This is a genomic window from Actinomadura sp. NAK00032 (genome assembly GCF_013364275.1).
In the GTDB taxonomy this organism is placed as follows: domain Bacteria; phylum Actinomycetota; class Actinomycetes; order Streptosporangiales; family Streptosporangiaceae; genus Spirillospora.
The window spans coordinates 5,475,482-5,529,353 of the sequence record NZ_CP054932.1 but is presented as its reverse complement, the minus strand read 5'-3'; the positions used below and the strand labels follow the sequence as shown (position 1 = coordinate 5,529,353).

59 protein-coding genes and 2 pseudogenes (2 of these 61 cut by a window edge) are annotated in these 53,872 nt (G+C 71.7%); 28 read left to right on the top strand and 33 right to left on the bottom strand.

What is annotated here, in order from left to right:
* A protein-coding gene (locus HUT06_RS44780) for an OsmC family protein (protein WP_254715386.1) crosses the window boundary here: on the top strand, window positions 1-764 show its 3' portion. The gene continues 160 nt to the left of window position 1, outside the view; the window shows 764 of its 924 coding nt (coding positions 161-924); the start codon falls outside the window, past its left edge; the stop codon is at window positions 762-764.
* Window positions 765-1,361: 597 nt separating this feature from the next.
* Here the strand turns inward: HUT06_RS44780 and HUT06_RS25830 are convergent.
* Both HUT06_RS25830 and HUT06_RS25825 read right to left on the bottom strand, forming a co-directional pair.
* The gene (locus HUT06_RS25830) at window positions 1,362-1,967 is read right to left on the bottom strand and encodes a CBS domain-containing protein (protein ID WP_176198085.1); all 606 of its coding nucleotides are present in this window, start codon (window positions 1,965-1,967) and stop codon (window positions 1,362-1,364) included.
* Between the two features lie 770 nt (window positions 1,968-2,737).
* Window positions 2,738-3,193: a hypothetical protein gene (locus HUT06_RS25825; protein ID WP_176198084.1), complete on the bottom strand. Its 456-nt coding sequence runs from the start codon at window positions 3,191-3,193 to the stop codon at window positions 2,738-2,740.
* Between the two features lie 279 nt (window positions 3,194-3,472).
* Between HUT06_RS25825 and HUT06_RS25820 the strand changes: the two genes are divergently transcribed.
* Window positions 3,473-4,687: an NAD(P)/FAD-dependent oxidoreductase gene (locus HUT06_RS25820; protein WP_176198083.1), complete on the top strand. Its 1,215-nt coding sequence runs from the start codon at window positions 3,473-3,475 to the stop codon at window positions 4,685-4,687.
* 583 nt (window positions 4,688-5,270) lie between these two features.
* Here HUT06_RS25820 and HUT06_RS25815 read toward each other — a convergent pair.
* The 6 genes from HUT06_RS25815 to HUT06_RS25790 are packed head-to-tail and all read right to left on the bottom strand — an operon-like array spanning window position 5,271 to window position 10,313.
* Entirely contained in the window at window positions 5,271-6,398 is a 1,128-nt protein-coding gene (locus HUT06_RS25815; protein WP_176198082.1) for a 4Fe-4S dicluster domain-containing protein, read from the bottom strand.
* On the bottom strand, window positions 6,395-6,895 hold the full coding sequence (locus tag HUT06_RS25810) for a hydrogenase maturation protease (protein WP_176198081.1): 501 nt from the start codon (window positions 6,893-6,895) through the stop codon (window positions 6,395-6,397). The genes HUT06_RS25815 and HUT06_RS25810 overlap by 4 nt, the downstream gene beginning before the upstream one ends.
* A complete protein-coding gene (locus HUT06_RS25805; protein ID WP_176198080.1) occupies window positions 6,892-8,187 on the bottom strand; it encodes a Ni/Fe hydrogenase subunit alpha in 1,296 nt (431 codons plus the stop codon). Before HUT06_RS25805 ends, HUT06_RS25810 begins: the two co-directional genes overlap by 4 nt.
* A complete protein-coding gene (locus HUT06_RS25800) occupies window positions 8,171-8,959 on the bottom strand; it encodes an oxidoreductase (protein WP_176198079.1) in 789 nt (262 codons plus the stop codon). The genes HUT06_RS25805 and HUT06_RS25800 overlap by 17 nt, the downstream gene beginning before the upstream one ends.
* Before the next feature lie 2 nt (window positions 8,960-8,961).
* Entirely contained in the window at window positions 8,962-9,834 is an 873-nt protein-coding gene (locus HUT06_RS25795) for an FAD/NAD(P)-binding protein (protein ID WP_176198078.1), read from the bottom strand.
* A complete protein-coding gene (locus HUT06_RS25790) occupies window positions 9,831-10,313 on the bottom strand; it encodes a cyclic nucleotide-binding domain-containing protein (RefSeq protein ID WP_217711458.1) in 483 nt (160 codons plus the stop codon). The genes HUT06_RS25795 and HUT06_RS25790 overlap by 4 nt, the downstream gene beginning before the upstream one ends.
* Window positions 10,314-10,522: 209 nt before the next feature.
* Between HUT06_RS25790 and HUT06_RS25785 the strand changes: the two genes are divergently transcribed.
* Window positions 10,523-11,377, top strand: a complete 855-nt coding sequence (locus HUT06_RS25785) for a universal stress protein (RefSeq protein WP_176198077.1) — start codon at window positions 10,523-10,525, stop codon at window positions 11,375-11,377.
* Between the two features lie 21 nt (window positions 11,378-11,398).
* On the opposite strand, the gene HUT06_RS25780 is transcribed toward HUT06_RS25785, so the two are convergent.
* The 3 genes from HUT06_RS25780 to HUT06_RS25770 are packed head-to-tail and all read right to left on the bottom strand — an operon-like array spanning window position 11,399 to window position 13,965.
* On the bottom strand, window positions 11,399-12,181 hold the full coding sequence (locus tag HUT06_RS25780) for an FAD:protein FMN transferase (protein WP_217711457.1): 783 nt from the start codon (window positions 12,179-12,181) through the stop codon (window positions 11,399-11,401).
* Window positions 12,174-12,596 carry an FMN-binding protein gene (locus HUT06_RS25775; protein ID WP_176198076.1) on the bottom strand — a complete coding sequence of 141 codons (423 nt, stop codon included), beginning with the start codon at window positions 12,594-12,596 and terminating at the stop codon, window positions 12,174-12,176. Before HUT06_RS25775 ends, HUT06_RS25780 begins: the two co-directional genes overlap by 8 nt.
* Before the next feature lie 10 nt (window positions 12,597-12,606).
* Window positions 12,607-13,965, bottom strand: a complete 1,359-nt coding sequence (locus HUT06_RS25770) for a ferric reductase-like transmembrane domain-containing protein (protein WP_176198075.1) — start codon at window positions 13,963-13,965, stop codon at window positions 12,607-12,609.
* A gap of 114 nt (window positions 13,966-14,079) precedes the next feature.
* On the opposite strand from HUT06_RS25770, the gene HUT06_RS25765 reads away from it, so the two are divergent.
* The 4 genes from HUT06_RS25765 (at window position 14,080) to HUT06_RS25750 (ending at window position 19,657) form a co-directional block, all read left to right on the top strand.
* Window positions 14,080-14,817 (top strand): response regulator transcription factor, encoded by a 738-nt coding sequence (locus HUT06_RS25765; protein ID WP_176198074.1) that lies wholly within the window; start codon window positions 14,080-14,082, stop codon window positions 14,815-14,817.
* Window positions 14,814-16,253, top strand: a complete 1,440-nt coding sequence (locus HUT06_RS25760) for a cell wall metabolism sensor histidine kinase WalK (protein ID WP_176198073.1) — start codon at window positions 14,814-14,816, stop codon at window positions 16,251-16,253. Before HUT06_RS25765 ends, HUT06_RS25760 begins: the two co-directional genes overlap by 4 nt.
* Before the next feature lie 386 nt (window positions 16,254-16,639).
* On the top strand, window positions 16,640-16,963 hold the full coding sequence (locus HUT06_RS25755; protein WP_368407040.1) for an acetate--CoA ligase family protein: 324 nt from the start codon (window positions 16,640-16,642) through the stop codon (window positions 16,961-16,963).
* Window positions 16,964-16,966: 3 nt separating this feature from the next.
* On the top strand, window positions 16,967-19,657 hold the full coding sequence (locus tag HUT06_RS25750; protein ID WP_176198071.1) for a cation-transporting P-type ATPase: 2,691 nt from the start codon (window positions 16,967-16,969) through the stop codon (window positions 19,655-19,657).
* Window positions 19,658-19,660: 3 nt separating this feature from the next.
* On the opposite strand, the gene HUT06_RS25745 is transcribed toward HUT06_RS25750, so the two are convergent.
* From HUT06_RS25745 to HUT06_RS25735, 3 genes are all read right to left on the bottom strand, one after another.
* Window positions 19,661-20,149 carry a hypothetical protein gene (locus tag HUT06_RS25745; protein ID WP_176198070.1) on the bottom strand — a complete coding sequence of 163 codons (489 nt, stop codon included), beginning with the start codon at window positions 20,147-20,149 and terminating at the stop codon, window positions 19,661-19,663.
* Between the two features lie 41 nt (window positions 20,150-20,190).
* On the bottom strand, window positions 20,191-21,366 hold the full coding sequence (locus tag HUT06_RS25740; protein ID WP_176198069.1) for an NAD(P)/FAD-dependent oxidoreductase: 1,176 nt from the start codon (window positions 21,364-21,366) through the stop codon (window positions 20,191-20,193).
* 120 nt (window positions 21,367-21,486) lie between these two features.
* Window positions 21,487-22,851 carry a wax ester/triacylglycerol synthase family O-acyltransferase gene (locus HUT06_RS25735; RefSeq protein WP_217711456.1) on the bottom strand — a complete coding sequence of 455 codons (1,365 nt, stop codon included), beginning with the start codon at window positions 22,849-22,851 and terminating at the stop codon, window positions 21,487-21,489.
* 143 nt (window positions 22,852-22,994) lie between these two features.
* Here HUT06_RS25735 and HUT06_RS25730 point away from each other — a divergent pair, with 143 nt between their 5' ends.
* On the top strand, window positions 22,995-23,135 hold the full coding sequence (locus HUT06_RS25730) for a hypothetical protein (RefSeq protein ID WP_176198067.1): 141 nt from the start codon (window positions 22,995-22,997) through the stop codon (window positions 23,133-23,135).
* A gap of 77 nt (window positions 23,136-23,212) precedes the next feature.
* Here HUT06_RS25730 and HUT06_RS25725 read toward each other — a convergent pair whose 3' ends face one another.
* The gene (locus HUT06_RS25725; RefSeq protein ID WP_176198066.1) at window positions 23,213-23,560 is read right to left on the bottom strand and encodes an STAS domain-containing protein; all 348 of its coding nucleotides are present in this window, start codon (window positions 23,558-23,560) and stop codon (window positions 23,213-23,215) included.
* 289 nt (window positions 23,561-23,849) lie between these two features.
* Between HUT06_RS25725 and HUT06_RS25720 the strand changes: the two genes are divergently transcribed.
* Both HUT06_RS25720 and HUT06_RS25715 read left to right on the top strand, forming a co-directional pair.
* Entirely contained in the window at window positions 23,850-24,707 is an 858-nt protein-coding gene (locus tag HUT06_RS25720; protein WP_254715385.1) for an ABC transporter ATP-binding protein, read from the top strand.
* Complete coding sequence (locus HUT06_RS25715; protein ID WP_176198064.1) at window positions 24,704-26,410, top strand: ABC transporter permease; 1,707 nt, start codon at window positions 24,704-24,706, stop codon at window positions 26,408-26,410. Before HUT06_RS25720 ends, HUT06_RS25715 begins: the two co-directional genes overlap by 4 nt.
* Here HUT06_RS25715 and HUT06_RS25710 read toward each other — a convergent pair.
* The 5 genes from HUT06_RS25710 to HUT06_RS25695 form a co-directional block, all read right to left on the bottom strand.
* The gene (locus HUT06_RS25710; protein ID WP_176198063.1) at window positions 26,338-27,738 is read right to left on the bottom strand and encodes a lysylphosphatidylglycerol synthase domain-containing protein; all 1,401 of its coding nucleotides are present in this window, start codon (window positions 27,736-27,738) and stop codon (window positions 26,338-26,340) included. The two genes, HUT06_RS25715 and HUT06_RS25710, sit on opposite strands and share 73 nt — an antisense overlap.
* 41 nt (window positions 27,739-27,779) lie before the next feature.
* Window positions 27,780-27,983 carry a phosphatase PAP2 family protein gene (locus HUT06_RS44775; RefSeq protein ID WP_254715798.1) on the bottom strand — a complete coding sequence of 68 codons (204 nt, stop codon included), beginning with the start codon at window positions 27,981-27,983 and terminating at the stop codon, window positions 27,780-27,782.
* Window positions 27,886-28,731, bottom strand: coding sequence for a hypothetical protein (locus tag HUT06_RS44770; protein WP_254715384.1), 846 nt, complete (start codon window positions 28,729-28,731; stop codon window positions 27,886-27,888). The genes HUT06_RS44775 and HUT06_RS44770 overlap by 98 nt, the downstream gene beginning before the upstream one ends.
* 185 nt (window positions 28,732-28,916) lie before the next feature.
* Entirely contained in the window at window positions 28,917-30,515 is a 1,599-nt protein-coding gene (locus HUT06_RS25700) for a polysaccharide deacetylase family protein (protein ID WP_176198061.1), read from the bottom strand.
* Window positions 30,516-30,631: 116 nt separating this feature from the next.
* Window positions 30,632-32,905 carry a heavy metal translocating P-type ATPase gene (locus tag HUT06_RS25695; protein ID WP_254715383.1) on the bottom strand — a complete coding sequence of 758 codons (2,274 nt, stop codon included), beginning with the start codon at window positions 32,903-32,905 and terminating at the stop codon, window positions 30,632-30,634.
* Between the two features lie 223 nt (window positions 32,906-33,128).
* On the opposite strand from HUT06_RS25695, the gene HUT06_RS25690 reads away from it, so the two are divergent.
* Both HUT06_RS25690 and HUT06_RS25685 read left to right on the top strand, forming a co-directional pair.
* The gene (locus HUT06_RS25690; RefSeq protein ID WP_176198059.1) at window positions 33,129-33,977 is read left to right on the top strand and encodes a universal stress protein; all 849 of its coding nucleotides are present in this window, start codon (window positions 33,129-33,131) and stop codon (window positions 33,975-33,977) included.
* Between the two features lie 225 nt (window positions 33,978-34,202).
* Window positions 34,203-34,715, top strand: a complete 513-nt coding sequence (locus HUT06_RS25685) for a cyclic nucleotide-binding/CBS domain-containing protein (protein WP_254715382.1) — start codon at window positions 34,203-34,205, stop codon at window positions 34,713-34,715.
* A gap of 66 nt (window positions 34,716-34,781) precedes the next feature.
* Here HUT06_RS25685 and HUT06_RS25680 read toward each other — a convergent pair whose 3' ends face one another.
* Window positions 34,782-35,159: a DUF302 domain-containing protein gene (locus HUT06_RS25680; RefSeq protein ID WP_254715381.1), complete on the bottom strand. Its 378-nt coding sequence runs from the start codon at window positions 35,157-35,159 to the stop codon at window positions 34,782-34,784.
* 90 nt (window positions 35,160-35,249) lie between these two features.
* Between HUT06_RS25680 and HUT06_RS45305 the strand changes: the two genes are divergently transcribed.
* Complete coding sequence (locus HUT06_RS45305) at window positions 35,250-35,549, top strand: aldehyde dehydrogenase family protein (protein ID WP_217711815.1); 300 nt, start codon at window positions 35,250-35,252, stop codon at window positions 35,547-35,549.
* A 147-nt stretch (window positions 35,550-35,696) separates the two neighbouring features.
* Here the strand turns inward: HUT06_RS45305 and HUT06_RS45300 are convergent, their stop codons facing one another.
* Complete coding sequence (locus HUT06_RS45300) at window positions 35,697-36,578, bottom strand: LysR family transcriptional regulator (RefSeq protein ID WP_217711455.1); 882 nt, start codon at window positions 36,576-36,578, stop codon at window positions 35,697-35,699.
* Between the two features lie 102 nt (window positions 36,579-36,680).
* Here HUT06_RS45300 and HUT06_RS25665 point away from each other — a divergent pair, with 102 nt between their 5' ends.
* A complete protein-coding gene (locus tag HUT06_RS25665; RefSeq protein WP_176198056.1) occupies window positions 36,681-36,971 on the top strand; it encodes a YciI family protein in 291 nt (96 codons plus the stop codon).
* Between the two features lie 100 nt (window positions 36,972-37,071).
* Here HUT06_RS25665 and HUT06_RS25660 read toward each other — a convergent pair whose 3' ends face one another.
* On the bottom strand, window positions 37,072-37,584 hold the full coding sequence (locus tag HUT06_RS25660; RefSeq protein WP_176198055.1) for a GNAT family N-acetyltransferase: 513 nt from the start codon (window positions 37,582-37,584) through the stop codon (window positions 37,072-37,074).
* A gap of 285 nt (window positions 37,585-37,869) precedes the next feature.
* On the bottom strand, window positions 37,870-38,193 hold the full coding sequence (locus HUT06_RS45295) for a nuclear transport factor 2 family protein (protein WP_176198054.1): 324 nt from the start codon (window positions 38,191-38,193) through the stop codon (window positions 37,870-37,872).
* 188 nt (window positions 38,194-38,381) lie between these two features.
* Between HUT06_RS45295 and HUT06_RS25650 the strand changes: the two genes are divergently transcribed.
* From HUT06_RS25650 to HUT06_RS25640, 3 genes are read left to right on the top strand one after another with little or no spacing between them, the layout of a single operon-like run.
* Window positions 38,382-39,077, top strand: coding sequence for a carotenoid biosynthesis protein (locus tag HUT06_RS25650; protein ID WP_254715796.1), 696 nt, complete (start codon window positions 38,382-38,384; stop codon window positions 39,075-39,077).
* Window positions 39,065-40,510, top strand: coding sequence for an NAD(P)/FAD-dependent oxidoreductase (locus tag HUT06_RS25645; protein WP_176198052.1), 1,446 nt, complete (start codon window positions 39,065-39,067; stop codon window positions 40,508-40,510). The genes HUT06_RS25650 and HUT06_RS25645 overlap by 13 nt, the downstream gene beginning before the upstream one ends.
* Window positions 40,507-41,631: a glycosyltransferase family 2 protein gene (locus HUT06_RS25640; RefSeq protein ID WP_176198051.1), complete on the top strand. Its 1,125-nt coding sequence runs from the start codon at window positions 40,507-40,509 to the stop codon at window positions 41,629-41,631. Before HUT06_RS25645 ends, HUT06_RS25640 begins: the two co-directional genes overlap by 4 nt.
* Here the strand turns inward: HUT06_RS25640 and HUT06_RS25635 are convergent.
* Window positions 41,582-42,178 (bottom strand): glycerol-3-phosphate acyltransferase, encoded by a 597-nt coding sequence (locus HUT06_RS25635; protein ID WP_176198050.1) that lies wholly within the window; start codon window positions 42,176-42,178, stop codon window positions 41,582-41,584. The genes HUT06_RS25640 and HUT06_RS25635 overlap by 50 nt on opposite strands.
* Between HUT06_RS25635 and HUT06_RS25630 the strand changes: the two genes are divergently transcribed.
* Window positions 42,153-42,899, top strand: a complete 747-nt coding sequence (locus HUT06_RS25630) for a spheroidene monooxygenase (protein WP_254715379.1) — start codon at window positions 42,153-42,155, stop codon at window positions 42,897-42,899. The genes HUT06_RS25635 and HUT06_RS25630 overlap by 26 nt on opposite strands.
* A gap of 5 nt (window positions 42,900-42,904) precedes the next feature.
* Here the strand turns inward: HUT06_RS25630 and HUT06_RS25625 are convergent, their stop codons facing one another.
* The 4 genes from HUT06_RS25625 to HUT06_RS25610 form a co-directional block, all read right to left on the bottom strand.
* Window positions 42,905-43,879 carry a phosphate acyltransferase gene (locus tag HUT06_RS25625; RefSeq protein WP_176198049.1) on the bottom strand — a complete coding sequence of 325 codons (975 nt, stop codon included), beginning with the start codon at window positions 43,877-43,879 and terminating at the stop codon, window positions 42,905-42,907.
* Window positions 43,876-44,793 carry a phytoene/squalene synthase family protein gene (locus HUT06_RS25620; RefSeq protein WP_176198048.1) on the bottom strand — a complete coding sequence of 306 codons (918 nt, stop codon included), beginning with the start codon at window positions 44,791-44,793 and terminating at the stop codon, window positions 43,876-43,878. Before HUT06_RS25620 ends, HUT06_RS25625 begins: the two co-directional genes overlap by 4 nt.
* A complete protein-coding gene (crtI, locus tag HUT06_RS25615; protein ID WP_176198047.1) occupies window positions 44,790-46,259 on the bottom strand; it encodes a phytoene desaturase family protein in 1,470 nt (489 codons plus the stop codon). The genes HUT06_RS25620 and crtI overlap by 4 nt, the downstream gene beginning before the upstream one ends.
* A gap of 151 nt (window positions 46,260-46,410) precedes the next feature.
* Complete coding sequence (locus HUT06_RS25610) at window positions 46,411-46,707, bottom strand: hypothetical protein (RefSeq protein WP_254715378.1); 297 nt, start codon at window positions 46,705-46,707, stop codon at window positions 46,411-46,413.
* Window positions 46,708-46,794: 87 nt separating this feature from the next.
* Between HUT06_RS25610 and HUT06_RS44745 the strand changes: the two are divergent.
* Window positions 46,795-47,013 (top strand): annotated as a pseudogene (locus HUT06_RS44745) (NAD(P)-binding protein); the annotation flags it as partial.
* A gap of 85 nt (window positions 47,014-47,098) precedes the next feature.
* Window positions 47,099-47,269, top strand: a complete 171-nt coding sequence (locus HUT06_RS44740; protein ID WP_254715858.1) for an FAD-dependent oxidoreductase — start codon at window positions 47,099-47,101, stop codon at window positions 47,267-47,269.
* A 17-nt stretch (window positions 47,270-47,286) separates the two neighbouring features.
* Here HUT06_RS44740 and HUT06_RS25600 read toward each other — a convergent pair whose 3' ends face one another.
* A complete protein-coding gene (locus HUT06_RS25600; RefSeq protein WP_217711453.1) occupies window positions 47,287-47,700 on the bottom strand; it encodes a hypothetical protein in 414 nt (137 codons plus the stop codon).
* A gap of 68 nt (window positions 47,701-47,768) precedes the next feature.
* Here HUT06_RS25600 and HUT06_RS25595 point away from each other — a divergent pair, with 68 nt between their 5' ends.
* Both HUT06_RS25595 and HUT06_RS25590 read left to right on the top strand, forming a co-directional pair.
* On the top strand, window positions 47,769-47,999 hold the full coding sequence (locus HUT06_RS25595) for a DUF2945 domain-containing protein (RefSeq protein ID WP_176198046.1): 231 nt from the start codon (window positions 47,769-47,771) through the stop codon (window positions 47,997-47,999).
* Window positions 47,996-48,322, top strand: coding sequence for a DUF3140 domain-containing protein (locus HUT06_RS25590; RefSeq protein WP_176198045.1), 327 nt, complete (start codon window positions 47,996-47,998; stop codon window positions 48,320-48,322). Before HUT06_RS25595 ends, HUT06_RS25590 begins: the two co-directional genes overlap by 4 nt.
* Here HUT06_RS25590 and HUT06_RS25585 read toward each other — a convergent pair.
* Window positions 48,315-48,890: an FAD-binding domain-containing protein gene (locus HUT06_RS25585; protein ID WP_368406989.1), complete on the bottom strand. Its 576-nt coding sequence runs from the start codon at window positions 48,888-48,890 to the stop codon at window positions 48,315-48,317. The two genes, HUT06_RS25590 and HUT06_RS25585, sit on opposite strands and share 8 nt — an antisense overlap.
* A 237-nt stretch (window positions 48,891-49,127) precedes the next feature.
* Between HUT06_RS25585 and HUT06_RS44020 the strand changes: the two genes are divergently transcribed.
* Together HUT06_RS44020 and HUT06_RS25575 are read left to right on the top strand one after the other, a co-directional pair.
* Window positions 49,128-49,547 carry a transposase gene (locus HUT06_RS44020; RefSeq protein WP_217711149.1) on the top strand — a complete coding sequence of 140 codons (420 nt, stop codon included), beginning with the start codon at window positions 49,128-49,130 and terminating at the stop codon, window positions 49,545-49,547.
* On the top strand, window positions 49,544-50,584 hold the full coding sequence (locus HUT06_RS25575) for an IS3 family transposase (protein ID WP_176195100.1): 1,041 nt from the start codon (window positions 49,544-49,546) through the stop codon (window positions 50,582-50,584). The genes HUT06_RS44020 and HUT06_RS25575 overlap by 4 nt, the downstream gene beginning before the upstream one ends.
* 34 nt (window positions 50,585-50,618) lie before the next feature.
* Here HUT06_RS25575 and HUT06_RS25570 read toward each other — a convergent pair whose 3' ends face one another.
* On the bottom strand, window positions 50,619-51,323 hold the full coding sequence (locus HUT06_RS25570; RefSeq protein ID WP_176198044.1) for a deoxyribodipyrimidine photo-lyase: 705 nt from the start codon (window positions 51,321-51,323) through the stop codon (window positions 50,619-50,621).
* 96 nt (window positions 51,324-51,419) lie between these two features.
* On the opposite strand from HUT06_RS25570, the gene HUT06_RS25565 reads away from it, so the two are divergent.
* Entirely contained in the window at window positions 51,420-51,806 is a 387-nt protein-coding gene (locus HUT06_RS25565) for a DUF2267 domain-containing protein (RefSeq protein WP_176198043.1), read from the top strand.
* Window positions 51,807-51,842: 36 nt separating this feature from the next.
* Here the strand turns inward: HUT06_RS25565 and HUT06_RS25560 are convergent, their stop codons facing one another.
* Window positions 51,843-52,346, bottom strand: a complete 504-nt coding sequence (locus HUT06_RS25560) for a TspO/MBR family protein (protein ID WP_176198042.1) — start codon at window positions 52,344-52,346, stop codon at window positions 51,843-51,845.
* A gap of 155 nt (window positions 52,347-52,501) precedes the next feature.
* Between HUT06_RS25560 and HUT06_RS45680 the strand changes: the two are divergent.
* The 3 genes and pseudogenes from HUT06_RS45680 to HUT06_RS25550 all read left to right on the top strand — a co-directional run.
* Window positions 52,502-52,597: pseudogene (locus HUT06_RS45680) on the top strand (MerR family DNA-binding transcriptional regulator); the annotation flags it as partial.
* A gap of 460 nt (window positions 52,598-53,057) precedes the next feature.
* The gene (locus HUT06_RS44010; RefSeq protein ID WP_217711452.1) at window positions 53,058-53,399 is read left to right on the top strand and encodes a cobalamin-dependent protein; all 342 of its coding nucleotides are present in this window, start codon (window positions 53,058-53,060) and stop codon (window positions 53,397-53,399) included.
* 117 nt (window positions 53,400-53,516) lie between these two features.
* Window positions 53,517-53,872, top strand: partial view of an RNA polymerase sigma factor gene (locus HUT06_RS25550; protein WP_254715377.1) — the 5' portion only. It continues 142 nt past the right edge of the window; only the first 356 of its 498 coding nucleotides appear in the window; its start codon is at window positions 53,517-53,519; its stop codon lies off the right edge, out of view.

Sequence of the window (53,872 nt, the reverse complement as noted above, 5' to 3'; positions counted from 1 at the left end):
CGGCTGCCTGTAAACCCGGCACCCTATCGGGAAGCCATTGCGTCCACGTTTCCGAGATCGTCCACGGACGCGAAACCCCCGCGTGCGAACGCCTTCAGCAGACGCTGGCCCCTCGTCGTGGGGGCGAGGGGCCCGGTGGTTTCGCCGGGCTGCTCCTCGGCTCCGCCGGACATGCGTTGCTGCACCGCCTCCGCTGCGCTGCCACGGTGGTCACGCCCCTGCCTGATGCTCGGGGCGTGGGCCTTCCAGCCCGTCCGGGCGGGACCTTCGGCACTCACCATGCGATGTGGGCGCCGGGGAGACTGCAGGTGAAGGACGAACCACGAATCAACGAGGGAGGCGACTTTTCGATGGAGGAGATCAGGGTCGTCCACCGTGAGAATGACGCCTTCACCCTGCTCATCCGGGACCACGTGATCGACGTGGATCAGCCGTACATCTCGGGCGGCATGGACGAGGGCCCGACACCGGTCGAACTGTTCGTCGCGGCGCTGGCGGCATGCGCGGCGCACCACGCCCGCCGCTATCTCGCAGGGCGTGCGCTACCGGCCACCGGGTTGGAAGTCACCGCCGGCTTCGTCATGGACCCCGGCGTCCCGACTCGCGTTGCGCGGATTCGCCTCCACCTGCGTCCCCCGGTCGACATTCCGGCGGGGGCGCTGAGGGGCTTGGAGTCCGCCGTGGGCCGTTGCACCGTGCACAACTCGATCCTCGATGCGCCAGCGGTCGAGCTGGACGTGCTGGGCGTCGTGTCCTCAGTTTGAGCGGCGTGGCATGACTAGGCCGTCGCCGACCACGGCGGGAAGACGGGCGGGCCGTGCTCGTCGGCGACGAGTGATCTTGCGAAACGCCGCTCGCATGGTAGAGGATTCTGGCCAGCCGGTGCGCAAGGGCCTGATGGCGGCAGCATGTGTCCGACGCTGGTGCGAGGGCACCGACCTGATCGCGGTCGGCTCGCACGGGTGGGCGAGACGCTCATCGGCTTGACAGCACTGCAACGTGCCGCGCAGGCGCAGGCCGCGCCGACCGGTCGTGGTCTCGGACGGCCGCTGTGAGAGGCGGGTTCGGGGCGCCGGTGTCGGCCGAAAGACTGGTGGGCGCCCGGCCAGATTCGAGATGAGGGTCGCAGCCCCATGGCGTCGCCGGGGACGGGGCTGGTCGACGACTCGCGCGCTGAAGGCCGCGATCTTGGGGCGGATTAGCTCCAGGACTGCAAAGTACGGAGCGTCCTGGGCACCAGACCGCCTGACACCGGGAAACCGATAGCTGATCTGGCGGATCGCCATCGCCCGAGAACCAGCCAGTATCGGCCCCTGACGCCACAGGGCGCCCGACGAGCGCCGCCGTCGGCCGCGCCGCCGTCAGGGGGAGGGGTTGATCAGGACGCGGGTGGCGCCGGGCACGGTCCGGGCGAGTATCTCGACGATCCGCTCGGCCTGCTCGTCGATGCGCCCGCTCAGCCGGACCACGCCGTCCTCGACTGTGACCTCCCAGGGCCCGCCGTCCGGTGCGTAGGCGGCGATCGAGGCCAGGACGTCGTCGCGGATGCGGGCGTCGCCCCGGGCAAGCGTCGCGATGAGGTCGCGGCGGCTGATGACACCGACGATGGCCTCCCCGTCGAGGACCGGGACGCTCTTGACCCTCGTTCGCACCATGGTCGCCGCCAGTTCGGCGACGTCCGTGGTGGGGCGCGCCGTACGTACGTCTTGTGTCATGACCTCATCGACGTGCCGGGGCTCGGGTGCTTCCGGGTTGCCGCTCAGCGGCCTTGCGAAGGCTCGGGGATCCGCCTCGAACGCGCCGCGCAGCAGATCCATCTCGCTGACGACTCCGACGAGCCGGCCCGTCGTGTCGATGACCGGCAGCGCGGTCACGTCGTGCTCGAGCAGTACTCGCATGGCCTGGCGGACGGTGGCCGACGGCGTCACCGTCACCGCAGGCGTGGTCATGGCTTCGCGGACCAGCATGGTCATTTCCTCTCGATCGGTCCTCAGCAATCGGTGAGATCGGCGGTACGAGGGCGGGGCTGATCATCGACGGCAGCGGTGAGGTCGGTTTGCGCCGCGACGACGCCTGCCACGGCGGAGGGCCGCCTGCGCCGCCGCTGAAGAACTGCTCGATGATTCCCGGCGGATGTCCACGTCGGCACGCATGAACAGCTACAGCGGGTCGCACGGTGGGGCGGTGTCCACCAGCACGCCGGCGGCCCGACTTTTCCTAAACCACAAGGTTCAGGAGGGCAGGATCCGCCCCGACGGTGTTCGCAGACCGAGAGGGGACGGTAGCCGCCTGGTGCGTGGTCTCATAAGGATCTTCTGCCTATATCGTCTCCCTGGGCTTGTTCGCCGATACGGCGGGTTGACCCGTTGGACTGGGCCTCCTTGCAGTCTCTCCGCCGGTCGGGCCAGTTACCACAGACCGGACGTCCGTCTTGCGGTGGTCGGCCTGTGGACGCGCTTGGTCAGGAAGCGGCTCTGCGAACCCCTTGACCGCGCAGGTGTCGACGCGCTCATGACCGCGGCAGGGCCGCACCGGCCCTTGCGTCAACGCGCTGGCGGACGCGAGGATCGAGCGGCAGCCACGCCGTCCCGCGAACGTCGGGAGCGCCACAGCCACTGCCGAGCGCGCCACGCCTTCTCACCGCCCGAAAGCACGGACCGCGCAAGTCACGACGGCTCCGGTGGACCCCGCCGAGATCAGCGAAGTGCTCCGTTGCGGGCGAGTGCGCACTCGACCATCAGCATCGCACGCCGGCGGGCTGCCGCCGTTCGGCGCGGCCGGCGGCGAAGGCGGCCAGCATGTGCCGCGCGAAGATCGCGGCCCGGCGGTGGCATGGCACCCGCGCCCGCGCGGTCAGCACATCGTGGCCGGCCGCGGCGATCTCGTCCAGGATGCCGCTGTACGGTTCGTACGCGGCGGTAGCGGTCTCGGGCGCGGTCGGTTTCATGTGCCTGAACCGGCGGCCGGTGAACGATCCCGAAGTGCATGACCAGGCGGGACGAGTACTGCGGGCCTGCGTAGTGCCAATCGCCAGTCGCCGGCCGGGCCGGACCGGGCAGTAGGCCGCCACGAACCGGTTCAGGCACCGGAATCCACTCGCCGCGCTAAACGTGTCCGCCAGCATCTGCGGCGTGGTCAGCGCCGAAGCGCCCATGTCGACCGCGACGGACCGGCGCACGCCGATCCGTGGCATCCACCCGGTCTGTCACGAACATCGACCACCACGACCTCACGGCCCCGCGTCGGGAGATGGATCGCCGCCGACAGCTCGGACACGGTTGCACGGTGCATGGAGGCGTGGGCCGGGCCGGCCGCGATTTACCCCATTGTGGCGGTTTGCGATGCAGAGACCCTTTCGTCCCCCCATGCACACATGCACATCCCGATGACACCGCCTCCGGTGACCGGGGTAGACACGTTCATCGCGGGCATGGTGACGGGCGGATTGCGGCCACGAGGAAAGTGGGGGCAGATGTCCGATGGCGTGATCGTCGTGGGGGCGGGTCTGTCCGGGCTTGCCTGTGCGGTGCGGCTGCACCGGGCCGGTGTACCGGTGCGGGTGCTGGAGGCGTCGGACGGAGTCGGCGGCCGGATGCGCACGGATATCGTGGAGGGCTTCCGCCTGGACCGGGGCTTCCAGGTCTTCAACACCGCCTACCCGGAGGCCCGGCGCGTCCTCGACCTCAAGGCCCTGGACCTGCGGTCGTTCGCTTCCGGGCTGCTGGTCTTCCATCAGGGAGTGCGCGAACGCGTGATGCTGCCGTGGAGGCATCCCCAGCATGCGCTGAGCGGCGCCCTCGCCGACGTGGGGTCCGTCCGGGACAAGGCCGCGCTGGCGGCGATGACCGCTCGCGACCTGGCCGTCCCGGGGTCCTGGGTCCGTGACGGTGCCGAACGCGACACGAGTGAGGAGCTGCGCCACTGGGGCGTCTCGGAGGAGATGATCGAGAAGCTGCTGCGCCCGTTCTTGGCCGGGGTGCTGCTGGAGCGCGAGCTGGAGACCTCCAGCCGCTTCTTCCATCTGATCTGGCGGTCCTTCGCGCGCGGCACCATCTGCGTCCCCGCGCGGGGAATGGGCCGGGTACCGGAGCAGCTTGCCGCCCGGCTCCCGGACGGGGCGGTGTCGCTCGGCACGCCCGTCCGGCGGATCACCGACGAGGGAGTGGAGACCGGCAGCGGCGAGGCGATCGACGCCGGCACCGTGGTCGTCGCAACCGACCCGGCCGGCGCGGCCGAACTCGAACCCGAGATCGAGGCACCGGTGATGCGTCCGGTCACGACCTTTTACCACGTGGCCCCGGAATCTCCGCTAAAGGAGCCCGTCCAAATCCTGGACGCCGAAGGGATCATCACCGACACGCTCGTCCTGACCGACGCAGCACCTGAGTACTCCCCGGACGACCGCGCGCTCATCTCGACGTCCGTGCTCGGCATCGACACCGGCGAGGCGCTGGTGCGTGACCGGCTGACCGAGATCTACGGCGACACCGCAGACTGGCGGCACATCGCCTCGTACCGGGTCGAGGCCGCCCTTCCGGCGATGCCGCCGCCTCTGCCGCTGCGACGTCCGGTCCGGTTGCGCACCGGCCGGTACATCTGCGGCGACCACCGCGACACCGGGTCCATCCAGGGCGCCCTGGTATCGGGACGTCGAGCCGCTGAAACCATCCTGGCCGACCTGACCTGAGCCGTTCGCCGGCTATCGCGCAGTCGCCGGAACCTGCGGCAAGCGGCGTGTGGCCGTGGACGCATCGGTGACGGTGAATGTCAACCCCGCCCGGTCCAGTACGGGGGACCGTGCGCGTCCAAGGCCGGCGGTGTCAGATCGCCTGCTGGGCGCGCCTGTCCCGTACAACGGCGTCCGCGACCGCGGCCGGTTCCCGACCAGGCCCCGCGCCGGTCTCGTCACTCAAGCGGGGCACCCGGTCGCGCCATGCCCTGGAGACCAACTACCGCCGTGCCTCCAGCGAAGCCTTCACCGTCCGCCCCAAGGCGCCGCCACGCCAACGCTGCTGGACGCCCTCGGCCCGTAAGGCGCGCACCTCCGTCCCGAACAGCGCAGGGTCGCTCGCAGATGCTGGGCAGGTTGTAGCCGGGCAGCCAGTGGTAGGACGCAAGGGGTGCGCGTCGCCGGATGGTTCAATCGACGGAGAGGAGGCGGCAGCGCTGCTGGTCGAAGCCCGTTCACGATGTTGCCGGGCCGAGGACTCGGCCGCGTGGCCGGGTCCGCAGTTGGGAACTGTGCACGCTTGACGGCTGCGCGGACCACCTCACTCGGTGATGTCTGCCGTGGGGTCGGTGGTTTCGGCGCGCAGCGCGGCCACCTCGACGGTGAGGTCGATCCCGACCGGGCACCAGACGATGCAGCGACCGCAGCCTACGCAGCCAGAGGACCCGAACTGGTCGTGCCAGGTGCCGAGCTTGTGGGTGAGCCACTGCCGGTAGCGGCTCTTCGCGGACGCGCGGACCTCGCCGCCGTGCAGGTGGGAGAAGTCCGGGTCGAAGCAGGAGTCCCAGAGTTGCCAGCGCTCGGCGTGATCGCCTGTGAGGTCGGTGGTGTCGGTCACTCTGGTGCAGAAGCAGGTCGGGCACACCATGGTGCAGTTGCCGCAGCTCAGGCAGCGTTCGGCGACATCGTCCCAGCGAGCCGCGTCCAGGCTGCCCGCCATCAGGTCGCGAAGGCCCAGGGCGGGCATCTCCCGGCCCATCCGGTCGGCGGCGGCCGTCACCTCCGCACGGGCTCGGTCCACGTCGGCGGGCTTCGCGGGTCCTGCGCGCAGGTCGTCCATGATGAGGGCGCCCGCCTCGGTGCCAACGTCCACGATGTACCGCGGGCCGTCCTCGCCGATCAGTTCGGTGAACGCGAGATCGTATCCGGGGCCCGCTTGCGGGCCGGTGCCCATGGAGACGCAAAAGCAGGTCTCACCGGGCTCGGTGCAGTTGACGGCGATGATGAGGGCATCCCGGCGCCGTCCCGCATAGGACGGGTCGACGTGGCGGCCGCCCATCAGGACGCGGTCTTGGACGGCGATGGCGCGCAGATCGCACGGCCGGACGCCGAGCAGTGCCAAGCGGGCCGGGTCGGGTGCGTGCTCCTCGGTCTCGAAGCCGTCCTCGGTCCGGCGCGCCTCCCACAGCTTGACTCTTGACCGGTGCAGAAAGGGTTTCCAGGACTGGGGCCCGGCCGCGTGAGCGAAGGCGGCGCCGTCCTCCCTGCGGCGCAGCCGGTAGCCGCCGGGGCTCAGCCGGACGCCCCATCCGTACGGCAGGTGTTCGACCGAGTCCAGTTCCGCCAGGACGATGGCGTCGTCGCGGACGGTCGGGCCGATGACGGTGTACCCGGCTCGGCGGAGCGCGGCGTGGAGAAGACTGAGGTCGGTGAGTTCCAGTGTGTTCACGACGAGTGGTCCTTTTGCCGGCGCGGGTGTCCGGCGATCGACTCGGCCGGCTCCTCCCCGCCGGGTGCCAGTGCGACGGCCAGCCGGTCGGCGACGGCGGTGACAGCGGCCGCCACTCCGGGGCTCAACCCGTGGCCGAAGCCGAAATCGAGCCCCTCGATCGCCAGGACGCGCAGGCGGGCGGGCATGTGGCCGACGGCGAGTCCGAGCGCGACGGCATCGGCGAGCCCAAGGGCGTGACCGGTGACGGAGCACGCGGCCAGAGCCGCCGTCTCCGCGCCGAGGTCGTGGATCCGCCCGGGAACGGGCGGCTCGGCGCATACCGCGTCCACGACGATCGCCAGGTCGGCGCCCGCCCACAGCCCGATGAGCCGGGCCGGCTCGCCGTCGGTCACCGCGAGAGTCGCCCGCACCCTGCCCTGGAGCGCCTCGAGCACCGCCGGCCCCGCACCGTCGTCGCGGCGGAAGTCGTTGCCTACGCCGATGACGACGGTCACGACCGCTCCACGGTGAGATCGAGGAAGTGGGTGGAGCAGGAGATGCAGGGGTCGTAGTTGCGGATCGCCTGCTCGCACTGATGGGTCAGGGCGTGGTCGTCGAGATGGAGATGCGCCGCGATGAACCGGCGCAGGTCGTCCTCGATGGCGGCCTGGTTCTGGGACGTCGGCGGGACGATCCGCGCGGCCCGGATCAGGCCGTCCGGGCCGAAGCCGTAGCGGTGGTAAAGGACGCCGCGCGGCGCCTCGGTGACGCCGTGTCCGGTCCCCTCCCGGGGCGGCACCGGCACGGCCGGGCGGGGCGGCGGCTCATAGGCGGTGATGATCCGTAGCGCCTCGTCCACCGCGTAGACGATCTCGACCGCACGGACCAGGATGCTGCGGAACGGGTTGCGGCATTCGATGCCGAGTCCGGCCCGGTCCGCGGCCTCGAGCGCGAGGGGCGACAGCCGGTCGCGGTTGAGGGAGTAGCGGGCGAGCGGGCCGGTGAGGTACGGGCCGCCGTCGGTGAAGCGGGCGTGCAGGGCGGTCGAGTGGGGGACCTGCTCCTCGACGATGTTCCGCTCGAACTCCGCGGCGGAGAAGGCGCGTCCTGCGCTGCTGCGCAGGACGCCGCTCTCCAGCGGGTACCGTCCGGTGGACAGGGCGAGGTATTCATGGTCATGAGCGAAGTCGGGGAACTCGAATTCCGCCGCCCATTCCACGGTGGCGAGCGCGTCGTCGCGGGCTTGGCGGAGCAACTCGGCGAGCGGGGCCAGCTCGGTGCGTGCCGGCGTCCGGTGGAAGCCGCCGACCCGGACGTTCACCGGATGGATCGCTCGGCCCCCCAGCACCTCCAGCAGCGTGTTGCCCGCCTTCTTCAGCCGCAGGCCCCGCTCGACGACGGCGCGGTGGTCGCGGGCCAGCTCCACCGCGCCCGGGTAGCCGAGGAAGTCGGGCGCGTGCAGCAGGTAGACGTGCAGGGCGTGGCTCTCGATCCACTCACCGCAGTACAGCAGGCGGCGCAGCTCGCTGAGGGTGCCGCCGACCTTGACGCCGCAGGCCGCCTCGATGGCCTGGCACGCGCTCATCTGATAGGCGATAGGGCAGATGCCGCAGATTCTGGCGGTGATGTCCGGCGGTTCGGTGTAGGCGCGGCCGCGCAGGAACGCCTCGAAGAACCGCGGCGGCTCGTAGATGTCGAGCCGAACCTCCTCGACGGCCCGGCCGCGGGCCCGGACGTACATGGCGCCCTCGCCTTCGACCCGGGCAAGAGCCCCGACCTTCAATGTCCGGTCATTGCGGTGCGTCATCCCCCGCCCCTTCGGGTCGCTGCTCCTCGCGGAACGCCGAGACGTTGAAGGTGGACAGCACTCGGTGCGTCTCGTCCTCGGTCATGTCGAGCCACGGCAGCAGCCCGCGGGTGTTGGGCCGAGTGCCGCTCCAGGCGGGGGAGGGGCCGAAGCAGCCGTAGCAGCCTCGGCCGTACGCCGGGCAGATCGCGCCGCACCCCGCGTGGGTGATGGGCCCCAGGCACGGGGTGCCGCGCGCGACCATGACGCAGACGCTCCCGCGGCTCTTGCATTCGAAGCAGACGCTGTGCCCGGGTACGTCGGGTGTACGGCCGGTCAGGTGAGCCGCCAGCACCTCCACGAGTTGGCGCCGGTCGATCGGGCACCCCCGCAGTTCGAAGTCCACCGGTACATGCGCTGAGATGGGCGTGGACCGCGCGAGCGTGGCGATGTACTCCGGGCGAGCGTAGACCACGGAGGTGAACTCCTCGACGTCCGCGAAGTCACGCAGTGCCTGGATGCCTCCGGCGGTTGCACACGCCCCGATCGTGATCAGCTTGCCCGATACCGCCCGGACGTGCTGGATGCGGTCGAGGTCGGTCGGCGTCGTGATCGATCCTTCGACCAGGGAGACATCGTACGGGCCGTCCCCGGCGGCGGCGGTCGCCTCCAGAAAGTACGCGATCTTGATCCGTCCGGTGAGGGTGAGGAGTTCGTCCTCGCAGTCCAGAAGGGTCAGCTGGCAGCCGTCGCAGGAGGCGAACTTCCAAACGGCCAGGGTCGGTCGTCCCATGCCTACAGCTCCCTGACGGTCATGAGCGGCACCGCGCGCTCGTACGGCAGGACGGGCCCGTCGCGGCAGAGCAGCAGCGGCCCGAGCTGGCAGTGCCCGCACCATCCGAGCCCGCAGTGCATATTGCGCTCCAAGGACAGCCGGATGTCGGCAGGGCACATCCCGAGCCCGATGAGCGCCTCGGCGGTGAGGCGCATCATCACTTCCGGTCCGCAGATGAACGCCGCGGCGCGGGCCGGGTCGACCTCAACTGACCCCGCCAGCGCCGTGATCAGTCCGACGTGACCGGCCCACCCGGGAGTCGGCCGGTCAACCGTGACCTCGACCTGGGCGCCTTTCGCCCGCCACGTGTCGAGCTCACTGGTGAACAACAGGTCATCCGGGGTGCGCGCACCGATCAGGACTGAAATCCGGCCGAAGGCACTCCGGTCGGACAGGGCGCGCAGCACCACTGGCCGCAGCGGGGCCAGCCCGATCCCGCCGGCGGCGAGCACCAGATCGCATCCCCGTGCCTCGTCCAGGCCCCAGCCGGTGCCGAACGGCCCCCGCAGCCCGACGACCCTCCCCGGCCGCGTCCCGCATACGGCCCGGGTCACGGCGCCGACGGCGCGGACGGTCTGCTCCAGTACCGGCCCTCTTCCGCGTGCGGGTCGGGAACCCCGTACTGCCCGGAACGGCCCGACGCGGCTGACCGAGATCGGCGCCTCACCGATACCGAAGACGTACATCATGGTGAACTGGCCGGGAACTGGCTCTGGGACGGCCGCCTCAACGGGCTCCAGCGCCAACGTGACCGTGTCGGCCGTCTCCGCGTGCCGGTCCGTCACCCGGTACGGGACGGGCGCCATGGGGCCGTGCGCCGTGGCCGGAGTCATCGAAGCTCCTCCGGGTGCGCGTACAGGTCCAGCATCCTGACCCTGGTCGCTTCGAGCCGGTCCAGCATCACGGCCCCGAAGCGCAGGAGGAGGTCGTGGCCGAGACGGAGGTCGGCGGCGCAGAGTTCCCGTACCCCCCGCCCGTCGAACCGGAAAGCCGTCACCGGCGCCGCGGCGACCGCGCCGAATCTCCAGCGGTGCGGCGGAAACAGCCACGACCAACCCAGCATCGACGAGGCCGGCAGGGTCTCCACCACCACCGCACCGCGGCCGGGCACCTGCAGATCCAGCGCGACCTTGCCGGAGCGGAGCAGCCAGAACCGCTGGGCCTGATCACCCTCCTCGAAGAAGCGGTGCCCGGCCGGGGCCGCGACGACGACGGCGATGGCCGCCAATGCGGCGCGGTGCGGCTCGGGCATCCCGGCGAAGAAGCGTTCCTCGGCCAGAGCACCGGCCGTGACGGAGTTCGTCTCCTCCAACTGGCCCGACCTCCTTCAGGAACGGGCCCGCTACGGTCATGACACGTCCCCACCTGCAATGACACCGGTGCACTACCCGCAGCGGATCCACGCTGAACCCTGTTCCGAGCAATCCCATTCGATGCCGGACCTTGGTCCCTTGCGCCCGACGGTCGGCGCTCATAAGTGTGGAAGTAGCTGTGCAACATGCTTGATCATTGGGGGAGGCCATGTCGGCACCGATCGTCGTGGGGACGGATGGGTCCGGCGTCGCGGAGCGCGCCGTCGCTTGGGCGGCCGCCGATGCGGTGCGGCGCCACCGGCCGCTGCACATCGTGCACGCGGCGAGAATCTGGCCGTATCAGGTTCGGCGGTTCGCCCTGCCCGATGAGTCGGAGCGCGTGTCACATGCGGGTCGCGCCGTCCTGCGTGAGGCTGAGGAACACGTGCGGACGCGCTGGCCCGGGCTGCGAGTGACGACAGCGCTTGTGGTCAACACGCCGCCGGACGCGCTGCGGGACGAGTCGGAGAAGGCTTTGGAACTGGTCGTCGGCCGGCGCGGCCATGGCGGCTTCGCTGGTCTCCTGCTTGGTTCCGTAAGCCGTCGTGTGGCCGGGCACTCGGCCGTTCCGGTCGTGGTGGTACGGGGGGAGGCAGGCCCCGACCACGGGGAGGTCGCGGTGGGATGCGACATCGAGGAGGAGGCGAACGATGTGCTGGAGTACGCCTTCGATGCCGCGGCCGTCCGCGGGGCGCGGCTGCGCGTGGTGCACGCCTGGCAGATCGCAGCGAGCCTTGCCGAGTCAGGTTATGCCGTTGACGAAGAGCAGATGAACGACGAGCGGCGTGCCGGGATAATCGCAGCCTACGCCCCGCTGCGCGAGCGCCATCCGCTGGTCGAGGTGGTGAACGATGTGCTGATCGGGCATCCGGTGTCCATTCTGTGCAAGGTGTCCCGGGCGGCCGATCTCCTCGTCGTCGGTGCGAGCCGTCACCGATCGGGCGTGCCCGGGCTCGGCTCCGTCGGCCACGGCGTGATCCATCACGCGGAGTGTCCGGTCGCGGTGATCGGCCGGTCCCGTTAGGCAGGGCGAGAACGCGCCGTCCTACATCGGCCGGTCTGGCGGGACGACGGCCAGGGCGACGTCTTCGAAGCCGGATGTGCACCAGGTGGAGCCGTCGGAGGCCACGACCAGTGCTTCGATGTCGGGATGCGCGTCCGTCCAGGTGCGTGCGGCGCCTCCCATGGCGAAGGCGGCGGTGGCGAGGGCGTCGACGTCGCTCAGGTGGCGTCCGACCAGGGTGATCGAGGCTAGGTCCGCGGCGGGATGTCCGGTGCGGGGGTCGATGATGTGGGGGCCGCGTTCGGCGGTGCCGGAGGTGGCGACCGCGAGGTCGTGTCCGGCCACGGCGGCGACGAGCCGGTCGCGGTGGTGGGGGTCGGTGATGCCGACCCGCCACGGGCGTCCTGGGCGGGCCTCCCCGCGTGTCTGGATGTCGCCGCCCCCGTTCACACAGTGGTCGAGCGCGCCGGCCTCGTACAGGATCGTGGACGCCCGCTCGACCGCCCAACCTTTGACCAGGCCGCTGGGGTCGAGCCGTCCACCGGGTCGGCAGGTGAACGCTCCTCCAGTGAGCTGCTCCAGCACGTGGCAGTGGTGCAGGACATCGGCGACGTCGGGATCACATTCGCCGACCGTGAGGCGGCCTTCCGCCAGGCGAGACATCTGGCTCTCGGGTTTGTACGGGGAGAACACGTGGTCGACATGATGCAGCCACGCGATGGCCTCTTCAAGCGCCTTGGCGACGATGGGGGTGAAGTCCGTGCGGATGTCGAAGGTGACCGCCGTCCCCATCACGTGCTCGACGTGGCGGATCGCTTCAGGCATGGGCACGGTCCAAGGCGCTCTGCAGGGACGTGATGTACCCCTCACTGGTGTAGGTCGCTCCTGAGACCGCGTCGATGTGGGCGCCGCCGGCCGCGACCGCCTCCCGGGTGAGCCGGGGGAGGGCCATGGCGGCGATCTCCCGGTCGCGGCCGTTCGCCGAGGGGGCGCGCAGCACCCGGACGGCGGTGAGGCGGCCCTTCGACATCGTGATCTCTACCTGGACGGGTCCGTACCGGGTGTCGACGCTCTGCCCCCGGTAGGTCGCGTTGGTTGCCGTTGCAGCGTGTCCGCCGGGCGCGGGCGGTTCCGGGGCGGGCGGGCGCGCCACTGAGACCGCCTGGTGGTGCGGTTTCAGCGACAGCAGCAGGACGACGCCCGCGATGGTCGTCCCGGTGGCGATCGTGGCTCGGCGCATGCTCGGCCTCTCAGAATTCGAACGACTCGGTGCGGATGTGGCGGCGCCGCACGCCGGCCTGGCGGAGGGCCCGCAGCGCGGCGTTGGTCATGCCGGGCGGCCCGCACAGGTAGACGTCCCGGTGCCGCACGTCGGGGACGACCGACCGCAGTGCCCGCCCGGTCAGCGGGAGCGAGTACTCGGACGGCTCGTCCACGAAGTAGTGCACGCGCGCGCCCCGCGCGGCGGCGACCGCGTCGAGCTCGCGCCGCAGGACCAGATCCTCCGGGCGGCGGGCGAGGTAGACGAGGGTGACATCACCGGGGAGCGTCTCGAAAAGGGTCCGCAACGGGGTGACGCCGACGCCGCCGGCGAGCAGCAGCGCCCGGTCGTGGCGGGGTCGCGTGCCGGTGAAGCCGCCGTAGGGGCCCTCCGCCCAGACCCGCGTCCCGGGGCGGAGCCGGGCGAGGGCGCGGCTGTGGTCCCCGGTCTGCTTGACCGTGATGCGGAGCCGGTGCCCGCGCGGCGGTTCCGACAGTGAGTAGGGATTGGCCGCCCACCACAGGCCGGGTGCGAGGAACCGCCAGCGGAAGAACTGCCCCGGCTCGGCGTGCAGTCTGGTCAGGTCGCGTCCGGTCATGTAGACGGAGACGACCCCGGGAGCCTCGGCGCGGACGGCGGCGACCCGCAGCCCGTGCCGGACACCGCCGATGACCGGTGTGAGGAAGCGGAACCACACGAGGAGCACGGCGACCCCGATGTACAGCGTGTACCAGGCGGCCCGCGCCCAGGCGCTGCCGACGAACTGGGCGCCGTTGGCGAGCTGGTGCGAGAAGGCCAGGAAGATCGCCAGGTAGGTCGCGAAATGCAGGTAGTGCCAGATCTCGTACCGCAGCCTGCGCCGCGCCGCCCGCGCGGAGGTGACCCCCACCCCCAGCAGCAGGACGAACCCTGCCGTTCCCTTGAGCATCTCGGGATAGTCGAGCACCACGGTCACCGTCTGGTGGACGACGTCCGTGCGGGACGTCACCGCGTACCCCCAGATGATCAGCAGGACGTGCGCCATGACGAGCCAGACGGTGTACCGGCCGCCCATCGCGTGCCAGCGCGCCAGCCGGTCGGTACCGACGCCCCGTTCCAACGCCGGCACCCGCGCCATCAGGGCGAGCAGGACGGCGCATCCGTAGCCCGCGAGGAGTCCGGTGACACGCCCAGCCTCGGTCAGCCAGCCGTCCAGTCCGGCGACCGAGCCGGTGCTACGCCACCACAGCGCCAGCACGAGCACGGCGCCCGCGTAGATCAGGACCTGCGGCCACGAGGACGGCACGCGCCACGCCGGACGCGGCGGCCGGGTGACGGGCCGCGGGATGTCGGGTCTGGTCACGGTCATGCCGGCCACCCTGCCAACGCAATTTCTGAGTTCCCTCTGACACCGTGGGGAAGACGCCCCTTCAGAGCCGTTTCAGAGGAAACTCAGAGGTGGGAAGGAGACGCTGGCCGCACTATGACGAGTGAACCCGGATCCGCGAGCCTGCGGCGGGCCGACGGCACGCCCGTCCGGGTCCTGGTCGTCGACGACGAGCCGGATCTGGTCGATGTGCTGTCGCGCGTGCTGGCCTCCGAGGGCTGGGCGGTCCGCACCGCCGGGGACGGCGCCGAGGCGATCGCCGCCGCCCGCGACTTCCGCCCCGACGCGGTCGTGCTGGACGTGATGCTCCCCGACATCGACGGTCTGCAGGTGCTGCGCCGCCTCCGCGCCGAGACGCCGGAGGTGTGCGTGCTGTTCCTGACGGCGCGCGACGCCGTCGAGGACCGCATCGCCGGGATCACCGCGGGCGGTGACGACTACGTGACCAAGCCGTTCAGCCTGGAGGAGGTCCTGGCGCGGCTGCGCGGGCTGCTGCGCCGGGCCGGCATGACGCGGCAGAAGGATGCCGCGCGGCTGCTCACCGTCGGTGGCCTCGCCATGGACGAGGATGCCCGCGAGGTGACCCGCGACGGGCGGCTCGTCGAACTGACCCCGACCGAGTTCGAGCTGCTGCGGTTCCTGATGCGCAACCCGCGCCGGGTGCTGTCCAAGTCTCAGATCCTCGACCGCGTCTGGGACTACGACTTCGGCGGCCAGGCCCACGTCGTCGAGCTGTACATCAGCTACCTGCGCAAGAAGATCGACGCGGGCCGGACGCCGATGATCCACACCGTCCGCGGTGTCGGATATGTCCTGAAGCCGGAGGCTTCGTGAGGGCCTCGCGCACGCTGCGGGCCCGGCTCACCGCCGGACTGGTCGTCCTGCTCGCACTGAGCTGCCTCGCCGTCGGGATCGCCACCGCGGTGGCGCTCGACCGGTTCCTCGTCGGGCGGCTGGACGAGCAGCTGACCGCGTCCGGCGGCAGGTTCCCGGCGAGCTTGGAGCATGAACGCCACCGGGACGCCGACAACGGCCCGGACACCCGCGGGCAGGCGCCGGGAACCTTCGGCGCCCGGCTGTTCGGGGGCTCGGTGACGCAGGCCGTGATCGTCCGCGGCGACGACGTCGAACCCGTTCCGCTGACCGCCGCCGACCGGCGCGAACTGGCCGCCGTCCCGCCCGACGGCCGCGGTCGGCCGCTGTCGCTGTCGGCGCTGGAGGAGTACCGGATGGCGGCAGTGCGCGGCGACGACGGCGACGTGCTGATCACCGGGCTGCCCCTGCATCCGGTCGAGGAGACCGTGCATCGCCTGATCCTGGTGGAGGCCGTCCTCTTCGCCGCCGTGCTCGCCGCCGCCGGGGTCGCGGCGGCGGCCTGGGTGCGGCTGGCGCTGCGCCCGCTTCGCCGGGTCGCGGCCACCGCGTCCCGCGTCACCGAACTGCCGCTGGCCAGCGGGGAGGTGGCGATGCCGGAGCGGGTTCCCGACGCCGACCCCCGCACCGAGGTCGGCCAGGTCGGTGCGGCGCTGAACCGGATGCTCGGCCACGTCGAGAACGCGCTGGCCCGCCGCCATGCCAGCGAGGAGCGGCTGCGCAGGTTCGCCGCCGACGCCAGCCATGAACTGCGCACGCCCGTCGCCGCCATCCGGGGCCATGCCGAACTCGCGCTGCGCACGTCCGAGCCCGTCCCGGTGGAGGTGCGGCACGCGCTCGGACGCATCGAGGCCGAGTCGGTGCGCATGTCCGAACTGGTCGACGACCTGCTGCTCCTCGCCCGTCTGGACGCCGGCCGCCCTCTCGACACCCGTCCGGTCGACCTGACTCGGCTCGTCCTGGACGCCACCGCCGACGCCCGTGCCGCCGGTCCCGGTCACCGCTGGGAGTTGGTGCTCCCCGAGGAGCCGGTGACCGTCACGGGTGACGATCGGCGCCTTCACCAGCTGATCGCGAACCTGCTCGCCAACGCCCGGACCCACACGCCGCCCGGCACCCACGTCACCGTCCGGCTCGCCGCCCGCACTAATGGCGTCGTCCTGGAGGTCGAGGACGACGGTCCCGGCATCCCGCCCGATCGACAGGACGAGATCTTCGACCGGTTCGTCCGCGCCGACCACGGCCGCTCCCGCACCGCGGGCGGCACCGGCCTCGGCCTGGCGATCGTCCAGGCCGTGGCCGCCGCGCACGACGGACGCGCCGAACTCATCGCCGCCGACCACACCATCTTCCGCGTCACAATCCCCGCCACAATCCCACGAGGCGCACCTTCCTGAACCGAGGACCTTGGTCCCTGCCGGTACCGGGGCCAGCGAGGTGGAATGGAGGTGGGCGGGAGAGGCCCAAGGAAGGGACGGAGAAGCGGGAAACCGCGCACCGTCCAACTCGAAACGCTGCCTAAGCGGCGGAGGACTTCTCCCGCCTCCAGCACTCTCCGGAAGTGCGTGCGCGGGAGCCGGCAGTCATTGTGGTCGAGGCTCCCGTAGGACCATGGTCCCGGCGGCCGATGACCTTGGGGCGCTGATCGGCGAGGCCAGCCGTTGGACGGTGGGAACATGACGGAGCGGCTTTCCGGCGCGCGGTCGTTCGCGCTACTGACGGACGGCGTGCAGGTCGAGACCAGGCGGCTCGGCGAGGCGGGCCTGGGCGCGGTGCATGAAGGCTGCACGAGAAGACCCCGTGTCTGCGGTTCCTCGGTCTCGAACCGGCGGCGGGCACGCCGGAGTTCGGGCTGGACGGGAAGGTCGCCGTCCGCGCCGCGGCGTTCGGGCGCCTGTCCGTACGGTTCGGCGACGGTTCGGAGGGCATGCTCGTCCAGGCCATGGCGGACCAGGGCGTCGAGGTGTCGTGCGGCGCCGTCCAGGACGAGGTGTTCGGCGCAGTGATGATCTTCGAGGCGGGGGGCATCGACACCCGTGAGGTGGTGCTGAGGCCTTCCCGGCTGGTCGCCGACCAGCCTTCCCCCGACGTGCGACGTCTTCGCTGAGCCATGCCCGCCAGACGACATCACGCGGGCACCGCGACGGGCGCGGCCGAGCCGAGCGCCGATCCGCGGGAACCCCTGCCGCTGCTGCGCAGGGAACTGGGCACCGGCGACCGGGGGCTGTCCGCGCGTGAGGCGGCCCGGCGGCTGGCCGTCTACGGGCCCAACCAGGTGCGGCGGCGAGAGAAGCGGTCGCTGGTGCGGCTGCTGTCGGGCCAGCTGGCCCATCCGCTGGCGTTGCTGCTGTGGGGTGCCGGCGCGCTGGCGTTCATCGCCGGAATGGGAGTGCTGGGCTGGGCGATCCTCGCGGTCATCCTGATCAACGCCGTTTTCGCGCTGCTGCAGGAGCACCAGGCCGAACGCGCGGTGGAGGCGCTGGCGGCCTATCTGCCCGAGCAGGCCCACGCCGTCCGGGACGGGCGGGCGCAGGCGGTCGAGGCGGCCGGGCTGGTGCCGGGTGATTTGATCATGATTGCCGAGGGCGACAAGATCCCCGCCGACGCGCGGCTGACCGACGGGGCGGTGGAGGTCGACCTGTCGATGCTGACCGGCGAGTCGGCGCCGGTGGAGCGGGTCGCCGCCCCCGCGGAGGAGGGCGCCCCGCTGCTGCGCGAACCGAATCTGGTGTTCTCCGGGACGACCTGCACCGGCGGTGAGGCGCAGGCGATCGTCTTCGCGACCGGCGGGCACACCGAACTCGGCCGCATCGCCGCCCTCAGCCAGCGCGCGCCCCGCCGCGACAGCCCGCTGGAGGTGCAGGTCAAGAAGGTCGCCTGGCTGATCGCGGCGGTCGCGGTCGGCATGGGCGCGGTGTTCCTGCTGATCGGCGCGCTGGTCGGGCTGCCGCTGAGGGACGCGCTGATGTTCGCCATCGGGCTGCTGGTCGCCAACGTCCCCGAAGGACTCCTGCCCACCATCACGCTCGCGCTGGCGGTCGGCGTACGCGTCCTGGCGAAGCAGGGCGCGGTCGTCAAGCGGCTCAGCGCTGTGGAGACGCTCGGCTCCACCAACGTCATCTGCACCGACAAGACAGGCACCCTGACCCAGAACCGGATGCGCCTCCAAGCCCACTGGACCCTGGAGACAGGGATTGTCACCGCTGAGCCTCCGCCCCAAGCGCTCGCCGAGGCGATGACCGAATGCACCACCGTCTCCGTCACCGAGAGCGGCGACCTGCAGGGCGACCCGACCGAGATCGCCTTGGTCGAGGGAGCCGGCCCGGACGCCGCGGCGCTGCTGGCTGCGCGGGACGAGCGGCGCCGCGCGATCTTCCGGTTCGACGCGCGGCTGCGGCTGATGTCCACGATCGGACAGCGCGCCGAGCGCCTCACCGTCTATGCCAAGGGCGCGCCCGAAGCCGTCCTGGCCCGCACCACCGGTGCCGATGGCCCTGCGGTCATGGCCATGGTGGACGACCTCGCGCGCCGAGGGCTGCGGGTGCTGGCGGTGGCCGTCCGGGATCTCCCGGACGGCGGCGAGGTGCCCGAGCGCCGGGAGGAGGCCGAGACCGGGCTGCGCCTCCTCGGCCTGGTCGGGCTTTACGACCCGCCGCGCCCGCAGGTCGCCGGCGCGGTGCGCCGCTGCCACGACGCGGGGCTGCGCGTCCACATCGTCACCGGCGACAACGGGGTCACAGCGGCCGCTGTCGCGGCGGAGGTGGGCATCGGCGTCCCCCGGCTCCATGTGGTCGCCGAGTCTGAGCAGGTCCACGACGTCGAACTGGACGAACTGCTGACCGGGGACGCCGAGATCGTCTTCGCCCGCTCGTCCCCGGAGACCAAGTTGAAGGTCGCCGACGCGCTACGCGCCCACGGCCAGGTGGTGGCGATGACCGGGGACGGCGCCAACGACGCCCCGGCCCTGCACCAAGCCCACATCGGTGTGGCGATGGGACGTTCGGGCACCGACGTGGCCCGCGAGGCGTCCACCATGGTCCTGACAGACGACAATTTCGCGACCATCGTCACCGCGATCGAATCCGGGCGCCGTGTCTACGACAACGTCCGCAAATTCATGCTGTACATCTTCGCGCACGCCGTCCCGGAGATCGTCCCCTTCCTGGTGTTCGCGCTCAGCGGCGGCCTGATCCCGCTTCCGCTCACCGTCCTGCAGATCCTCGCGATCGACCTCGGCACCGAGACACTGCCCGCGCTCGCACTCGGCCGCGAACCCGCCGAGCCCGGCATCATGAACCGTCCGCCGCGCCCGTCCTCCCAAGGCGTCATCTCCCGCGACATGCTGATCCGCGCCTGGGGCTACCTGGGCCTGGTCTCCGCCGCACTGGTCATGCTGGTGTTCTTCTACGTCCTGTGGCGTGCCGGCTGGCACCCCGGCGATCCCACCGGCAAGGGCGCCGCCTTGCACCACGCCTACCTGACCGCCACGACGGCGACGTTCGCGGGCCTGGTCACGTGCCAGATCGGTACAGCCATGGCCGCCCGCACCGACCACGCGTCCCTCCGCGAGGTCGGCCTCGCAGGCAACCCGCTCCTGCTCGCGGGCATCGCCTTCGAACTGCTGTTCGCCGCCGCTCTGATCTACCTGCCGCCGCTGCAGGACCTGTTCGGCACCGCCGCCCTGCCCTGGGACGTCCTGGCGATCATCGCCGTGTTCCCGCTCATCGTCTGGGGCACCGACGAACTCCGCCGCTGGAAGCGCCGCCGCACCAGTCGGCGGGTCGACCCGGGCACAGTGTGACGATCACGGTGTCCGGGGCGTCCTCCCCGCCGCGGGCGGACGCCCGTCGACGGACGGCATCCCGTTCGTCCGGCCGGCGGGTCCGCCCTGTTCGGCGAGCTGCATGAGCATCGAGGTCATCAGGCTGTCGAGCCAGCTGAGCGCGCCCGAGCACGCGGCGCGTGTCCCGGCGACGCCGGAGTTCTCGTCGAGCGGCGGCAGCAGCTCGCGCACCTCCGCGGCCAGCCGCGGCGAGATCGATCGGACCACTTCGCTCCGGAGGGCGTTGAACACCATGGCGGCCCGGCGGGCGGCCGCGTCGTCGGCGCCGTCGGAGTGCAGTTCCTCGTTCACGGCGGTGAGCAGCCGCCAGGTGCGCATCAGCCGGGTGGGGGAGATCACTTCATAGCCTCTGCGCACCTCGCGGGCATTACCGATCAGGACGGTCATCCTTGTCGGGCGGGACGCCGGGGCGGCGTTCCCGGCGCGGTGCCGATCGTGTCGGACGGTCATGTCGCCTCCTCACATTCGGGCGGCCGGCCGGGCCGGCCGGGTCAGGGCAGGCGGACGTAGCCGTTGCGGGCCTTCCACAGGAAGTACTTCTCGAAGGCCAGCTTGGCCGCGTGGGCCTGAGGACCGGGGACCAGCACGCCCGCCTTGCGCGGCGGGAGCATGCGGTCGGCCAGGATCATGACGCAGACGGCGGGGATCTCACCGAAGTCCTTGTGGCGTGCCTGCTCCTCGCCGCGGATGCGCGCGGCGATGTTGTCGGCGGCGACGCGCGCCTGGACCTCGGTGGGGAAGCCGGTCTTGGGCACGCCGACCGGGATCGCGGTGGTCCAGGGGACGGTCACGGCGGCGGCGATGCCGACCGCGTAGATGCCGGGGTGGGCGGTCGACTGGTAGGTGTCGCGCACCGGGACGAAGCCGTTGCCGTCGCTCAGCCCGGAAGTGCGGGCGACGACCTCCTGCCCGATGAACGGCGGAATGATCATCGCGTAGGAGAAGTCGAGCTTGCCCCCGTCGTCCAGCAGGAGCCGGCCGGGAGACGCTTCGCGGAGCGCCGTGCCGGTGATGACCTGGATGCCCTCCTTCTTGCAGAACAGCTGCAGGAGGCGTTCGCCGCCGGGGAGCCCTCCGATGCCGAAATGCCCGAGGAAAGGTTCCGCGGTCACGTAGGTCAGCGGAACCCGCTTCTTCAGTCCGGCCTTCTTGAGCTGATGCGCGGTGTTGAACAGGAACTCGTAGGCGGCGCCGAAGCAGCCGGTCCCCTGGGTGGCGCCGATGACGACCGGCCCGGGGCCGTCCAGGAACCGGCGCCACGCCGCGCCGGCCCGCTCGGCGTCGGGGAGCGTGGTGATGGTGTGGACGCCGTTGGCGGGCTCCAGGCCGGGCACGACGGCCATGTCGTTGCGGTAGCCGGTGGCGATGACCAGGTAGTCGTAGGGTCCCGCGGTCGTGTCCACCCGCTTCGCGATGGGGGCGATGGCCTTGGCCTCCGCGTGGACGAACTCCACGCCGTGCATCTCAAAGGTCGGAGCGAGCGGGAAGGTGATGTCGTCTTCGGTCCGCTTGCCGAACGGGACCCAGATGAGCGAGGGCTTGAACAGGAACCGGTCCGACGCCGAGACCACCGTGACGTCCACGTCGCCGTCCAAGGCGTGCTTGACGCTGAGCGCGGCGGTCACGCCACCGAAGTTGCCGCCGAGGACGAGCACCTTCTTGCGCATCGCACTCACCTTCTCCAGAAGGGGGCTGACATTCTCAGCCTTCCGGTCGGTGTCCGGTGACGGTACGCGCGAAAGTCCTGTTCCGGAGGGACGTTCGGTCCTGCGAAGGCGGGGTTGCCGTCAGGTGGTGGGCGTGGCCTGTGCGGCCTCTTCGAGGAGTTCGTCGATGCCCTCGCGGATGCCCGCGCACAGGGTGTCCAGATCGGGGACCGTGTCGTGGTCTGCGGTGAGTCCGAACGACAGTGCGCCGTCGTAGGAGACGATGCCGACGGCGGTGCGCAGGCCGGCGGTGATCGGGATGTACGGGTCGATCTCCAGCATCCGCCGGCCCATCGCGTACAGCGGGACGGCGGGGCCCGGGACGTTGGTGACGATCGTGTGGATCAGCGGCTGACGCAGACGCAGCGCGGTGTGGGCCGCCGCGGCCAGCAGGCTCGGGGCGTTGCCGGCGAGCTGGACGAGGGCGTCGAGGCCGGCGGCCTGGTCGCGGCTCTTCAAGCCGTCCATCTGCTCCCTGATGAGGTGCAGGCGCCGCAGCGGGTCGGCCTGCCCGCACGGCAGGTCCACCGGCACCGCCGACACCCGGTTCGACGGGACGCCGCGCTCGTGGGCCGACCGGACCGACACCGGCACCATGGCGCGGACGACCGACGCCTCCTCAAGGAGGCCCCGCGCCTCCAGCAGGTCGCGGAAACCGCGGGCGGTCGCGGCCAGGGCCACGTCGTTGACCGACCCGCCGAACGTGCGGCGGATCTTGTCGACCTCGTCCATCCCGGCGCAGACGCGTGTCCAGCGCCGGCGGGGACCGGTCGGCCCGTTGATCGCCGGTGCGCCCGGCCCCGCCAAACGTGTCGCGTAGCCGGGCACCGAGCCCGCGGCGGTGAACGCGTCGCGCAGGACGGGCACGAAAAGCCGGCCCGCCTGCCGCCGGAAGCCCTTCAACCCGTCGATGACACCGTCGCGGAGGATCGCGGCCGCGGACGGCTCGGGCGCGGGCGTCCAGGCCCGGGGGGTGGCGGGCGCACAGTCAGGGTCGGTGTCCAGGAGGACCGCCAGCAGGTCGATGCCGGCCAGCCCGTCCACCATGCAGTGGTGCACCTTGCAGATCAGCGCCCAGCGGCCGTCGGCGAGGCCGTCGACCAGCCATACCTGCCATGGTGATCGGGTGAGGTCCAGCGGCGGTGCCAGGAGGCGGCCTGCGAGTTCGTGCAGTTCGGCCGGGCCGCCGGGTTCGGGCGCGGTGGCGTGCAGGATGTGGTCGCCGACCGAGAAGCGCTGGTCGTCCACCCAGACCGGGTGGGCCAGGTTGAACGGGACGGTCCGGACCCGCTGCAGGCAGCGCGGCGCGAGCCGCAGCCGGGCGAACACCTGCCGCAGGAGGTCGGGGTGGCCGGGCGCCGGGCTTTCGAACACGGTCACGGTCCCGATCTGCAGCGGGCTCGTGTGGTTCTCGGCGAAGAACATCCCGGCGTCCAGCGCGTTCATCCGTTGCATCGTGCACCGCCCTATGAGGTCTCCTTCGAGTCGACCTCGGGGCGGACCGCCGCCCCATCCGGCGTTCGTCCTCCGGCGACGGGCCGAAGGTCCCTGCCGCCGCGCCGGGTCGGGGCGAACACTGGGGGCGGACCATGACGGAGACGGAAGAGGCGGTCGCGATGCCCGGTGGGCGACGGTGGGTGCTCGCGCCTGGAGACCTCGGAGAAGAGCCGGTCGCCTCGGCCAGCCAGGCGCGGCTGTGGACGGCGGTGCCGAGCACGAAGGCGTTGTAGAGCCGGCGTCACCCGCACTGCTCATGGCATGTCCTCACCGCCAGCTCGCGTGCGCCCTCTGGAGTCTTCGCCGCCCGTCAGACGAAACCGACTGCGTTATCCCAGCCGACGCCGGCGGTGCGGGGGCGCATGAACTTCTTGTCGAGTCGAGTGATACGCAGGATCCGCGCCATCTGCGGTCGGACGCCGGTCAGCGTGACGGTGCCGCCGCGCCGCCTCGCCAGTCCGTCGGCGGTCACGATCGCCGCCAGTCCCCGGGCATCGCAGAAGGTCAGCGCCGACACGTCGATCAGGACGTCCGGGCCGTACCCGTCGATCATTCGGGCCAGTTCGATCCCGAAGTGGGCGGAGGTCGCGATGTCCTCGCCGGCGGCCACCACGTGCGCCGCACCGGGCTTGTATCCGGTCAACTGCGTGAGCTGCACGGACGCGCTCCGTGAGATGGCGTTCACATCCATGTCGATCCTCCCGTGGACCTGCCGGCGACACCAGGCTCCGTTTCCGCCCGCAGCCCCGCAAGGGACGGACGTCCCGATGGCACCAGGGCCCGAAGCCACTCGCCCGGGACTCGATCACGGCAATCTCGGCAGGTGCCGAACGGCGGAGGACGAGGGGACCTTCGGCCGCTGCCGAACCCTGATCACAGCCCTACCTTCGGGGGCGGGATCGTGGAGGAGGTGCGCCGTGGTCGCGTCGGCGATAAGGACCGAGGGTTTGACCAAGCGTTTCAGGCGGGTGGTCGCGGTGGACGGGCTCGACCTGAGCGTCGAGCGCGGAGAGATTTTCGGGTTCCTGGGGCCGAACGGCGCCGGGAAATCGACGACGATCCGGTTGCTGCTCGGCCTGATCCGGCCCACGTCCGGCAGGGCGTGGCTCATGGACGTGCCGGTCGGGGACGTCGAGCGCGCCCACCGGCACGTCGGCTACGTGGCCGGGGACGTGGCGGTATGGCCTCAGCTGACCGGGATGGAGACGCTGACGTATCTCGGGAACCTGTACGGCCGTGTGGACGTGCCGTTCCGGGACGAGCTCGTCGAGCGGTTGCGATTCGACCCGGGAAAGCGGGCCCGCTCCTACTCCAAGGGCAACCGGCAGAAGCTCGCGCTGATCGCGGCGCTGATGACCCGGCCGGACGTGCTGCTGCTCGACGAGCCGACGTCCGGCCTGGACCCGCTCATGGAGGCCGAGTTCCAGGTGCTGGTACGGGAGGCGGCCGGGCGCGGGCAGACCGTCTTTCTGTCCTCCCACATCCTCGACCAGGTCCAGGACGTCTGCCACCGGGTGGCGATCCTGCGGGAGGGGCGGCTGGTCGAGGTCGCCGCGCTGGAGGACCTGCGCGGACTCGGCGGGACGGTGCTGGATGCCATCATCGACGGCCCGGTCCCCGATCTCGCCGGCGCCCCCGGGGTGACCGGGGTCGAGCCCATCGACGGCGGCGTGCGGATCTCGGTCAGCGGATCACCGTCGGAGGTGCTGTCCCGGCTGAGCGAGTCGCCGCTGGTCCGGCTGCGCAGCCACGAGCCGACCCTGGAAGAGATTTTCCTGAGTTACTACGAGGCGGCGGAACGATGAGCAGAGCCATTCCCGCGTGCCGGGACGCTGTCCGCCCCTCGCTGGAACACCCGCACTCGGCGCCGATCCGGGTCGGGTTGCTGACTGCCCGACTGATCCGGCGCGGGGTCGGCTGGCTGGTGCCGGCCGTCGCCTTCTATGCCGCGGTCGAGGTCTTCTCTTACGAGCAGACCTATCCGGATGCGGCCTCGCGGCAGAAACTGGCGGCGCTCTCGGATGATCCCGCGATGCGGATGCTGCAGGGCATCCCGCACGCGGTCGACACACCGGGCGGATTCGTCGCCTGGGACGCGGGCTGGATGCTGGCCGCGATCATCGGCATCTGGGCCCTGCTCGTCGCAGGACGCCTGCTGCGCGGCGAGGAGGAGTCCGGCCGCGCCGAACTCGTCCTGGCCGGGCCGATGCGTCCGGCCCGTGTCGTCATGGTGCAGGAGGCGGTGATCGCAGGTGCGGCTCTGGCGGCCGGTGCCTCCGCCGCTGTCACGATGGCGGTGACGGGCGCGGGCAACTCGGGTTCGGCGGTGTTCGGCCTCGGGCTCGCCGGCTTCGCCGCGACGTTCGCGGGCGTCGCGGCGTTGTTCGCCCAGATCTTTCAGGTGCGGCGGCGCGTGACCGCCGCCTCGGCCGCCGTCTTCGGGCTGTCCTTCCTGGTGCGGATGGCCGCCAACAGCGCCGACTCGCGGGGCTGGTTGCGCTGGTTCACGCCCTTCGGCTGGCTTGACGAACTGCATGCCTACCGCGGCCTCGGCTGGTTGGCGCTCACGGTGCTGCTGGCGGCTCCCGCCGCCCTTGCCTGCGTGGCCGTCGCATTGCGGACCCGGCGCGACACCGGCGGCGCGTTGCTCAAAGAGCCGGACCGTGCCCGTGCCCGGCTCCGCGGGCTCGGCGGTCCGGTGGCCTTCGCCTGGCGCGGTACCCGCGGGATGCTGGCCGGGTGGCTGCTCGGCATCGCCGGGTACGCGTTCACGGCGGGGGCACTGATCGTCACGGCTCTCGACTTCATGGCCGAGGATCCGAGCTACCAGCGGGTTCTGGAGACGATCGGGTGGGACGCCGCGGACGTCGCCGAGGGGTTCGCCGGGATCATGGGGATCCTCATCGGCCTGCTCATCGCGCTGTACGCCTGCTGGCGGATCGGTGCGGCCCGTGCCGAGGAGGCCGGAGGCCGGCTGGACCATGTCCTCGCCCGTCCCATCGCCCGCCGCCGGTGGCTCGGCGGCCATATCGTCCTGACCTCGGGTTCGGCGTTGCTGCTGGCGCTGGCCGCCGCGGCCGCGATGTGGGCGGGGGCCAGCGCCACGGGCGCCGGCATCGGGTTCGCCGACACCCTCGCCGCCACCCTCAACCCCGTGCCGGTCGCCGTCCTGGCCACTGGGCTGGCGGTGCTCCTCTTCGGGGCCGAGCCGCGGCTGACCGTCCCCGGTTCGGCCGCGTCGGTCGTCGTCGCCTACCTGGTCGAGATGATCGGGCCGGCGCTGCACTGGACGGGCCCGGTGCTGGACATCTCTCCTTTTCACCATATTGCAAGCGTCCCGGCGGAACCATTCCGAGCCCGTCGCCGCCGCCGTCATGGTCGTGGTCGGTGTCCTGCTCTCCGCGGCCGGCGTTCTGCTCTTCGAGCGTCGGGACCTCACCGGCGACTGACCGCACGGAACGCCAGGACGGCGGGCGGGATCGGGAGCCAGAAGCTGAGGATCCAGTAGGTCAGCACGGTCAGCACGTCCTCTGTCGGGCCCGCCCCGAGGCCGACCAGAGCCAGGACGAGCACTGGCTCGACGATTCCGAGGCCGCCGGGTAGGGGACCCAGGAGACGCACGGGACCCAGCAGGAGGTAGACCGCGGCCAGGATGACGGGGGAGATCGGTACGTTCATCGCGTGGCCCACGGCCAGAAACGCCAGCACGGAGCAGCTGGTCACCGTGCAGTTGCCGGCCAGGAGCGCGATCAGGTGCGGGGGCCGGCGCCACAACCGGGGCAGGCTCGCCGCAGCCGCTCTCATCGGTAGAACGATCTCCGCCCGCCGGTGCCACATCCGCACCGCCCCCAGAGCGGCCACGACCGAGACGACCAGGATCAGCGGCCGGGACCAGGCCGGCGAACGGAGCGTCTCTCCTCCCTGCGCCGCGGCGGAGGCCAAAGCGAGGGCCAGGGCGGCCAGGTGGACGAACGCGCCCGTCAACCGGGTGAGCGCGACGGTCGCGGTGGCCTCGTGCGGCCCCGCGCCGTGGTCGCGGAGGTAGGCGCTCAGGACGGCGGTGCCGCCCCGGCCTGTCGGGAGCTGGCGGGACGCGTAGGACGCGGCGACCTGCCGCACGCAGGTGGGCCCGAAAGCGAGATCGCGCGTGGAGGCGCCCATCAAGGAGAGCGCGCCTGCCGCATAGGATGCCGCCACCAGCAGCACGCCGACGAAGAGCCAGCGCACGCCCGCGTCCGCGAGGACGGTCATGGGAGAGCGCGGTCCCGCGATGCCGATGAGGGCCTGATAAGTGACGAAGCCGGCGAGGACGAGCAGCAGCAGGAACCACGACCGGGACGGGATCCGCGACAAGGGCCGAGGAGCGGCGCGGGTGGCGCCCGCGCTGGTCAGGGCGGTGCGGAGTTCTTCCAGGAGTCCCGGGGTGTCCCGGAGCCTCAGCCGGGTGGATCGTGCCAGCGCCAGGGGCTGCAGGTAGGGGACGGCGGCGTCGATGGCAGATGCCCCGAGGACGTCCACGGCGGCTTGGACGGACCGTCGCGGGTCGGTCACGAGTGCCGTGGACACGAGGAGTTCGGCCACATCCTGGGCCAGCCGGGCGTCGCTGGCGGCGTTTTCGGCGAAGCCGAAGTCGACGAGCACCGGGTGGCCGCCGGTGTCGATGAGCACGTTCGCCAGGCGCAGGTCGCGGTGCGCGATCCGTGCCGCGTGGAGCTTGGTGACCTCGCCCCAGAGGCGGCGGAGGCGGACATCGTCAAGTGCGGCCGAGGACCGACCGCCGGTATCGACGGTTTCCTCTGGGGCGGTCGGCGGGGACGTGCACCTCGCGCGCGGCACGCCCGACCACGTCCCGACGCCCGCGCAGGTCGCCGCCGGCCTCACCCGCTGCGGCCTGAGCGAGCTTGTCGTCGAACCGGTGCACGCGGACGCGCGCGGCTCTGTTCCCCTTCACGGCCCTCTTCTCCGACGGGCGCAGGGCCTTCGTCAAGGCGCTCGGCCGCGACCAGCGCGATGCCGCAGCCGAGGGCCGCACCGCCGACGACGTCGAGCGGGAAGTGGGCGCCCACGTAGACGCGGCTCAGCGGTACGGCGACGGCGACGGCCCACAGGGCCCACCGGACCGGGCGGCGCACGTACGCGGCGGCCAGGGATGGCGGTGACCTGCCGGGCCACCGTGTAGACGGTGAACGCCTCCAGCACCCCGACCCGGGACACACCGGCCACCTGCAGTGACACGTAGAGCACCGCGAACACGCAGACGTGGTAGCCGACGGCCGACAAGGTCAGCGCCGGCCACCGGGCGCGGATCAGCTCGCGGGCCTCACCCTGGAACCGTCCGACGTCACCGGTGTGGTCGCTGATCCGGCGATGTAGCAGCCGCGCGACGGGACGCGCGGCGCGGAAGAGCCCGGCCACGATCGCCGACGCCGCACGGTCGCTCCACAGCATGACGGCGGTCAGCATGACGAGGACGGCGGCGAGCCACAGCCCGAGGGCGCCCGCCCCGCGGACACCGGGCGGAACGTCCGATGCCATGGCGAGCATGCCGAGCGCCAGCAGCGGCAGCGTCAGCCGGGCGACGAGGTTCCAGATGCCCGTCACCAGCAACTGCAGCGCGATCGGGCCGCCCCGGAAACCGAGGTCTCGGGACATCCTGACGTTCAGCGTGGCACCGGCGGCGCCCCCGCCGGGCAGGGCGGTGGTCACCACGTTGATGATGGACGCGGGCCCGAGCCGCAGTCCCGGCAGTGCCGCGCTCAGGTTGATGGCCGACAGCAGCACCGACAGGGCCGTGAACGCCGACAGCACGATCAGATCCAGGGCGCTCACCCGCGTCCGCAGGATGTCGGTGACCTCCTCCAGATCGACGAGGTCGGGCAGTACCTTCCCGAAGATCGCGGCAACGAGGAGCAGGGCGAGGACACGGCCGAGCCGGGTCCGGCCGCGTCCCCGTCGTGCGGTGCGGGCCTCGGCGGGCCGGTGGGGCGGCCCTTGGAGGTCTGGACGCTCACCGGTCAGGGGATGAGCGCGTCGAGGGTGGTGAAGGAGTAGCCGGCTGCGCGGAGTCCCGTGATGATCGCGGGAAGCGCGTCGGCGTCCAGCGTCGTGCCGTCGTCGGGGTTGGCGCCGACGTGCATCAGCACGATCATTCCGGGCGTCTTGGCGGCCAGGACCCGGGCGATGACCTTGTCCGCGGTCTGCCCGCCCGAGGTGCCCTGCCAGCCGAGCGAGTCGACCGTCCAGCCGACCGGGACGTAGCCCAGTGCGTTCAGCAGCGTCACGTCGGAGGCGGTGTAGGCGCCGTAGGGGAAGCGGAACAACGGCACCGCCTGCGCCCCGTTGGCGTTGAAGATCGCGGTGCGGGCGGTGGCGACCTGTGTCTTGGCCGTGGCGTCGCTGATCTTGGTGAAGTCGGGGTGGGTGTCGCTGTGGTTGCCGATCCGGAACCCCGCCCCGGCCAGCAGGTTGCTGTAGACGGGGAACCCCCTAGCGAAGTCGCCGACCAGGAAGAACGTGGCCGGGACGTTCTCGCGCTGCAGGGTGGCGCGGATCGAGGAGACCCCGGCGGCGTCCCACGCCGAGTCGAACGTCAGCGCGGCGACCCTGGACGTGGTGGGGATCTTGGTGACGTTCTTGCCGCGCAGCGCGGACGGCACGCCGGGCGGCGGCCCGGGCACCCAGGCCTTCACATCGGTCGTCCAGGTGGCGCCGGTGATGGTTCGGCTCCAGAACGCACCGTCGCGGCCCCGCCCGACCGACACGGTCTTGCCGCCGGCGAAGGCGGTGCCGGGCCCGTCGACGTACAGGCCGCCCATGATCTGCCAATCGCTCCATGACCCGGTGTAGGCGCGGACGCGCAGCCGGTGGGTGTCGGCGTTGCGGACGAACACCCAGACCTTCCCGGTCGCGGTGTCGGCGGCGATGCCGGGAGTGCTGTAGGTGCTCTCGCCGAGGGATGTCCAGTCCGACCAGTCGGTGCCGGTACGGGTCCGGGTCCAGACGGCGTGGTCGCGGCCGGTGACCACGACGCGGACGGTGTCGGTGCCGGTCACGGCGACTGCGGGCGCGGAGTCCGCGGTCATGTCCAGGGACGTCCAGGCGCTCCAGCCGGTGCCGGGGGTGTAGGTCTTGGTCTGCAGCTTGTCGGCGGTGTCGCGGACGAACACCTCGACGCGCCCGTCGGGGTGCCCGGCGGCGGCCGGCGAGGTGCTGATGAGCAGGTCGTCGACCTTGGCCCAAGGCTGCCACATGCCGCCGGCGCGGACGCGCTCCCACAGCTTGCCGTCGACGCCGCGCCCGTACACGCGAGGGTCGCCGCCGGTGAAGGTGACGGCGGCGCCGCCGAGCAGGCGTCCGGCCAGGTTGAGCGGGGCGGACCATGCGCCGTCGACCAACCGCCGGTACAGCACGTTGGCGGTGGAGGCCCGGTAGGCGACGTCGAACCCCTTGCCGCTGGGCCAGCCGGCGATGCCGGGCGTGTAGGTGGGGATGTCCTCGGTCGCCGCCGCACGGATCGCCGTGCTGGGGGAGGCCGCCAGAGCGGGCAGCGCGGGCGCGGCCACCAGGGTCGCCGGGAGCAGCACCGCCGTCGAGAACGCTGTGAGGCGTCGCATCGGAGTTCACCGTCCTTCGGTGGGGACTCCAGCGTCCGCTCCCATGTCCGCGCAGAGGAGTGGCGAAGGTCCTGTCACCGCTGCCGAACGTCGGTGGGTCGGGGCTTGTCGGTGGGTCAGGGCTTGGAGGTGTCGTGGACGTCGGCGAGGACGAAGTAGTTCTCCTCCTCCTGCGCGAAATGCAGCCGCAGGACCGCGTACAGCTCCTGGACGGTGCGGCGCAAGTCGGCGGCGGGCTCCGGTGCGTCGGGCGCGGCGCGCAGCTCCGCGATGAGGGAGCCGATGCGGCGTGTCAGCTCGGCGATCTCGGTGTGGCCGCGGCTCATCGCACCGGTGGGGTCGGCGCCGCCGAGAGCCTTCGCCACCGCCGGGTAGAGAAGCCGCTCATCCTTGCGCTCATGTTCGGCGAGATCGGTCAGGAAGCCCGTCAGCGCGTCCAGGGCGGCGTCTCGCTCCCGTCCGCGGGACGTGGTGATCGTGTCCGCCAGAACGGGCAGCCGGTCGATGCGCGGCCACAGCGCCCGGTGCTCCTCGTCCAGCCGCCGGACGAGTTCGGCGGCGTCGCCGTGCAGCCGCGGCTCCCGGTCGCGGCCCGGACCGAGCGCGCGCAGCGCGGCGAGGATCGCGGCGACGTCGATGCCCTCCTGAAGCAGTGCGCCCGCCGCCGGGGCCAGCATCCCGAACGCCGCGGCGACCATCGCGGCCAGCGACAGCCCCATGCCGACGACCACGCTCTGCCGCGCGACCGAGCGGGTGCGGCGTGCGATCGCGAGCGTCTCGGCCACCCGCTCCAGCCGGTCGACCGTGATCACCACATCGGCCGCCTCCGACGACGCCGTCGCGCCCCGGGCGCCGAGCGCGACGCCGACACCGGCCGCGGCCAGCGCGGGCGCGTCGTTGACCCCGTCGCCGACCATCACGGTCGCCGCCCGCTCGCTCTCCGCGCGGGCGACGCCCACCTTCTCCGCAGGGGTGAGGCCGGCGTGCACGGCGTCCGTGCCGACCAGCCGGCCGATCGAGTCCGCGACGTCCGCGCGGTCGCCGGTCACCATCACGGTGCGCTCGATGCCGGCCCGGCGCAGCAGCCGGAAAGTGCGCGGCGCGTCCGGGCGGATCCGGTCGCGCAGCAACAGGACGGCCGCGACCTGCCCGTCCACGCCGACGAACACGGTGATCGCGTCGTGCGCGGAGGCCCGGCGGCGCACCCGCTCCAGCCAGGCCGATTCGGCTTCACCGGCCCAGCTCGCCTTCCCGACGCTCACCCGATGGCCGCCCACGACACCGCTCACCCCCTGTCCGGCGGTCTCGGCGACGTCCGACGGCGCGTCGAGCGGCAACCCGCGTTCGTGAGCGCCGCGCACGATCGCCGAGGCCAGCACGTGCGGTGACACCTGGTCGAGCGAGGCCGCCAGAGCCAGCGGATCACCGGCGGGCGCCGGACGCGCGGGGATGATCTCGGCGAGCGCGGGACGTCCGGTGGTGACGGTGCCGGTCTTGTCGAACAGCAGCACCCGCGCCCCGGCGAGCCGCTCCAGCGCGCTCCCGCCCTTCACCACCACGCCCCGCCGTGCGCACCGCGACAGGCCGGACACGAACGCGATCGGCGCGGCCAGGATGAGCGGGCATGGCGTCGCCACGACCAGCACCGCCACGGCCCGCACCGGATCCCCGGCGGCCAGCCACGCCGCCCCGGCCAATGCCAGCGTCACCGGGATGAACAGCGCCGAGTACCGGTCGGCGAGCCGCACGAACGGCGCGCTCTCCGCCGCGGCCTCTTCGGTCAGCCGGACGATCCCCGCGTAGGTGCTGGAGGCAGCGTCGTTCGTCGCGCGGAGTTCGAAGGGCCGCCCCGAATTGACGGCGCCGCTGCGCACCGCGCCGCCCGCAGGGCGCTCCACCGGCAGCGCCTCGCCGGTGAGCGTGGACTCATCCAGGACGGCCGTCTCCCGCTCCACGAGCCCGTCGACCGGCACCACCTCGCCCGGGCGGACCAGCAGCCGGTCGCCCGGACGCACCTTGTTGACATCGATCGTGTCCAGGCCGCCGTCGGTCCGGCGGTGGGCGACTCGGGGCGCCAGCGACAGCAGCGCACCCAGATCGCGGCGGGCCCGCCGCCCCGCACGGTCCTCCAGCAGCCGGCCGCCGGTCAGCATCACCGCGATCACCGCGCCGGCGAAAGCCTCGCCGACCGCGACCGTCCCCGCCAGCGCGAGAACCGCGATCACATCGCTGCCGAACCTGCGGTGCAGCAGCCCGGCCACGACCCACCAGACAGCCGGGACGAGCGCCAGCGCCGTCACCAGCAGCCATATCAGGTCGCCGCCCGCGGCCCCGGCCGTCCAACGGACGGCGGCACCCGCCGCCAGCCCGCCACCGGCCAGAGCGAACATGATTTCGGGACCACGTTCCGTGAGCCTGATGCGCATGTCCACCTCGCCGTTCCTTCAAGGCCCAGAACCTTCATGCTTCCCACCCGGGGCGGCCGCCCCCCAGGGGCGGGGGACTCTTTGAGACCGGGGATGAAGACCATCAGGACAGGGACCTTCGCCCCTGGGGCGGTGTGCGACAGGAGAAGAACCTGGAACACAGGAATCGACAACCGAGGGGGACACGATGCCTGAGCCGATCGTCGTCGGCATCGACGGCTCCGAGGAGTCAGATCGCGCCCTTCAGTGGGCGGCCGCCGACGCCGTCCTGCGCGAACGTCCTTTGCACATCGTCCATGCCCTGGAGAGCTGGCCCTACAAGGCGCCGCTGTTCATGCCGGCCGAGAGCACCGAGCGGATGACCCGTGTCGGGCACCGGCTGCTGTCCGCCACCCGCGAACGCGTCCAGGAACGGTGGCCCGCCTTGGAGGTCACGACCGCTCTGGTCGCCGAGGAGACTCCGCGGGCCCTGCACGCCCAGTCGGACAAGGCGTTCGAGTTGGTGCTGGGCAGCCGGGGGCGCGGCGGATTCGCCAGCATGTTCCTGGGCTCGACGAGCCTGCGCATGGCCGCGCGCCCGACCGTCCCGGTCGTGATCGTGCACGGGGACGCCGCCGACCGCGGCGAGATCGTCGTCGGCATCGACCTGCTGCGGGACGCTGGCGCCGTCCTCGACTACGCCTTCGGTACCGCCGCGCTGCGGGGCGCCCGGCTGCGCGTCGTGCACGCCTGGCAGACGCTGGGCACCCTCATCGAGGCCGGCTACGCCATCGACGCCGAGCAGATCGAGCTGGACCTGCGCGCCGAGGTCATCAGAACCTGCAGGCCGCTGCGCGCCAGATACCCGCGCGTGGACGTCGTAGACGAGATCATCCTGGAACACCCGGTCACCGCGCTGGCCAACGCGTCCCGCAACGCGCGCCTGCTCGTCGTCGGCGCCCACCAGCACCGTTGGACGGCTCCCCAACTCGGCTCGATCGCCCACGGAGTCATCCACCACGCCCGCTGCCCCGTCGCCATCATCCCCTCCACCTGAAGCAGCGTCACCGAACCCGGTCACCCACCATCGAGGGCCGACATGGTGACGGGGGGCGCGCGCTCTCTCCGTTGCGGTCTTCTCCGTCGCCCGCTGGGACGAGGCAAATTGCCATGACTGAAACGAATGGAAAACGTGACCCTCTTCGTCGCATGCTCGCGGACCAGTGCGGGAGTACTGGGTTGACTGGAGCAGTGCCCAGAGTGGCGGGTATGGGGCGTCGCTATGAGCGCAAGTACGAGTTCTGAACGAGAGCGGATCATTCAGGTCACGCCCCGGCTGTTCGCCGACCTCGGTTTCGACGGCACCATTGGCGGCCGACGCTCGAGCCGACTGGATTCGATCGATGCATTGGAGGAGAAAATGCTGATCAGCAATGTTTACCGTCCAATGGTCTTCGGCTGCCGAGCGGATGAGCGGCTGGTCGACGTGGCCCGATGGATGAGGGACAACGAGATCGGGGCCCTGGCAGTGCTCGACGGCGAGCAGGTGCTCGGGATCATCACCGAACGTGACCTCGTCGAGGCGCTTGCGTCCTCGGCCGAACCGGCGTCGCAGCCGGCCGCGGCATACGCGTCGACACAGATCCAGACCGCCGGGCTGGAGGAGGACGCGCGCGAGGTGGCCCGCCGAATGCTGGACGCGGGAGTCCGCCACCTGCCGGTCGCGGACCACGGCCGCGTGGTCGGCATGGTGTCGATGCGCGATCTGCTCGCCCTGGAGGCCTGGACGACCTGAAATCCTCCACTGCGATGCCGTGGCCGAGGTCAGGCGAGGCTCAGAAGAGCTTTTCCAGTTGGGCGCTCAGCGGCGCAGGGACTCCAGCGCTGCGGTGAGCCTCCCGGCGGCGTCCTCGGCGACCGGTTCGAGGCCGGGCTGTTCGCTCACTGTGGCCATGACCTGGGGGTCCAATGCCTCGACGAGGGTATCGCCGTCTTCGGTCCGGACGACGACGTTGCAGGGCAGCAGCAGGCCGATCCGCCGGTCCGCCTCCAGGGCCCGGTGGGCCAGCGGCGGATTGCAGGCGCCGAGGATGAGGTAATCCTCCATCGTCTCGCCGAGCTTCTCCAGCAGCGTGGCGCGTACGTCGATCTCGGTGAGCACGCCGAATCCCTGATCCTTCAGCGCTGCCCTGACCCGGTCGACGGCCTGGGGGAACGGCTCGTGCAGTCTGATGGTCATGCCGTAATCCATAAGATCGTCCTTTTGCTGTCGACGGCCTGTGCAGGTGCCTGGTGCTCGTCCTTCCCGGACAGCTTCCTGTCAGCCGCGATGGCGGCGCCTGGTCGAACCGCCCGTCCGGCTGGTCGAGCAGTTCGGTATGCCCAGCTGCCCCGGTCCAGCGGACATGTTTCCGCCCCGAGGCTTGGGGAGGCTACGACATGGCCACGACTGAACTCACCCGCGAGAACTTACCGAAAGACCAACTACGTCGCGCCCTTCGGCGGATTCAAGGACAGCGGCCTCGGACGCGAGAACGGTCTTGAGGCGATCAACGACTACACCGAGGTAAAGACCGCCTGGATCGACATGGGCAACCAGATCAAGGATCCGTTCAACCCCCGCGCTTAGACGGGGGCTACGGGTCGGCTGTGAGCTCATTCCAGCCTAAGAGCGTGTCCCACGTCGGGAGTTTGGCGAACTGCGTGTAGCAGGTGATGGTGGCTGCGAGGACGAGGAAGGCGTTGAACAGGTGGGCGCGGCGTTCGTAGGCGACTGTCAAGCTACGGTGCGGCCGGGCTCTGCCGCCAGGTGCCGGGCCCAGGGGGTACCGGCGGCCGCGGCCAGCACCAGCCGTTCATGGGGCGGTTCCGGTCCGACCGGGCGCCAGACGAGGTCTGGATCATCGGCCGAGCTGCTCCAGGTCCGGAGAGCGACCAGAGCATCATCGCCGATGAGCCTGTGGCGGAACAGCGTATGGCTGCCGTGATCGTCGGGGACCGTGTCAGGGGTCCAGCCGTGCTCGCGCAGGCGCTTGAGAACGGCGGCCGCGTACCCGGGGGCGCGTTCCGACGGAAACCACAGCAATCGCTGACCGTGCAGGTCGGACCAGGTCAGTCTGGGCCGGTCGGCGAGGGAGTGGCGGCCGTGCAGGACGATGCCCAGCGGCTCGTTGCCGACCGTTCGCAGCCGGAGGCCCGAGGTGTCCGCGGGCATGCGCAGGATTCCGAAGGCCAGGGAGGCCCCGAGGAGTAGATCGCGTTGCAGGTAGGAGTCGACCCGCTGGTAGGCGGGTCGCTGCCGTCGGTCGGGCGTGATGGCGTGCTCCGCTGCGGCCAGCACGGACTGCGGCACGCCCCGGCATACGCCGACGGTCACCGCCGGGACCTCGGCACGTGCTGCCGAGATGGACGAACTCAACTCGCCCAGCCCCCGGTTGACGCCGTCCAGGAGAAGCCGTCCTGCCTCGGTCAGCTCCATCCCCTGGGGCAGACGCCGGAAGAGTTGCGTGCCGATGCGTCGCTCGAGCGTCCGGATCTGCTGGCTGAGGCTGGGCTGAGCGATGCGCAGACGCCGGGCCGCCTCGGTGACGGTGCCGGCTTCGGCGACGAGGGCGAAGTACCGCAGGTGCCGCAACTCCACGCCCGAAAGCTGGTCCACGCCCAACTCACCCGCTCTGGCCAGTGCCCATAGGAGCCAGGCTATACCGGGGGAGCAAGCCAGTCTTGGTGTTGGCGGGGCAGCCTCCCGTTAACTTGGGGCATGTATGTGATCGTGCTCAAGTACCTCGCCCCCCTGGACGTCATCGACGCGCTCAAAGATGCCCACTACGCCAACCCCGCCGGCGTGTTCGCCAAGGGGATGGTGCGCTTCGCGGGCCCGCTGGTGCCCCGCACCGGCGGGCTGATCATCGCGGAGGGCGAACCGTCGGCGATCGAGGCGGCCGTCGCGTCCGATCCCTTCATCACCCAGGGCGCGGCCACCGCCGACATCTTCCGGTTCGAACCCACCTGGACGCCGGGGAAGGACGCCGCGGCGCCGAGCACCCCGTGACGAACGCGGACGTAGGGTAGACGCCCCTGACGGGTCGGTCGGCAGTGCGGCGGCGGCCCGTGCGCGCTAAGGGCCGTTCGCCGCGTTCAGGAGCGGGAGATCAGACGCCGAACGCCGCCGCGTAGCGGATGATGCCGCTGGGGACCGGTCGATCGGGGTCGAGGGCGAGCGCCATCATGTACTTGTCCTCGACGTCGAAGGGCGGGCGGATGCCGAATCCGGAGGCCGGGGTGAAGCCGAAGCGCGGGTAGTACTCGGCGTGGCCGAGCACGACCGCCAGGTTCTCGCCCTGCTCGCGGGCGGCGCGCAGGCCGGCGCGGATGGCGGCGGAGCCCGCGCCGCCCCGCTGGCTTTCGGGCTTGACCGCGCACGGGCCCAAGGCGAGCGCGGGCGAGTCGCCGACGTGGCAGCGGGTGAGCAGCGAGTACCCCGTGAGTTCGCCGTCCGGCGCCTCGGCCGGCCAGGACAGGCCGGGCAGCCACGCCTGCGGGTCGTCCCGCAGGGCCTCGATGAGGTCGGCCTCGTGCGGGCAGGGGAAGGCGGCCAGGTTGATGTCGCGGATGGCGGCGACGTCGTCGGAACGCTCGGGACGGGTGGTCCAGGAAGTGCTCATGTCCGGGTTTCGGCAGCCGGATCGTGATCGGGTGCACCGCCGGATCACGATGGTGGACGGCGTGCTGGCCCACGGCCGCCTGGGCCGGCGTGCTCACGGTGGCGCGGCCAGCCCGAACACGAGCATGTGGGAGAGCGAGGCCTGGACCTGCCGAGCCGCGCACCCGACCACGCGATACGGCTGTGGGAGATCGGGCCGTAGGGCTGGTGGCGCCCAGCAACGACCAGAAGAGGACCCACTGCGGTTCTGGGAGGCGCGCACGGCTCGATGCCGATGTCCCCGAGCCTATGGCGAGGTCAAAGTGGCCATCACTCGATCCGGTTCCCAGTGGGCGCGGAACGAGGTGATCAGGCCGTCGTCATCGACCGTGTAGACGGTCAGGCAGTCGATCGTCATGGTGGTCCCGCCGTCCAGCGTCGCGGTGATGGTGACGACGTTGGCGCAGGCGGGGCCGTTGGCGAACGAGTCGCTCACCCGGAAGCGGAACTTGCGCACTCGGGCGATGTTCTCGTCCCAGAACCGCTCGATCCCGTCCGGCCCCCGGTGTCCCTTGCCCCGAGGTCTTGCCGAAGACGGCGACCTCCGCGGGCGAGGCGGCGTTGCGGCCATCGCCCAAGTGGTCGATCAACTGCGCGGCGGCTTGCGGCCGCCTCGGAAGAGGGTGCATCCGGCACGGCGGTTTCCTGCGAAGGCTGTGTATGGGACAGGTGCGCGGGCGCTGGGCCGGGCGGCGTCTGAGCGGAGTCGGGCGGCGGGCACGGGCCTGGGCGGTCGCGGGGGCCGGCTGCTTGGGCGCGATGGTGGTGGCGCAGGTGCTGTCGGGGGTGCGGCCTGAGCCGATCCGGTTGACGGGCGTTGTCGTGGTGCTGCTGGCGGGGAGCGCCGTGGCGTTCGCCGCGGGACGGGACGGGCCCGGCCGCGCGGTCGGGGCCTTCGGCGCCGCGATGGCCGTCGGCTATACGGCGGAGTGGATCGGTGTCCGCGCGGGTTTTCCGTTCGGGGAGTACTCGTATACGTCGCTGTTGCGGCCCCAGCTGGGTGGCGTGCCGGTGATCGTGGCGGCGGCGTGGGGCGGGATGGGGCTGGCGGCGCACGCGGTCGCCACTGCGATCGTTCGGGAGAGCGGGCTCAAGCGGTGGGTGGCGGGGGCGTTGGCGTTGACGGCGTGGGATCTGTTCCTGGATCCGCAGATGCTTCGGTTGGGCTTGTGGAAGTGGGCGGACGAGGGGCCGTACCGGGGCGTGCCGATCAGCAATTTCGCGGGCTGGCTGGTGGTGTCGCTGCTGGTCATGGGGGTGATCGACGTGATCGTCGGACGGTGCGCGGCGGCCGCGTCCGGGGGGCTCGTCGCGATCTACGGGGTGATGACGGTGATGGAGACGCTGGCGTTCGCGGCGGTGTTCGAGCCGCCGGACCGGGGGGTGGCCGTGGCCGGCGGCGCGGCGATGGGGACGTTCGCTGTCCTGGCGTGGAGGCGTGGATGGCCGAGGTGATCGTCGTCGGCGGCGGGGTCGGCGGGATGGTCACCGCGCTGCTGCTGGCGAGGGGCGGCCACCACGTCGGGTTGTACGAGCGGCTGGACCGGCTCGGCGGGAAGCTGGCCGAGCGCGAGCGTGACGGGTTCGCCTTCTCGGTGGGGCCGTCGCTGCTAACCCTTCCGGGCATCTTCCGGGAGCTGGGCGTCCGGCGCGAGCTGGTGGAGCTGGACGAGCTGTGCCGCTACCGCTTCGCCGACGGGTCGGAGTTGCGCGCCTACCGCGATCCAGCCCGGATGGCGGCGCAGGTCGAGCGGTTGGCTCCGGGAGAGGGGGAGGCGTGGCGCGCCTTCTACGGGTGGGCCGCGCGCTGCCTGGACGCGTCGCGGCGGACGTTCTTCGCGGGGCCGTTGGGCCGCCGGCCCGAGCGGGCGCGGATCGGTGACCTTGTCGCGGTCGCGCCGGGCCGGACGCTGGACGGCCTGGCCCGCCGGTTCTTCCGCGACCCGCGGCTGCGCCAGTACGTCGGCCGGTATGCGACGTACGCGGGGTCGAGCCCCTATCGGGCACCGGCCGCGCTCGGCTGCGTCCCGGCGATCGAGCACGGCGACGGGGGCTGGTACGTGCCGGGCGGGCTGTCCCGGCTCGCCGACGACCTGACCCGTCTGCTGATCGAGGCGGGCGTCGAGGTCCACACCGGCAGCCAGGTGGCGGAGGTGGTCGCCGACCGGTCGGCGGTCTCTGGCGTGGCGCTGGAGTCGGGGGAGCGTGTGGGCGCCGATGCGGTGGTGGTGAACGCCGACGCCGCGGCCCTGTACGGCCGGCTGCTGCCGGATCGGCGGAGGCTGCGCCGGATCGGCCGCCTGGGCCCGTCCTCGTCGGCGTTCCTGCTGCTCGCCGCAGTGGACGGACGCACCGACGGGCTGCCGCACCATTCCGTTGTCTTCTCGGCCGACTACCGGCGGGAGTTCGGCGACATCTTCGAACGCGGCGTCCCGCCGGAGGACCCGACGGTCTACATCGGCTGCTCGGCGGTGGACGACGCGTCGCAGGCGCCGGCCGGGGCGGAGAACTGGGTGCTGCTGGTCAACGTCCCGGCCGGTGATCCGGGGCGCTGGCCGATGACCCCGGACGCCTACCGCGACCTGGTCCTAGAGCGGCTGGCGCGCCGCGGGCATGATCTGTCGGGGAGGCTGCGGTTCGTGGAGTCCTTCACACCCGCCGACCTGCGCGACCAGTACGGCGCGTGGGGCGGGGCCATCTACGGGACCGCCTACCGGGGCGCGTTCGCGCCATTCCGCAGACCGGGCAACAGGGGGCCGCGGCGCGGGTTGTACCTGGTGGGCGGGTCGGTGCATCCGGGCGGCGGGCTGCCGCTGGTCGCGCTCGGCGGCCGGATCGTGGCCTCGCTCGTCGAGCAGGACCTTCCAGTGGGGGCGCGGGCCGGATGAGACGGCTCACGCCGCTCCAGGCGGTGGCCGCAGGGGTGGCGGCCACCCGGCTGGCGCGCGGCCGGAACCGTCCCGCGCCCTTCGTCCCCGGCCGCTCCGGGCCGCCGCCGCAGCCGGTGTCAGTGGTGATCCCGGCGCGTGACGAGGAGCTGCGGATCGAGGGCTGCGTGCGGCCCCTGCTCGTGGACCCCGACGTGTCCGAGGTGATCGTCGTGGACGACGGGTCGCGGGACGGCACGGCACGGCTCGCGGCGCGGCTGGGCGCCAGGGTCGTCTCCGGGGCGCCGCTGCCGGACGGCTGGGTCGGCAAGCAGTGGGCGCTGCACCAGGGCGTGCGCGCCGCCGCGGGACCGATCGTGGTGCTGCTGGACGCCGACACGCGCCCCGAGCCGGGGTTGTGCGCGGAGCTCGTCGCGCTGCTCGACACGTCCGACCTGGTGTCGGCTGGGCCGCGGTTCATCTGTGACGGCGTGGCCGAGCAGGCGTTGCACGCCTCGTTCCTGGCCGGTCTCGTCTACCGCTTCGGGCCGATCGGCCCGGCCGCCGCGTCCCCGGAGCGGCTCCTGCTCAACGGCCAGTGCATGGCCTTCCGCAAAAACCCGATGCTGCGGGCCGGAGGGTTCGCGCGGGTCCGCGGCCACCTCACCGACGACGTCGCCCTCGGTCGGCTGCTCGCGCGGGACGGCTGGCGGATCGCCTTCCGGGACGCCGGCGCCCTGCTGGACGTCGACATGCACGCGTCGGCTGCCGAGGTGTGGCGCGAGTGGGGACGATCGATCGCGCTGCGGGACGTGACCGGGAACGGGTGGCTGGCAGCCGATCTCGCGGTCGTCTGGCTGACCCTCGCTCTGCCGACGGTCCGGCTGGTGACGGGCCGCCCGACTCCGCTGGACCTCGGCCTGCTCGTCCAGCGGCTGCTCCTTGCAACGGCCCTGCGCGGCAGTTACGCACGTCCGGGCATGGGCCTGGCGATCTCGCCGTTCCTCGACGTGCCGATGGCGGTGCGCCTGACGTGGTCGGTGCTGTGGCCGGCGCGCACCTGGCGGGGCCGGACCTACGGCCGGCCGGCGGTCAGGCGCGGCGCTCCGCCACGGCGGCCTGACCGAAGCGCAGTCCGATGAGGCACATCAGTGCCCCGGTCGCCGCGACGTGCTCGGCGGGCGCGAAGAGCAGTTGCAGCGCCGGCAGGGAGAAGACCGCCGCGCGGGTGCCACGGGCGAACGAACGCGAGGTCAGGCTCACCCCGGTCAGCAGCGCGACGCCGACCGCGAAGGCGGGCGGGCAGATCACCGCGAAACCGCCGGCGAACGTGAGGATGGAGCGGCCGCCCCGCCGTCCCGCGAACAGCGGCCAGGCGTGCCCCACCATCGCGCCGCCGACCGCCGCGTACACGGGCAGGACGCTCGCGCCGCTGACCGTCCCGAGCATGCCGGTCTCGCCGCCGCCCGCGGCCAGCCCGGCCAGACCCGCCGCGGTGCCCTTGAGCATGTCGCCGGCGAACACCGGGACGGCGGCCTTCCAGCCGAGCTGCTCCATCATGTTCCAGAAGCCGGGGTTGCGGTCGCCGACGTCGCGCGGGTCGAAGCCGTGGGCGCGTCCGACGAGCACCGCGACGGGCACCGAGCCGAGCAGGTAGCCGCCGATGGCCGAGCCGAGCACGGGAGCCACCGATACCAGGGTCGCCGATTCCAAGGTCATCGCCTCGTTCCACCTCATCAGGTACGCGGGTCTGGACGCCATGCGGCACATGGCGTTCGACCGGCCGCTGCTGCGTCGCACCGGCGGGCTGTCGTTCTGGCGGCTGCTGGGCACGGGCCGCGGCCGGTCCATGAGCCTGGGCGCCGACCTGCGCCGCTGGGCGCTGTTCGCCGTGTGGGACGAGGAGGCCGCGCTGGAGGATTTCCTCGCGTGCTCGCCGGTGGCCGGGCGGTGGCGGGAGGAGGCCGAAGAGGCGTGGCATGTCCGGCTCGCGCCGTTGGCTTCCCGCGGCCGCTGGGGCGGACGCGACCCCTTCGCCGCCGCACCGGCCCGGAAGGCCGGCGACGGGCCGGTGGCCGTGCTGACCAGGGCGTCGATCCGTCCCAGCCGGATGGTGGGCTTCTATCGGTCGGTGCCGGGAGTGGACCGGGAACTGCGCCGCCAGGACGGCTGCCTGGCCTCGATCGGGGCGGGGGAGTGGCCGCTGGCCAGGCAGGCGACCTTCTCGCTGTGGCGGGACGAGAACGCGATCGCGCGGTTCGCCTACCGGACGGACGCGCACCGCACCGTCATCGACCGCGTGCGCGGCGAGGACTGGTACGCCGAGGAGCTGTTCGCCCGATTCATTCCCCATGCGAGCCGGGGCACCTGGGACGGGCACGACCCGCTGCACGCCCACCGGTCGCGGTGAGCACCTCACGCGACCGGCCCGACGGAGGCGCGGTCGTCCGCTGGCACCGGCTTGTCGTCCGCGCCCAGCTCGGACGCGACCACGCACGCCCGGGCGATGGCGGCGGATCGTGAAGTGCCGTGCGCCACGACGACCGTGCCGGTCAGCCCGAGCAGGGCGGCGCCTCCGTGCGTGTCCGCCGCGTAGCGCCGGGCGATCTCCGCCAGCCGTCCGGGCGGGGCGATACCGGCTTCGGCGACCATGTCCAGGGTCGTCCGGACGCAGCCCTCGATGTTCTTCAGCACCACGTTGCCGGTGAAACCGTCCGTCACGACCACGTCGACCGTTCCGGCCAGCACGTCGTGCCCTTCGACGTTGCCGTGGAAGCGGACGGGCAGGCCCGGCAGCAGTTCGGCGGCCTCGCGGACGAGCCGATTGCCCTTCCCCGGCTCGGTGCCGATGGACAGCAGCCCCACCGACGGGTCGGCGACGCCCAGGACGTTGCGCGCGTAGGAGACGCCCAGCAGGGCGAACTGCGCGAGCATCTCCGCGGTGGGGTCGGCGGTGCCGCCGGCGTCGACCAGCACGGTGGACCCGGCCAGCGTCGGCAGCGCCACGGCCAGCGCCGGGCGCAGCACGCCCTCCCGCCGGCCGAAGGCGCGGACCGCGCACGTCACGATCGCACCGGTGGACCCCGCCGAGACCAGCGACGCCCCCCGCTGCCGGGCGAGGGCGCACCCGACCATGAGGCTCGAATCCCGCCGTGCGGCGGCTCCCGAGCCGCGCTCGGCCATCGGCACCACGTCGTCGGCGTGCCGGACTTCGACTTCACCGGCGCCGCCGTGCCGCCGCAGTTCGCGGTGCACCTCATCGGCCCGCCCGACGAGCAGGACCGGGACGCCGTGGCCGCGACGCGCCGTCAGCGCTCCCGGTACCGTCTCCGCCGGCCCGTGATCGCCGCCCATCGCGTCCAGCACCACCGGGCGCGCCGCCCCGCTCATCTCAGGCCGCCCCCGGCGGGCTGCCGCCGTTCGGCGCGGCCGGCGGCGGAGGCGGCCAGCAGGTGCCGCGCGAAGATCGCGGCCCGGCGGCGGCGCGGCACCCGGGCCCGCGCGGTCAGCACGTCGTGGCCGGCCGCGGCGATCTCGTCCAGGATGCCGCCGTACAGTTGGTACGCGGCGCGGATGCAGGGGCGGGACGACGGGGCCAGCAGTTCCACGCCGTCGAGGGCGTGGCGGTAGTGGTCCCGGGCGCGGTCGGCCTCGAAGGCCACCAGTTCGCGCAGCGCCCGTCCGCGGCCGCCGCCGTGCAGGTCGTCCTCGGTGACCCCGAACTTGGCGAGGTCCTCCTGCGGCAGGTAGACGCGGCCGCGGGCCAGGTCCTCGGCGACGTCCCGCAGGAAGTTCGTGAGCTGGAACGCCCGTCCCAGCTCGCGTGCGGGCTCGCGGGCCGGCCGCGCGGCGCCGGGCACCGTCTCCAGGACGGGAAGCATCATCAGCCCGATCGCGGCGGCCGAGCCCTCCATGTACACCAGCAGGTCGTCGTAGGTGCCGTACCGGGTGACGGTGAGGTCGGCACGCATGGACCGCAGGAAGGCGTCGACGTCGGTGCGTTCGATGCCGAAGGAGCGGACGGTGTGCACGAAGGCGGGCAGCACCGGGTCGGCGATCGCCTCGCCCGCCAGGCTCGCGGTGAGCCTCCGGGTCACCGCGTCGAGCGCGCCGGCTCGTCCGCCGGGGTCCGCGGCCGTTTCGCCGCACGCGTCCACGATGTCGTCCACGTGGCGGGTGAAGCCGTACAGCGCGTGCACATGCCTGCGCTTCCACGCCGGCAGCAGCAGGGTCGCCAGATAGAAGGAGCGCCCGTGGCGGGCGTTGAGCCGGCGGCAGTGTTCATAGCTCGCGGTCAGCGTCATCGGCGGCCTTCCAGGATGCGGGCGGCGGCGAGCCGCCCGGAGATCAGAGCCGGTGGGACGCCCACACCGGGCGCGGTGTACATCCCCGCGAAATGCAGGCCGGCGACGCGGCGGCTGCGGCCGGCGGGCCGGAACCAGGCCGTCTGGGTGAACCGGTGATCCAGCGCGAACGGTGTGCCCGCCGAATGGCCCAGGCGGGCCCAGACCCGCGGATCGAAGGTCCGCCGCGGCGCCGCCGCCAGGTCGCCGTAGCCGAGGTCGGACAGGCGGCCGAGCAGGCGCTGCTCCAGCAGCGGCCCGAGAACATCCCAGTCGGCTCCGCTCGCCGTGTTGGGGGCGGGTTCCAGAACGCTCAGCGTGCCGTGGCCGGGCGGTGCCGCAGTACCGTCCACTTCGGGGCACGTGATCAGCAGGCTCGGATCGGGTTGCGGACGCCCGGCGGCCAGGGCCGAGAAGGCACCGGCCCACTCCCGGCCGAAGTGCAGCGTGTGGTGCGCCTGTCCGGGCTCCCGGCGATCGATTCCGAAGTGCATGACCAAGCAGGACGGCGAGTACCGCGAACGGCGCAGCCGCCAGTCGCCTGCCGCGCCGGGCAGCAGGCCCCGATGGGCCTCCGCCAGGTCGCAGGCGACCACGACCGCCCCGGCGGCTAGCCGCTCGCCGCCGTCTAGCCGCACCGCCGCCACCCCGGAGGAATCCGTCTCGACCCGCTCGGCGCGCACCCCGTACCGGATCACGGCGCCCGCCTTCTCGGCCACGGCGGCCAATGCCCGCGGGACGGCGTGCATGCCGCCGGACGCGGGGAAGTACACCCCGCCGACAGTGTCCATGTGCGCGACGACCGCGTAGATGGCCAGTGCCTTGGCGGGAGGCAGCCCGACGTACAGCGCCTGGAACGTGTGCGCCCTGATGAGCCGCTCGTCGGTCAACTGACCCGCCACGAATCGGTCCAGGCGCCGGAACCCGCCCGCCGCCGCCAGCCTGAGCAGCGCGATCGGACGGGCCATGCTGCGCAGCCGGGTCATGTCCGCGTCGATGAACGACGACCACTCGGCCTCGAACATCGCCCCGAGCCGCCGCCGGAACCGCAGGTACCGGGCCGCCTCCTCCGGCCCGCACAGGGCGCGGACGTTCTCGGCCATCCGCTGCGCGCCCGCCACCACGTCCAACTGTGAGCCGTCGTGAAAGGACAGCCGGTAGAACGGGTCCAGGCGCCGGAGCGGCAGCAGATTCTCCATGTCCTCGCCCGCCGCGCCGAACGTGTCCGCCAGCACCTGGGGCATGGTCAGCACCGAAGGGCCCGTATCGAACCGGTAGGCGCGGGCGTACGCCGATCCGCAGCATCCACCCGGTTCGTCACGGGCCTCGACCACCACGACCTCACGGCCCCGCGCTGCGAGATGGATCGCTGCCGACAGCCCGGACAGGCCTGCCCCGATCACGACGACCGGACCGCTCGCCGCCATCAGCGCCCGCCGCGCGGACCATGCACACGATGTCGGGAGTGCACTGTTCCTCCATCGTCGTCCCAAAGGTTCTGCACCGTTCTTCGGAACCGGGCGGCCGATCGGTTGCACGGTGCGTGGAGGCGTGGCCGGGCTGGGGGTTCGCCGCGATTTACCGCATGGCGGCGGATTGCGACGCGGAGACCCTTTCGTCTACCGGCCCCTGCCGCCCAGACGCCTCGCGTACGGCCTGGTCCCGCGTTTCCTCCATCCGGAGGGCGATGCCCATGGCGAAGAAGGTCGGGGCCCATTCGCCGACGAAGATGCCCCACCGGTCGGCGCGCTCCAGGCCCGCGTCCTCAAGCTGCTTGGACGCCGCCCAGGAGGCGAACGACAGGCCGACCGAGATGATGCCCGCCGTGTACATGAAATTGGACCGGATGCCCATCTTGTGTAGTGAGTTGATCATTTCTCCCCCTTGGTCGGTCCGCCCGTACCCCGCTCTGACCTGCACAAGCGCGCCTGAGATGGTTTTTGCCCACCATGAACAGTTCCGATGGCGCCGCCTCCGTCGGCCGGGGTGGGCGCGTCCATGGCGGGCATTGTGACGGGCGGAATCCGGCCACAACGGAAGGCGGGGGTGGGGCAGGTGTCCGATGGCCTGATCGTCGTGGGGGCGGGTTTGTCCGGGCTTGCCTGCGCGGTGCGACTGCACGAGGCCGGTGTGCCGGTGCGAATGCCCGAGGCGTCGGACGGAATCGGCGGCCGGATGCGCACGGACGTCGTCGAGGGCTTCCGCCTCGACCAAGGCTTCCAGTCTTCAACACCGCCTACCCGGAGGCCGGCGCGTCCTCGACCTCATGGCCCTGGACCTGCGGTCGGCGATGCCGCCGCCTCTGCCGCTGCGGCGTCCGGTGCGGTTGCGTCCCAGCCGGTACGTCTGCGGTGACCACCGCGACACCGGATCCGCCCAGGGCGCCCTGGTTTCGGGACGGCGAGCCGCCGAAGCCGTCCTGGCCGACCTGCCTTGAGCCATCCGCCGGGTGCGCTACCGCGCGGCCGCCGCAACCTCCTGCAAGCGGCGCGCGACCGTGGACGGATCGGCGACGGTGAGGGTCAGCCCCGGATGGCGCAGCAGGCCGGTCGGCTCCAAGCCTCGAACCGGCTGATGGAAGCGGATGCAGACTCCCTGCTCGGTGCTGGTGCCGAACGTGAGCCCGCGGTCGACCATCGACATGCGCGCGCCGATGACCTTCCAGGCGCTGTACGGGCCGGTGATCTCGGTGCCGGCCACGTTGTCCAGGGTCGTCCGCACCGTCCAGGGACCGAAGCGGATCTCCAACCGGGATGAGTCGAGCATGAGATGGCTAGTGTCCGGCCGGATTCCCAGCAGTGACAACGGACGGGCCAAGCGGCGGTCGAAAGCGAACTCAAAACGTTCGGCAGTGGATTCTGAAAGCATGTCAATCCCTCGTTGGCCGGGTCTTTCGTGGTGACTACCCGCGCCCAGGGACGGGTATCGCGACGCGCATGGGAGACAAGAAGAAGGAACCCGCGGTGGGCGACGAGGTCACCTGGCGAAGCCACGGCTCCACGGCCGAGGGCCGGGTGGAGAAGAAGGTCACCGACCGCCGTGAGGAGGCCGGCCGCACCGTCGCGGCCTCGCCCGAGGAACCGCAATACGTGGTGCGGAGCGAAAAGAGCGGTAAGAAGGCCGTGCACAAGGGCTCGGCGCTGCGCAAACGCAAAGGCTCGAAGTGAGCACCGACGAGGAGGCAGCGGCCGAGTTCGGCAAGGCCGTGAACATGACGGCCAAGGAACTGGAGCGGTGGCTGGATACCGACGAGTCGAAGTCGGCTGGCCAGAAGGACGGCGGTGCAGAATCGACGGGCCACGCGTCCGGACGCCGGATCGTCGAGTTGCTCCGGACGAACAAAGCGGATCTGAGCGAGGATGACTACGCGCACATGCGCAAGGTGAATGGGTACGTCCATCGGCACCTCGCCCAGCGCCCGTCCGGTGACGTCGCCGGCACCAGGTGGCGCTACTCGCTGATGAACTGGGGCCACGACCCGCTCAAGTGAGGTTTGCCGGACGATCGACCTCGGTGATCGGTGGCGGATAGTCGATGCGGGCGTCGGGCAGCGTCCAGGGGCGATGGACGCGGGCGTCCTCGATGGCGGCGAGCTCGGGGACGTATCTGCGGACGTACTCGCCGCGCGGGTCGAAGCGGGACGCCTGACGGAGCACGTTCATGGTCTGACCGGGCCGGGTGCTGTTGCCGGTGCCGGCGACCCACTGCCAGTTCCCCGCGTTGTCGGCGATGTCGCCGTCGGTGAGCAGGTCGTTGAAGTGGCGCAGGCCGTCCCGCCAGTCGATGCCGAGGTCGCGGGTGAGGAATGAGGCGGTGATCAGGCGCGCGCGGTTGTGCATGTAGCCCTTGTTCCGCAGCTGCCGCATGCCGGCGTCGACGATCGGGATGCCGGTCATGCCGGCGCACCACGCGGCGAGGGCGTCGCGGTCCCAGTTCCAGCCTCGCCCGCGCGGCCGGTAGTCGCTCCTGGGGAGCGCGGGGAACGCGGCGGCGACCTGGTGGTGGAAGTCGCGCCATGGGAGTTGGCGGCGGAAGGCGTCCGGACCCGCCTCGGCCACCTCCCGAGGTGAAACGCAGCCGAACTTGAGATAGGGGCTGAGCCGGGAGGTGCGGTCGGTGGCGAGATCGTCGCGGACGCGTTGGTAGGCGGCGGCGTCCTCATCCAGCCATGCCGCGAGCCGGGCGCGTCCCGCCGTCTCCCCGCCCCCTCTGTGTCAGGCTCAGATGGGACACGAGGGGATGAAGTTCCCTAGCTGATGTAGACAGGGCGAGAACGGGTACTGAGCAGAGTGACGATGACCAGCCACGATCTTCCTTCCGGTGACGGGCCGCGGACCGGCCGGCCCAAGCGGCGGACCTTCAGTGCCGCCTACAAGTTGCGGATGGTCGAGGAGTACGACGCGGCCGAGCATGGCGACAAGGGCGCACTGCTGCGCCGTGAGGGACTTTATGAGTCCAGCGTTCAACTGTGGCGCCGGCAGCGCGACGCCGGTGAACTGACCGCTGCGGGAACGAGCCGCCCGGCCGCCAAGAAGGAGAAGACGCCGGAGCAGGCCGAGTTGGAGCAGTTGCGCAAGGAGAAGGCGCGGCTGGAGCGGCAGAACGCCGCCATGGCCAGAAAACTCAAGCAGACCGAGGCCGCCCTGGACATCATGGGAAAAGGTATCGCGCTCTTGGAAACAATGTCCGAGAGCGCGGACACCGAGAATTCGTGACCCGCTGCCGCCACGAAACCCTTTCCCTGCTGGTCGAGCATCTGCCGATTCGCTTCGCGTGCGCATTGTCGGGTGTGCCGCGCAGCAGTTTCTACCGACGGCGGAACCCGGCGCCGGGAAACAGTGAGCCGGCGGAGCGGCCGGCGCCGCCGAACGCGCTGAGCGAGAGCGAACGGGCCGAACTGGTCGAGATGCTCAACAGCGACCGGTTCGCCGACAAGGCACCCCGACAGGTGTGGGCTGCGCTGCTGGACGAGGGGGTGTACCTGGCGTCGGTGTCGACGATGTACCGGGAACTACGCAGGCGTGACCAGGTCCGGGAGCGGCGCGCCCACGCCCGGCACCAGGCGCGCACCAAACCGTATCTGGCCGCGCACGCCCCCAACCAGATATGGAGTTGGGATATCACGAAACTGCCAGGTCCGGGGCCACGCCAGTTCTATGACCTGTATGTGATGCTCGACATCTTCTCCCGCTACGTCGTGCACTGGGAGATCCACCTGCGCGAGTCAGGTGAGCTGGCCGAGCAGTTCATGCAGAACTCGTTCGCCGCCAACGGCGGGATCGTGCCCGGCACCATCCATTCCGACAACGGGACCTCGATGACCTCCAAGCCGGTGACGGCACTACTGGCAGACCTGGACATCATCAAGTCCCACTCCCGCCCGAAGGTGAGCAACGACAACCCCTACAGCGAGGCGCAGTTCAAAACCTTGAAGTACTGCCCGGTGTTCCCTGCCAGGTTCACCTCGCTCGACGAGGCCGAGACGTTCTGCCACCATTTCTTCGACTACTACAATCACCGGCATTACCACGCCGGGATCGGGCTCCACACGCCGTTCACCATGCATATCGGCACCGCACAGGCGATCCAGCACAACCGAGCCGCCACGATCGCAGCGTTCCGCGCGGCCAACCCGCGACGGTTCACCCAGCCGCCCACGCTGCCCAAGATCCCCACAGTCGCGCAGATCAACCGACCCGACGAAGACCCCACCGACCCGAGCAGCTCTGACCAGGAGAAACAGGCCGCCTAACGATCACTGGCCCCTGTCCCGTTTGACTTGACACCTACCGGCCGGGCGCCCGCCCAGGTGACGACGCCCCCGGCGTCAGGTCCGTGGGGAGCGCGCCGGGGCTGACGCCGGCGGGCAGGCGGATCCGTGTGGGTGTTCGTGCGATGGGACGCCAGCGGGTCGCCTCCCAGACGCGCCAATACGGGGTGAACACCCGGTAGTGGTCGCCGGTCGCCGGGGTCAGGTCTCCGGGCGGGACGACCGTGATGCCGGGCAGTGCCGACACCTCTAGACCCAGCTCACGGAGACCGGCGAGGCGCCGCGTCCTGTAGGCCGATCGTTCGTCGGCAAGGAAGAGCGAGCCGGCACCGGTGTCCTTGGCCAGGCGGGCCACCTCGCCGACCGGATTACCTCGCCGCACCACCAGTTCGCCGCCCAGCACGCGAAGGGACTCCCGGAGATCGGCAAGGCTGTCCAGTAGGAACCGGACGCGGTTGGGCGCGGCGAATGCCCCGGTCAGGATCGCGTCATCGAAGACGAACGCCGGAACGAGGTGTTCGGCCTCGCACGCGGCGGCCAGAGCGGGATTGTCGTGCACCCGTAGATCGCGGGTGAACAGCATGATCGAGGTACTCATCATCGTGACTTCGGAACCGCACCCGCGGCCGGTTGCCGTCCAACGCGTCCGCGCGGCGACTGGCGAGTGAATCAGTACGCCCGGGTGATCCCGAACCGCCTGATGGCGCTTCTCCGGCGACATACCAGGATGGGAGCGTCCAGCCGGGGTAGGACGTCCTTCACCTGCGATCGTGCTGGCTGCGCGCCGGTACAGGGGGAACCGTCACCGGGGGGCGGCATGAAGGAACACGAGCTGGTTTCGGCGGTGCGGGAAGGCGGTCGCATCGATACGCCCGAGCACGCCGAACGAGCCATCAAGGCGACGCTGACGGTCCTGGGGCAGCGGCTCGCCGGGGAGCAGAGCCATGACCTGGCCTCCCAGGTGCCACCCAGGCTCGCCGAGGCACTGCCCGCCGAGGGCGGCGGGGAAGCGTTCGGGCTGGAGGAGTTCTATCGGCGGGTGGCGCAGAAGGAGGGGACCGAACAACGGCAGGCACGGCAGCATGCCCGCGCGGTGATCGCGGCCGTGAAGGCGTCGGTGAACCCGGGGCTGTTCGAGCACCTGGTGACGCAGTTGCCCGCCGAGTACGACGACCTACTCGGCACCCAACCCGTCCAGCACTAAGGCGCACGCCCGGGCCCCGGTGCTTCGCTGCCGGGTCTAACTGTTTCGATAGGCGATATCGGCGTTCAGCGCTGTCGCGAACGTGCACCAGGCCGCGTACGGGACAAGGGCGCTGGCTGACGCGGTGTCGATGGCGGTCGTGCGGCGGATCAGGTCGGCGTTGCTGATGTCGAGCAGGGCCGTCCCCACCAGCCCGGCCTTCGTGCTGCGCAGGGCGAAGAACAACTGGTTCCAGGCGGCATTCAGCATGAGATTGACTCCCAGGCTGGTGGCCAGTGCCCGCCGTCGGCGTCCCCGCGCCCGCAGCAGGGCACGTCCGCCCGCCCATGCGATCGAGGCGTACAGAGGCGTCCACACCAGTCCGAACGTCCAGGGCGGCGGCTGCCACGGCGGCTTGGACAGCGACTGGTACCAGACGCTGTTGGCCTTGACCGCCTTGGACCCGATGGTCGCTGTCACCGTCACGGCTGCGGCCGTTGCCGCGTAGGTCGGCCACCCGCCGGCCGTAGGTCCCCGCTCCGGTTTTCTCGTCGGTTCCATGGCCTGCCCCTTCCCGTGGCGGCGGCACCTGCACGCCCTGGAGGCGTGCGAAGTGAAACCGGCGCCTGGAGTTCCGGCGGGACCTGGCAGATCGTACGCTCGGGCGGGATGAAGGGGAGCGGACACATGGGCGGCCGGCGGAGCGGGAGGCCGGGGTGGGCGTGGGCGCGGTTGCTCAGCGCCTCGGAGTGGCACCGTCCACTCTGCGCACCTGGGACCGCCGGTACGGCATTGGCCCGAGCGGGCGCAGCCCGGGAGGACACCGCCGCTACACATCCGCCGACCTGGCGCGGCTGGAGATCATGCAGCGGCGGATCCTCGCCCGTGCACCGCCGGGCGAGGCCGCCCGGGTCGCGCTGGGCGCACCTCCGGGCACGCCTCCGCCACCCCGTGCGCACGGCGCCGGTGGCAACCGCGTACCCGTGACCGCACCCGGACGGGACGAGCAGCAGGCCGCGGCGGTGCGGGGCCTGGCCCGCGCGGCGATGGCGCTGGACCGGCCCGCGATGACCGACACCGTGCGGAACGCACTGCGCCGGGACGGTGTCGTGCGGGCGTGGGACGGTCTCATCGTGCCCGTACTGGCCGGCATCGGACGCAAGCACGCGGCATCCGGAGACTGCGTGGAGGTCGAGCACCTGCTGTCCACGGCCCTGCTCAAGTGCCTGGCGGAGACGGCGCCGCCGGACCGGGCCGGTCAACGTCCGTCCGGTGCTGCTCGCCTGCGCGCCGGAGGAGCAGCACAGCCTGCCGGTGCACGCGCTGACCGCGGCATTGGCCGAGGCCGGCGTGGACGCGCTGGTCCTGGGAGCCCGCGTGCCGCCGCCGGCGCTGGCCGCCGCGATTCGCAGGACCGGGCCGAACACCGTCTTCGTCTGGTCGCAGACCGCCGACACCGGCGATCCCGCATGGCCGACGGCGCTGCCGGCCGCACGTCCGCCATACCGCCTGCTGGTCGGCGGCCCCGGCTGGGCGCGCGACCGGCAGCCGGCGCACGCCACTCCGGTGATGACCCTCTCCGAAGCCGTCACCCAACTGACGTCCCCGCTCTGAGCATCCCGAGCCGGCACCCGGTGCAAGACCCGCTCGCTTTGCGCTGCCCTGTCAGGGCTTCACCCCGCCTTAACTATGAACAAGGTTTGCAGCGATTTCCGTGGGCACCGAGACCGCATGTCACTGGAGCAGCGGCTCGCCCAAGGCGACGAGGCGGCGCTGAGCGAGTGCTATGCCGCGCTCGGCCCGCTGGTCCGTCGCCACGCGGGAAGGCTGGTACCCGACCATGTCGTGGACGACGTCGTCCAGTTGGTCTTCCTGGAGGTCTGGCGATCACGCGGGCGCTTCGACCCGGCACGCGGCCTGGAGCCGTGGGTCCTGGCCATCGCCCGGAAACGGGCCATCGACCAGTTACGGGCCGAGGCGCGGCACTCCCGCCGCTCGGTGCCGCTGGAGGACACCGTCGGCGTGCCCGACGCCACCTCCGCCGTGGACGCCGCATGCGACGTCCGCGACGCGCTCGCCGGACTGCC

Bases quoted from the DNA above. Each gene is read 5' to 3' on its own strand.
- HUT06_RS44020 (WP_217711149.1), top strand. From the start codon at position 49,128: ATGACCAGCCACGATCTTCCTTCCGGTGACGGGCCGCGGACCGGCCGG.
- HUT06_RS25640 (WP_176198051.1), top strand. From the start codon at position 40,507: ATGAGACGGCTCACGCCGCTCCAGGCGGTGGCCGCAGGGGTGGCGGCC.
- HUT06_RS25645 (WP_176198052.1), top strand. From the start codon at position 39,065: ATGGCCGAGGTGATCGTCGTCGGCGGCGGGGTCGGCGGGATGGTCACC.
- HUT06_RS25770 (WP_176198075.1), bottom strand. From the start codon at position 13,965: ATGACCGTGACCAGACCCGACATCCCGCGGCCCGTCACCCGGCCGCCG.
- HUT06_RS25795 (WP_176198078.1), bottom strand. From the start codon at position 9,834: ATGACTCCGGCCACGGCGCACGGCCCCATGGCGCCCGTCCCGTACCGG.
- HUT06_RS25730 (WP_176198067.1), top strand. From the start codon at position 22,995: ATGACGGAGACGGAAGAGGCGGTCGCGATGCCCGGTGGGCGACGGTGG.
- HUT06_RS25565 (WP_176198043.1), top strand. From the start codon at position 51,420: ATGAAGGAACACGAGCTGGTTTCGGCGGTGCGGGAAGGCGGTCGCATC.
- crtI (WP_176198047.1), bottom strand. From the start codon at position 46,259: ATGGCGGCGAGCGGTCCGGTCGTCGTGATCGGGGCAGGCCTGTCCGGG.
- HUT06_RS25610 (WP_254715378.1), bottom strand. From the start codon at position 46,707: ATGATCAACTCACTACACAAGATGGGCATCCGGTCCAATTTCATGTAC.
- HUT06_RS25680 (WP_254715381.1), bottom strand. From the start codon at position 35,159: ATGACCATCAGACTGCACGAGCCGTTCCCCCAGGCCGTCGACCGGGTC.
- HUT06_RS45305 (WP_217711815.1), top strand. From the start codon at position 35,250: ATGGCGGCGCCTGGTCGAACCGCCCGTCCGGCTGGTCGAGCAGTTCGG.
- HUT06_RS25625 (WP_176198049.1), bottom strand. From the start codon at position 43,879: ATGAGCGGGGCGGCGCGCCCGGTGGTGCTGGACGCGATGGGCGGCGAT.
- HUT06_RS25735 (WP_217711456.1), bottom strand. From the start codon at position 22,851: ATGAACGCGCTGGACGCCGGGATGTTCTTCGCCGAGAACCACACGAGC.
- HUT06_RS25690 (WP_176198059.1), top strand. From the start codon at position 33,129: ATGCCTGAGCCGATCGTCGTCGGCATCGACGGCTCCGAGGAGTCAGAT.
- HUT06_RS25750 (WP_176198071.1), top strand. From the start codon at position 16,967: ATGCCCGCCAGACGACATCACGCGGGCACCGCGACGGGCGCGGCCGAG.
- HUT06_RS25630 (WP_254715379.1), top strand. From the start codon at position 42,153: ATGGCCGAGCCGAGCACGGGAGCCACCGATACCAGGGTCGCCGATTCC.
- HUT06_RS25695 (WP_254715383.1), bottom strand. From the start codon at position 32,905: ATGTTCGCTCTGGCCGGTGGCGGGCTGGCGGCGGGTGCCGCCGTCCGT.
- HUT06_RS25620 (WP_176198048.1), bottom strand. From the start codon at position 44,793: ATGACGCTGACCGCGAGCTATGAACACTGCCGCCGGCTCAACGCCCGC.
- HUT06_RS25650 (WP_254715796.1), top strand. From the start codon at position 38,382: ATGGTGGTGGCGCAGGTGCTGTCGGGGGTGCGGCCTGAGCCGATCCGG.
- HUT06_RS25570 (WP_176198044.1), bottom strand. From the start codon at position 51,323: ATGTCGCCGGAGAAGCGCCATCAGGCGGTTCGGGATCACCCGGGCGTA.
- HUT06_RS25665 (WP_176198056.1), top strand. From the start codon at position 36,681: ATGTATGTGATCGTGCTCAAGTACCTCGCCCCCCTGGACGTCATCGAC.
- HUT06_RS25820 (WP_176198083.1), top strand. From the start codon at position 3,473: ATGTCCGATGGCGTGATCGTCGTGGGGGCGGGTCTGTCCGGGCTTGCC.
- HUT06_RS25775 (WP_176198076.1), bottom strand. From the start codon at position 12,596: ATGCGCCGAGCCACGATCGCCACCGGGACGACCATCGCGGGCGTCGTC.
- HUT06_RS25700 (WP_176198061.1), bottom strand. From the start codon at position 30,515: ATGCGACGCCTCACAGCGTTCTCGACGGCGGTGCTGCTCCCGGCGACC.
- HUT06_RS25800 (WP_176198079.1), bottom strand. From the start codon at position 8,959: ATGGGACGACCGACCCTGGCCGTTTGGAAGTTCGCCTCCTGCGACGGC.
- HUT06_RS25780 (WP_217711457.1), bottom strand. From the start codon at position 12,181: ATGCCTGAAGCGATCCGCCACGTCGAGCACGTGATGGGGACGGCGGTC.
- HUT06_RS25765 (WP_176198074.1), top strand. From the start codon at position 14,080: ATGACGAGTGAACCCGGATCCGCGAGCCTGCGGCGGGCCGACGGCACG.
- HUT06_RS25715 (WP_176198064.1), top strand. From the start codon at position 24,704: ATGAGCAGAGCCATTCCCGCGTGCCGGGACGCTGTCCGCCCCTCGCTG.
- HUT06_RS25830 (WP_176198085.1), bottom strand. From the start codon at position 1,967: ATGCTGGTCCGCGAAGCCATGACCACGCCTGCGGTGACGGTGACGCCG.
- HUT06_RS25825 (WP_176198084.1), bottom strand. From the start codon at position 3,193: ATGCCACGGATCGGCGTGCGCCGGTCCGTCGCGGTCGACATGGGCGCT.
- HUT06_RS44740 (WP_254715858.1), top strand. From the start codon at position 47,099: ATGGCCCTGGACCTGCGGTCGGCGATGCCGCCGCCTCTGCCGCTGCGG.
- HUT06_RS25740 (WP_176198069.1), bottom strand. From the start codon at position 21,366: ATGCGCAAGAAGGTGCTCGTCCTCGGCGGCAACTTCGGTGGCGTGACC.
- HUT06_RS25805 (WP_176198080.1), bottom strand. From the start codon at position 8,187: ATGACGCACCGCAATGACCGGACATTGAAGGTCGGGGCTCTTGCCCGG.
- HUT06_RS25600 (WP_217711453.1), bottom strand. From the start codon at position 47,700: ATGCTTTCAGAATCCACTGCCGAACGTTTTGAGTTCGCTTTCGACCGC.
- HUT06_RS25745 (WP_176198070.1), bottom strand. From the start codon at position 20,149: ATGACCGTCCGACACGATCGGCACCGCGCCGGGAACGCCGCCCCGGCG.
- HUT06_RS25660 (WP_176198055.1), bottom strand. From the start codon at position 37,584: ATGAGCACTTCCTGGACCACCCGTCCCGAGCGTTCCGACGACGTCGCC.
- HUT06_RS25595 (WP_176198046.1), top strand. From the start codon at position 47,769: ATGGGAGACAAGAAGAAGGAACCCGCGGTGGGCGACGAGGTCACCTGG.
- HUT06_RS25685 (WP_254715382.1), top strand. From the start codon at position 34,203: ATGAGCGCAAGTACGAGTTCTGAACGAGAGCGGATCATTCAGGTCACG.
- HUT06_RS25560 (WP_176198042.1), bottom strand. From the start codon at position 52,346: ATGGAACCGACGAGAAAACCGGAGCGGGGACCTACGGCCGGCGGGTGG.
- HUT06_RS45295 (WP_176198054.1), bottom strand. From the start codon at position 38,193: ATGGCCGCAACGCCGCCTCGCCCGCGGAGGTCGCCGTCTTCGGCAAGA.
- HUT06_RS25785 (WP_176198077.1), top strand. From the start codon at position 10,523: ATGTCGGCACCGATCGTCGTGGGGACGGATGGGTCCGGCGTCGCGGAG.